This is a genomic window from Tenacibaculum sp. SSH1-16 (assembly GCF_040104435.1).
Taxonomy (GTDB): domain Bacteria; phylum Bacteroidota; class Bacteroidia; order Flavobacteriales; family Flavobacteriaceae; genus Polaribacter; species Polaribacter mesophilus.
Window position 1 is genome coordinate 1 of record NZ_JBECOV010000016.1, and the last position, 57,671, is coordinate 57,671.

Here is a 57,671-nt window from a genome sequence, read left to right on the forward strand (position 1 = left end):
GTTTATCTATTATAGTAATGACATGAAATAAGGAATGACGTTTAGCAATGCTTACATATCGTAATTAGGTGTGTCGGGTGATTGGTGCATGAAGTGCATGTCTAAATCGGTAAGGGTGTCGGAAAAAGAGTATAGGTTTTCTTTTTTAGTGAGTAATTCATCAATAATTTCGACTGCTTTTTTCAATCGAGTTTCTTTATCTCCTTTTAACAATACATACGGACGGTTGTATTTTTTCAACGCATTTTCAAAGGCTTTAAACATTTCCAAACGTTGCTCGGGTCTGTCCCGTAAATCATCGGCTTCCCAAGGCGTATCGATATAGGTTAAAAAATAAATATCGTAGGTATTTGCAATGGCAGCCTCGTCTAATTTCGGATCTACGAATCCGCCATAATACTCTTCAGAATATACTTTGGTTTCCAATAAATCGGTATCACAGATGAGTACTTTATCCGCTTTTTTAGCCAATTCATTTTCCAAACCCATTTGTCCTTCAGCAATCGGAATTAAATCGTGTTGCTCACAAGTTTTACGTTCGTTGTTCCACTTATCTTGCAAGTATTCACGCGCAAATTCGGGAGCCCAAACGGTATTGTAATGACGCGCTAACTGACCAGAAAGTGTTGTTTTTCCTGTGCTTTCAGGTCCAAATAATACCACCTTTACAAGGTTGATGGGTTGTTGTGTAAGTGCTTTTTCCATGCTAAATATCCTGCAATTGCTATAAAGGTAAATAATAAATATTGAAAACTGGTAAAGGTAAATCCTTTGTAAAAGTACAGTGGAACGGAGATAATATCGCCAATAATCCAATAAATCCAGTTTTCTATTTTTCGTTTTGCCATGAGCCACATTCCTACAAAGAAAATAGCAGTGGTAACGGTGTCTACATAAGCTGTCCAGCTCGTCCATTTATCAAAAACGGTATACACAGCATAGACAAAAACCAAGGTGGCTACAAATATGGCGACGCTTTGTTTTTTTTCTTTAGATGTTGTTCTAGAAATAGGAGTTACATGGGTGGCGTCTACTTTTCGTGTCCAGATGTACCAACCGTATACACTCATCATAAAGTAGTACCCGTTAATCATCATATCACCTAACAGTTCCCATTTTAACAAGAGGTACACAAAAATAGCAGTGCTTATCATCCCCGTAGGGAATACCCAAATTTTATTCTGTTTTGAATACCAAACGGATAAAAACCCAAAGATAACGGCAATAATTTCTAGCCAAACATCAATAGGATTGTAATCAGCATACTGCCCAAAAAGGAAATCAAAAAGTTGGCTCATAATCGCTACGATCGGTTTTTACGATTTTCATAAATAGCAATCCGTTGTCAATTAATTCAAAAGCATTTTTTAATTCAGAAGTAACTAAGCTCATCACGGTATCATAATCTCCATATACCTGTGTACTCAAAGGATTCTCTAACACGGTTAAACCTGAGGCTCTTAATTTTTTGATGAAATTGATAATTGGTTCTTCAAATTCGTTCTGAAGCGGACTTAAGGTTAGTTCTACGGATATTTTCATGGTTGTTCCTAATTAGAAAGATGCAAAGTTACTAAAGTTAAGTTGTTGTTGTATGGGAAAGGTTTTTGGAGTTTTTCAAAGTTTCAAAGATGCAGAGTTTTGTAGTGGCAAAGTTCAAAGTTTTGGAGTAGTAGAGTTTCAAAGATGCAGAGTCGTGGAGTTACAGAGTTTTTTTAGTTGCAAAGTTTTTAGAGATGCAGAGCTTCAAAGTTTCATAGTAGCAAAGTTTTTGGGTTGTAGAGGTTATGGAGTAGGAGAGTGTGATACATATTTTAACAAGCGCATACGCAGGTGAATCCTTCCATTTCTAAAAAGTGGATGTCGTATTCTGAGGTTTGTCCTTCGTATAAAATTTTTCCAGTGGTTTGATTGGTGTCAAAAGAGAAATCTTCAATATAAATGTTTTCTAAGAAGAGCAATTTTTTCTTTCCGTAGATTTTATACAAACTTTCTTTGGCGCCCCAAACAATGGTAAGTTTGCTAACTAGCGCATCGTGGTTGGCAATAGATTTGTATTCTTCAATAGGAGTAAATTTGTGTGCGATTTTTACAATTTTGTCGCGCTGCATTTCAATATCTATCCCCACAGGTTGTGTATCGGAAATAATTATTGCCGAAAAGGTAAATGAATGGGTTATTGAAATGAATTTACCGTCTTTTAAGTGTGGTTTTCCGTAGCCATCGTATAGTAAATCATCATCGGTATAGCCAACTTCTTTTAGTAAGTGACGTACGCTCATAAAGCCTCTTTGGTGTAAATCGGACTTCATGCCGTTTACTCTTTGTTGATTTCCTTTTGTTAAAGAAACGCCGTTAGAAAGTTGTTCAAAAGATTCTTCAATCTTCCAAATCAATGCTTTAGCATGGTTGTTTACCGTTAATGTTTTGTAAAGAGGCATATTTTAGAAAGTTATTTCGTAATTTTGCGACTCAAATTTAAGATACATAAATATACAAAAATATGAGCACAAAAACCGCGACATATGTTCCTTACAAAGTTAAAGATATTTCTTTAGCTGATTGGGGAAGAAAAGAGATTGAATTGGCAGAAGCTGAAATGCCAGGGTTAATGAGTTTACGAGAAGAGTATAAAGATGAGCAACCTTTAAAGGGTGCAAGAATTGCAGGATGTTTACACATGACGATTCAAACTGCGGTTTTAATTGAAACATTACAAGCTTTAGGTGCTGAGGTTACTTGGAGTTCTTGTAATATTTTCTCTACTCAAGATCAAGCTGCTGCTGCTATTGCTGCTGCTGGAACTCCTGTGTATGCTTGGAAAGGTATGAATGAAGAAGAGTTTGATTGGTGTATTGAACAAACATTATTCTTTGGTGAAGATAAGAAGCCATTAAACATGATTTTAGATGATGGTGGAGATTTAACGAATATGGTATTAGATAAATATCCTGAATTAGCTTCTGGAATTAAAGGTTTATCTGAAGAAACAACTACTGGTGTACACCGTTTATACGAGCGTATGAAAAACGGAACGTTACCAATGCCTGCGATTAACGTAAATGACTCGGTTACTAAATCGAAGTTTGACAATAAGTACGGATGTAAAGAATCTGCTGTAGATGCGATTCGTCGTGCTACTGATGTAATGTTAGCTGGTAAAAGAGTAGTGGTTTGTGGTTATGGTGATGTTGGTAAAGGTACTGCGGCATCTTTCCGTGGAGCTGGTTCTATCGTTACTGTTACTGAAATTGACCCTATTTGTGCGTTACAAGCGGCAATGGACGGTTTTGAAGTGAAGAAATTAGAAACTGTTGTTGGAAAGGCGGATATCGTAATTACTACTACTGGTAACAAAGATATCGTTCGTTCTGAGCACTTCGAAGCAATGAAAGATAAGACTATCGTTTGTAATATTGGTCACTTTGATAACGAAATCCAAATGGGTTGGTTAAATGAAACATACGGTGATACTAAGGTTGAAATTAAACCTCAGGTTGATAAGTATACTGTTAAAGGAAATGACATTATTGTATTAGCTGAAGGACGTTTAGTAAACTTAGGTTGTGCTACCGGTCACCCAAGTTTTGTAATGTCTAACTCTTTTACAAACCAAACCTTAGCGCAAATCGAGTTATGGAAAAATTCTGATGCGTATAAAAACGAGGTGTATATGTTACCTAAACACTTAGATGAAAAAGTAGCAAAATTACACTTAGCTAAGATTGGTGTTGAGTTAACCGAGTTACGTGAAGATCAAGCGAAATATATTGGTGTAACTGTTGAAGGTCCATACAAACCAGAACACTATAGATACTAGATTCTTAGAGTCAATACATAAAAAAATCCCGCAACATTGTTGCGGGATTTTTTTATACTGTTTATAAAAGTTTTATTCAGTAGGAATACGCTCATCAATCATTTTTAATGGCATACCTTCCATTAAATCGATTAAGTCTAAAATGTCTCTTACTTTTTCTTCTTCTTCGGCTTGTTCTGTTACAAACCATTGTAAAAAGATTTCAGAAGTAAAATCACTTACTTTTCTTGCAGTTTTAAATACGTGGTGAATAGATTTAGTTACTTCTATTTCGGCATCTAAAGAAGCTTCAAAAATAGCTCGTAAGCTTTCAAATTCGTGAGCAACTTCTGTAGCTATAGGTGACATTGCACTACCGCCATTATCGTTAACGAATTTGAAAATCTTCATCATGTGCTCTCTTTCTTCTTCAGCTTGCTTATAAAAGTATGCTGCGCTATTTCTAAGTTCTCTTTGGTCGCACCATGATGCCATGGCTAAATATTTAGAAGAAGCTTGTTGCTCCATCGTTATTTGGTGGTTTAGCAAATCAACTACTTCCACATCTAAAATCATGTCTCTTCTTATTGCTGTTTCCATAATATTTTGTTTAGTTTTAATACTATAAAGATACAGATTATAAGACTCTAAAAAGAATAGGAGGGCTAATTTAAAGCTAGTCTTAGTAAAGACTTTTCTGCTTAAATACTGATAAAAGAAGTTCTCGTAACTCTATAAGTTGAGGTACATCTAAGAATAATAGGTGTTTATTGTCTGCTGCAAAAAGGAGTACGAAGTTATCTCCGTCAATAATTGTTTCTAATGATTCGTACGAAGCGCGTTCTAATACTTTTTTCCTGAAGGTTAATAGTTGGCAAAAAGTAAAGTCTATTACTTTATAGCCTAAATCTAGTTGGTAGCAGTTTCTGCCACCACAAGATATTTTAAACGATACATCTTCTGTTAAAAAATTCATTCGGCAAATATAATTATTTTTAATGAATCTAAAGAAGAATAATTTAAGCAATAAAAAATCCCACTAATTAGTGGGATTTTTTAATATAAACGTCTTTTAAGACTAGATGTTTAATGATTCAAATAACTCAACTAATTTAGGATTAGAAGGTCTTGGAGCATTAGAGTCTATAATCTTTCCTTCTGGATCTAATAAAATAAATCTTGGAATTCCTGATACTCTATACGCATCCATGAAAGCTTTATCTTCTTTAGCATATAATTGAACTCCTGATAATTCTTTATCAACAATCATTTTTTTCCAAGTTTCATAGTCTTTTTGTCTGTCAACAGAAATACTTACGAACTCGATGTTTTTATTGTGATATTTTTCTTCAACTTTCTTTAAGAAAGGGATTTCATTTTTACATGGTTGACACCAAGTAGCCCATAAATCGATATACACATACTTACCTTTTAAATCATCTAAAGAAGTAGTACCACCAGCATTGTTTTCGTAATTAACAAACTTAGGAGATTCAGCACCCTTAGCTAATTTTTTAGTAATGTATTGCTTGTCGTTATACATTTTAGTTAAGTAATTTTCTAAACCAGCAATACTTTGTTTTTGACTTGCTACAAAAGTAGAATCTAATGAGGCTCCTTCAAATCTTTTGTTAAAATCATCAACAAAATTAGAAACTTTAGATCTGAAGTCTAACTCTGGTAAATTCATTAATTCTTTATCTTCAAATAATTTCTTTTGCTCTAATGAAGCTTTAGCTAAAAAAGCACTTTCTTCAAAACCAACTCCTGTATAAGTTATAGTTTCGTCAAATTTTTTAGCATCAATCGTCATATTAATATCGGCTCCGTTTTTTAAGTATAAAGCAGTATATTCTTTACCATCAAAAAATCTGTAGAAACCATCTTTTACATTCATAGTATCTTTAAAAGTTCCATCCTCACCAACTTTAATTACTTTGTTGAATTTAAATTGAGGGTTAGAAATAGTAACTGTTTCAGAGTTTTTGTTGGTAATTTTTCCAGAAAAAGTCACATAATCTTTTTGTTTCTCTTTACATGAAATTAAGGCAATAGAAAATGCCAATAAGTAAACTAATTTTTTCATTAGGGTGTATGTTTAATTTTGCTGTTTAGCTTTTTAAATAAACGCCTAAATTAGTGATTTTATATGAAAGCACAATTTTTTAACATTTCGCTAACTGTCTTAAAGTTGTATACTTTATTGAATTTTAACTTTATAATTATCCTAACCAACCTTCACGATCTAGACTCCTATACTGAATTGCTTCGGTAATATGTTCGGATAGTATATTTTCGGAAGAAGCTAAATCGGCAATGGTACGAGATACTTTTAAAATTCTGTCATAAGCCCTAGCTGATAGGTTTAACTTTTCCATGGCCACTTTTAATAAGCTTTTACTTTCTTCTGATAATTTACAAAATTCACGAATTTGCTTTACATTCATTTGTGCGTTGTAATGAATGTTTTCAAGGTTTTTAAATCTAGTTGTTTGTATTTCACGAGCAAGGGTAACTCTTTTTCTAATATCTACACTACTTTCTCCTTTTCGTTCATCAGAAAGCTTATCAAAAGGTACTGGTGTTACTTCAATGTGGATATCGATTCTGTCTAACAAGGGACCAGAAATTTTGCTTAAATAACGTTGCATTTCGGCAGGAGAGGAGGTAACCGGTGAGTCGGGATTGTTGAAATATCCAGAAGGACTCGGATTCATACTAGCAACTAACATAAAACTACTAGGGTAGTTTACGGTAAAACGCGCACGTGATATAGTAACTTCTCTATCTTCTAAAGGTTGACGCATTACCTCTAAAACGGTACGCTTAAATTCGGGAAGTTCATCTAAAAATAAAACACCATTATGTGCCAAAGATATTTCTCCAGGTTGTGGATATTGTCCTCCACCTACGAGCGCAACATCTGAAATTGTATGATGTGGTGAGCGAAAGGGACGTTGATACATTAAGCCAGTATTTTTTACTTTTCCTACCACTGAATGTATTTTAGTGGTTTCTAAGGCTTCGTGTAAGGTCATAGGAGGAAGAATGGATGGCAAACGTTTTGCTAACATTGTTTTACCTGCTCCTGGAGGTCCAATAAGAATGATATTATGTCCACCAGCAGCGGCAATTTCCATGCAACGTTTTATAGATTCTTGTCCTTTTACATCAGCAAAATCAAACTCAGGAAAGTCAATGTGCTTGTAAAATTCAGCGCGGGTGTCAACGGTTGTAGGTTCAATTAGTTTGTTACCATCAAAATGGTTTATAACTTCCATAATATTGTCTACCCCAAGAACATTTAAGTCATTAACTATAGCAGCCTCTTTGGCATTTTCTTTTGGAAGGATAAAGTGTTTAAATCCTTCTTCACGAGCCTTAATAGCAATAGGTAGAGCTCCTTTTATAGGTTGTAAACTTCCATCAAGAGAAAGTTCTCCCATAATAATATATTCATCAATCTGTTCTGATTTTATTTGATTGGAGGCAGCCAAAATACCAATAGCTAAAGTTAAATCGTAGGCAGCACCTTCTTTACGAATATCGGCTGGTGCCATGTTAATAATGATTTTCTTTCCAGGGAGTTTGTAACTGTTATTAGCTAAAGCGGCAGAGATTCGATACGAACTTTCACTTACAGCTTTATCGGGTAATCCAACTAAATGATATCCTATACCTTTATCAATATTAACTTCAACAGTAATTGTGGTTGCTTCAATACCAAAAACAGCACTTCCATAGACTTTTACTAGCATATTTTTCTCTTTTCGCTAAAGATAGAGAAAAAATAAAACTTATTGTAATTGCATCTGCTGTGGACTCCAATGAGTTGGATCATTCTTTTTTAAGAACCCTTTTAAAAGGTTGTTATTTTGATAATCTATATGGTCATCATAAATAAAAGAAGTAGGTTTTTTATTTAGTTTATCAAATGGAATAGAGAAAGAATTGTTATCAATGTCTTGTTGATTTACAATAAAAAAAGATAATTCATTTAAATCTAAATTTTTATTAACTGTTGATGAATCATAAAAAGTAGAATAGGTATTTGAGAAAGTATAAATGCTTCCAGGGGCTTTCTCTTTTTTCTTAATTTCTTGTGCTGAAGTAGAAAGTATGACGGTAATTAAAAAGATGGTAGTAATATTATTTTTCATAAAAGTTAGATTTATAAAAATAACACCAATAATTATACCTTTTTTGATTTAGAAAAAATGTATTTAAACATTTTACGTATACTAATAAAAATCAAAATAACTAGAATAATAGCTAGTATAGGGAAAAAAATAGAAAATGCAGACATAACTAACGAGGTGCCTGTTTCTACGGTTGAAATAATTGGATTGGCAACTCCTACAGTTGTTGCTGTAGAAGTAAGTCGAGTAGAAGCAGCAGTGCCCTTTATAGCTGATGCTGTTCCGCCACCAGCAATAATTGCTAAAGCCCAAGTAATAACTGGTGATAAATCTGCCACAGTTGAAACCATTACTGCAGTACCTGCAATTGCGGCTAACGGAACAGCTATGGTATCGAGTAAGTTGTCAAACCAAGGAATATAATATGCAAATATTTCTAATATTGTAGCTACACCTAATGCTATAATAGCAGGGGTACTTGCTACCCACAGCCAGTTTTCATTTAATGGAATAACATTGTAATATCCTGCTAAGCTTAACGTAAATAGAGGTAAAAATACTCTAAACCCTACGGAAGCAGCTAAGCCAATTCCTAAAAATATGCTGATAATAGTTTCCGGTGTCATATATTTTTTATTGAAAGATATAAAAAAAGCCTCTTTTTTAAAAAAGAGGCTTTTAAATATATAATATTTATATTATAATTAGTTAGAGTTAAACCTGTCTAAACCTGTTTTTAACCAATTATAGTATGTTCCGTGATCTGTATATTGTTGAGGTGAGTTTAATATTTCAAGTTCAGGACTCATTAGTACATAAAATGGTTGAGAAGCTGTTTTAAAGTTAGCAGACTGGAAAGTAGCCCATTTATCACCATAGGTTCTAATTCTTTTTACTTTCCCATTAGATTTAATAAAATCAAATTGCTCTTCTTCTGGTAACATTCTTTGATGATCATCAACATATAATGAAATTAATACATAATCATCATTTATTAATGAGTAGATATCTGGTTGACTCCATATGTTTTCTTCCATTTTACGACAGTTAACACATGCCCATCCTGTAAAATCTAATAAAACAGGCTTGTTAACAGATTTTGCGTAAGCTATACCTTCATCAAAATCTTTAAAACAGTTTAAGTTTAAAGGACATTGATTGTCTTTTTTGTATATACTATGGAATTTAGGTGGAGCAAACCCACTTAATAATTTATTTTGACTCCAAGAAGGGTTTTCCATTACACCAGGAGCTAAGTATACTGCTAAAGCTAAGGCTCCAATTCCTACTAAAACTCTAAATAAGGTCATTTTACCATACCTTTTTCCTATGAAACCAAATAAGTACAGTGCTAAAAGGAACGCAATTAAAGCCCATATTCCAATAAAAATTTCTCTTTTTAGTATTCCCCAGTGTCCTACTAAATCAGCATTTGATAAGAATTTAAATGCAAAAGCTAATTCAATAAATCCTAAAACAACTTTAACAGTATTTAACCATCCACCAGATTTTGGTAATGTGTTTAACCAGTTAGGGAACATCGCAAAAAGAGCAAAAGGTAAAGCTAATGCTAAACCAAAACCAACCATACCTACAGATAATTGCATTGCTCCTCCACTTAATGATCCTGCTAATAATGAACCTAAAATAGGTCCTGTACAAGAAAATGATACAATAGCTAAAGTTAATGCCATGAAGAAAACTCCAAGAACGCCTCCAACATTTGAAGCGCTATCTGCTTTATTACTCCAAGAACTAGGTAGTGTTAATTCATAAAAACCGAAGAATGAACCTGCAAAAAATATTAGTATTACAAAGAAAAATAGGTTTAACCATATGTTTGTTGAAATACTATTTAATATTTCAGGATCTAAAGTATCTAAGAAATGAAAAGGAAGACTTATTAAACCATAAATTAATACGATGAAAAAACCGTATAGGATAGCGCTACCAACACCTTTTCCTCTTTTTTCTGTACGTTTTGTGAAAAACGATACAGTTAAAGGAACCATTGGAAATACACATGGAGTTAGGAAAGCTAATAATCCACCAACAAAACCTAATAGGAAAATATTTAAAAGACTATTGTCTTCCTCTTCTTCACCAGTATTTGTGTCAGTTGAGCTTTTTAATAAAATTGTATTTTTTAAGTCTAAATTTAAAGTTTGAGATAGTTCTTTACTTTTGTCATCAACTTCAGCAACTGTTTGTGCTACTTTTTCACCTGTTAAAGAAAATGTAAAATCTTCATCAAAAGGTAAACAGTATTCTTTACAAACTTGGGCATCAAGATTTAATGTAACTTTTGTTAAAGTTGAGTCTGAAACAGTAATTCTTTGAATTAACTTACCTTCGTCAACAAAGAAGATTTCATCTTTTCCCCAGATTTCACTAAACTGAGTTTCTGTTTCACTTTCTTTTGCTTTACCATTTAAGGTATATCCAGATTGTCCTTCTGCTGGTGCAATTGTCATAGGTAGTGAAGCATCTTCTGGGTTGTATTGAGAATATAAATGCCAGTCTTCAGCAATTAACACGTCAAAAATTAAGTCGTACTCAGTATCAGAGATTTTCTCTACCTTAGGAGTAACAACTACGGGGTTATCGTCAGATTGAGAATAAACCGCTAAACCTATGAATAATAAAAATAGAGTAAAGAATTTTTTCATTCTATATGTAGTTTGATGGGGTTAATTAAATACTAATTTTTAATAGTTTGGTTGTTTTTTCTGTTGGTAAAAAGCGTCTATCTTGTCGTTTTCCTACTATCCAAATAACTTCGTTTTTACTAGAACAGAGCAACCAAATTTTATTTTTGTTTACAATTGATATTTTTTCGTCTTTAAAATATTTACTTACTTTTTTTCGACCTATCATTCCTTTAGGATAAAAAAAGTCGCCGGATTTCCACCGTCTGAGTTTTAGAGGGAAGTTAAGAAGTTCATAATCAACATAAATGTTTTCTTTATTAATGTTAGTTTTTTTTAGAACTTTTTTTAGTTGCAGCTTTATCGGTGCTGTAATTTCTTTGTTTTCCTCCCTAATAATGAAATATTCCTTTTCAAAGGAACTTTTTTCATTAGTGCGTAAAAGTAATAAAAAATCTCTGTCTTTCAACAAAGTATAAAATTTTGTTAAAATCTGCTTGCCAGATTGTGCATAAATCAAGTTGTAAACATCGTTCCATTCCGTGAATTTATAGGACTTTAGCAGCTGGTAGAGGTATGCTTTTGGATTGGATAACTTTAACAGTTTTTCAATATTTATTTTTAATAAATCTCCCTCTTTTGAGACAATTTCATGGGTAATGTCCGCTATTTTATCATCAATAATTTGTTGAGACTCTTTTAAATGATCAATTGTTTTATTGAAGTTTTTTAAAACGCTGTCATTCAGTTCTTTTAGTGTAGGTGCAATCTGGTGGCGTATTTTATTTCGAAGATATTTGGTTTCTGAATTACTTTCATCTTCACGCCATTCAATATTATTTTTTTTGGCAAAGGTTATAATCTCTTCACGAGAAAAAATAAGTAAAGGTCTAATGATATTTTTATTAATTGAAGGAATTCCTGTTAAGCCTTCTAAACCAGTACCTCGAGAGAGATTAATTAAAAATGTCTCTAAATTATCATCAGCATGATGGGCTGTTAATATATAATCAAAATTATTTTCTTTACTTAGGGAGTCAAACCAACTGTAACGTAACTCTCTTGCTGCTAGTTGTGTTGATAATTTATTTTTAGTAGTATATTCATTAGTGTTAAAGCGTGTTGTAAATGTTTGAATGTTCAAACTTTTTCCTAACTCTTTAATAAAGAGTTCATCTAAATCACTTTCTTTTCCTCTTAGTTGAAAATTACAGTGTGCTAACGAAATATTAAACTGTAGTTGATGTAAGAGGTGTGTTAGTACAACACTATCAACTCCCCCAGAAATAGCTATTAGTAACTTTTTTTCTTTTAAAAAAGAAAATTGTTCGTCAATATGTTTTGCTAATTGTTGGAGCATGTGAATAATAATTATTGTAATTGAGTGTTTAGCCAGTTTACAACATCTTGTAGCATTTCTTCTTTACATAAGTCATTTTGTAACTCATGATATCCTCCTTCGTATAGTTTTATACTAGCTTTAGGCGTATTGTTAGCAAAAGCCTCCGTGCCTTTATAATCAATAATTTTATCACCTGTACCGTGTAATAGTAACATTGGTGTTTTTAAAGAAGGTGCATTTTTTATAGCCCATTCACCAGCATCAATAAATGATAAAGAAAAATTAGGACTTACTTTATCATGAACTAATGAGTCATTTATATATTTTTCAACTTCAATAGGGTCGCGAGATATATCGTTAGCATCTAACTCATTTCCTAAAGTAATTGAGGGAGCTATTTTTTGCATTATTTTTCCTAACGAAAGTTTCCAAGTAGGCGGCTGAAAAGCTAAACGTAAAAAAGGACTGGTAGCTATGACTCCTTTTAGATGATGTTTTTCTCTAAGCGTGTAATTAATTACAGTGTTGCCTCCCATAGAGTGCCCATATAAAAACGTAGGTTTATCACCAAAAACCTCTTTAGTTTTTTCAATAAGTTTAGTAACACTTTTTAATACATAATTATACCCTGGATTGTGTCCTCTTTTCCCTGTTGTTTTTCCATGACCAAAATGATCAAAAGTAACTACACCAAAATTATTATCGGTTAGTTTTTTTGCAACATGTTTATACCTTCCAGAATGTTCTCCCATTCCGTGAACAATTACCACTATGGCTTTTACAGTTTCTGGTTGCCAATACTGACCAAAAAACTCAGTTTTATGAAAATTGAATGTGAATGTATGGTGTGTCATTAGTCTCTTGTAATGTTTCCGTCTTCTAAAATATTAAAAATAATAGTAGAAGGAGCGTCAGAAATATATTCAACTAATTCAATACTATTTTTATTAAGAGTAGAGGTGGTTTTTAACATTCCTTCCGCAATTTCGTCATAAGCCAATACTTGACTATTAATTATATTAAATTGTTTATCGTAAGTTACCAGCATAGAGATTAACTCAGTATTATTTGGATAGAAATAATATACTACTGATTGAAAGTTTTCTGATATTTTAGGAAGATAAGAAATACCAATTTTAGCGTTCTCTTCATCTAATTGTTCTTCAAAAATTGAAGGAAGTTTTAAAAGCTTTTGTTGTGGTTTTGTTAATAATTTACCCTCTACATGATTGCTAAAGTTTGTACTATCAACCAAAGGAACATTTTTAGTAGGATAGTCGTTTAAAAATGAATACTTGTTTGCTTTACAAGACGTCATTGATGCAATAATAGCAACGAATAGTATAAGTTTAATTGTGTTTTTCATCTCTTTATTTTTTGTAATAGTTTTTTGATTAGAAATACTTTTTCTGAGTATTTGCTATAAATATAGTTAACTTTTGTTAGTGTGCGTTAAAACATATTTCATAGCCTTGGCTTTGAGTAAACATTCTTCATACTCCTTTTCTGGAGTAGATTTTGCTGTAATAGCCCCACCAACTGAGTATGAAACGTATTTGTTCTCGGAATTGTATAAAATACTTCGGATAACTACGTTAAAATCGAAGTCGCCATTTGGAGTAAAATAGCCTACGGTTCCAGAGTATAGGCCACGTTTAGTTTCTTCTAGTTCTTCAATGATTTTCATGGCAGAAATTTTTGGAGCTCCGGTCATACTTCCCATTGGAAAAGTATCTTTAATTACATCAACTGGGTGTGTGGTGTTTTCAATTTCTGAAACTACGGTAGAAATCATTTGATGTACTTGCTTAAACGAATATACTTTACATAGTTCTTCTACTTGGACACTTCCTTTTTTAGCTGTTCTTGATAAGTCGTTACGAACTAAATCTACAATCATAATATTTTCTGACCGTTCTTTTTCATCACGAGCTAAATCAAAAGCTATTTTTTTATCTTCAATCGGGTCAATCAAACGTTTTGCTGTCCCTTTAATAGGTTGCGAAATAATTTTAGAATTTTCTTTTCTAATATATCGTTCGGGAGTTGCAGATAGTAGGTAATGATTGTCGTTTCTAAAAAACGTTGCAAATGGAGGTTCCGATATTTTGTTTAACTGTGTGTATACTTTATAGGGGTTTATAACTGTGTTTTCTGCATAGAATTCTTGACAGAAGTTTGCCTCATAAATATCTCCTCTATGTATATGTTCTAATACTTTTTCTACTTTTTGATGGTATTCATCTTTATGGATACGTAGTTTTATTTTTACTTCATCAGTTTCCTCTTGTTGATAATTATCAATAGAAGGGTTTGTTTCAATAATATCTTCAAAATCTTCTTCTAATTCATCATCAATCATTTGTAAGTAATGAAACTCAACAGAACTTCCTTTGATGAAAATTAATTTTTGAGGTTGAAAAAAATATAAATCAGGAAGATGAAGTCCGTCAAAATTCTTAGAAGTCAGTTTTTCTACATCATTTTTAACATCGTAACTAATGTAACCAAAGATGTAGTCTTTGGTGAAAGATTGATATTCTTTTAGTTTATCAAAAGCATTATAGTAATCTGTTTTAATAGAAGTAAACTCTTCTACAGCTAAAGCACAATCGAAAGAGCTATATTGTTGCTCGTAATTGTTAGAATCTAGCCAAATAGCTGTTTCAAATTGTTTAGCCCAAACAAACAGCTTTTGCTTGAAGAGCTCAGGGGTGTCTATAGAAAAAATACGGACGGTTCTTGACATCGCCACAAAAATAAGAAACCCGATAGAAATACTGCTATCGGGTTTGGGTTTTATATAATTTTGGGGTTATACCATTTACAACTTGAAATTACCGTAATAAAACACCTTTTTTCCCTTTCTTCTTCATTTAAAAAAGAAAACGTAGCTAAGGCTATGTTTGATTTTTGAAACTTGGATAAAGAAAAAAATCATCATTTTCTTTTACCGTAATTTCAAATCATAACTGGTATTATTCTTTTTTTGAGTTTTCGTACTCTTTAATTTTTTGTTCAACTTCTTCTAAAGTACCTTCAAAATTTTTTTCTTCAGTTGTTTCTTCACCGTTTTTAACAATTGTAGTAGTAATAGTAGCTTTAGCAGTACCATCATCATTCTTTACAATATTCACTTTAACGATGTTTTCTAACTTGTTCTCAGTAGTAAATTCAGTATCAGTAGAAAGTTTTATTTCATGTTTTTCACCGTTTTTGTCAATCCAGACTTTACTATTTTCTGTCTTTTCATGTGTTTCAGAAGAAGTATGTCCGCCTAATATTGGGGCAATAACTAAACCAACTAAACACGTAAGTTTAATTAAAATATTCATTGATGGTCCAGAAGTGTCTTTAAAAGGGTCACCAACAGTATCACCTGTAACGGCTGCTTTATGCGCATCAGAACCTTTGTAAGTCATTTCTCCGTTAATTTCAACACCAGCTTCAAACGATTTTTTAGCATTGTCCCAAGCGCCACCTGCATTATTTTGGAAAATAGCCCACATAACACCCGATACACAAACACCAGCCATATAACCACCTAGAGGTTCAGCACCAAAAACTACCCCGATAATTACTGGGGTGATAATGGTAATTAACCCTGGTAAAATCATTTCTTTTAAAGCAGCTTTGGTTGAAATATCTACACATTTTGCATATTCAGGGGTGCCCGTTCCTTCCATAATTCCTGGAATTTCTCTAAACTGACGACGAACTTCATGGACCATTTCCATAGCTGCTTTTCCTACCGATTGCATGGCTAATGCTGAGAATATAACAGGAATCATTCCACCGACAAATAACATTGCTAATACATCTGCTTTAAAAATGTTAATTCCGTCAATTCCTGTGAAGGTTACATAAGCAGCAAATAAAGCTAAGGCTGTTAAAGCTGCGGAAGCGATGGCGAATCCTTTACCAACTGCAGCAGTAGTATTTCCTACAGAATCTAATATGTCGGTACGTTCACGGACGTGATCTTCTAATTCACTCATTTCAGCAACTCCACCCGCATTATCTGCAATAGGACCGAATGCATCAATAGCTAATTGCATTGCCGTAGTTGCCATCATTGCTGAAGCTGCTAAAGCAACTCCGTAAAATCCAGCGAAATAATATGAGCCATAAATAGCTGCAGCAAATAATAAAACAGATAAAAAAGTAGATTTCATACCTACCGCTAAACCTGCAATAATATTAGTTCCTGCACCTGTAGCACTGTTTTGAACAATAGCCAACACAGGCTTTTTGCCTAAGCTAGTATAGTATGAAGTTACCATTGAAATTAGAGCTCCTACAGCTAAACCAATACAGGCTGCCCAAAACACATTAATAGATGCTACTTCTTTAAAACCTGCACCAAAGAATTTCATTTGCATAGTTTCAGGGAGCATCCATTTTATTAAGAAAAAACTAGCTGCTAAGGTTAAAATAATAGCAACCCAGTTTCCTGTGTCTAATGCTTTTTGTACTTGAGCTTCTTTAGCTGTGTTATCTTTAATTCCTACCAAGAAAGTTCCAATAATGGAAGCAATAATACCAACTCCTGCAATTACTAAAGGAAGTAAAATAGGTCCCATTCCGTTAAACGCATCAGAAAATGAAGAATCTATTGACATGTCTCTAATAACATAGTTACCAAGTACCATGGCTGCTAATACAGTTGCTACATACGAACCAAATAAATCTGCTCCCATACCTGCAACATCACCAACATTATCACCAACGTTATCTGCAATGGTTGCTGGGTTACGAGGATCGTCTTCAGGAATTCCTGCTTCTACTTTTCCAACTAAATCGGCACCTACATCGGCAGCTTTGGTATAAATACCTCCACCAACACGAGCAAATAAAGCAATAGATTCAGCTCCTAAAGAAAATCCAGCCAAGGCTTCTAATACAACAGTCATTTCTTTGTAAAAGTTACCTCCATCTGTAATAAATTGACCAACAAATATTAGAAAAAATAAACTTAGACCTAAAACAGCTAAACCAGCGACACCAAGCCCCATTACGGTTCCACCACCAAAAGATACTTTTAAAGCTTGGGGCAGGCTAGTTTTTGCAGCTTCTGCGGTTCGTGCATTAGCATCGGTAGCTATTCGCATTCCTATGTTTCCTGCGAGTGCAGAAAATATTGCTCCTATAATAAATGCGGGAACAATCATAATACTTGTTGTTTCTACTACTTGCGAGATTCCGAATAAGGCTAATGAAGCGATAATAACAAAGATTAGTAATAATCGATATTCGGCAGCTAAAAAAGCAAGAGCTCCTTCTTTAATACTTTTTGAAATAGATTTCATTTTATCATTTCCTGCATCTTGTTTTTTAACCCAGACCATTTTTATATACATAAAAATGAGTCCTAAAAGTGCCAAAACTATTGGCACATATATCATATTTTGTTTCATGTTATTGTTATTTGATTAGTTATAAGTGTTCGTAAATATAACAAAATCAATAACTAAACAAAAAACCTCTCAGTTACAACTGAGAGGTTTTTTGTTTTATAAAAGGAGTTTTTTTACAAATTAGATAGTAAAATCTCCATTTGTTTTATGTTCGCTATTTTCATAACGCTCTAAACATTTATCTAAGATTTCGTAGGCTTCATCAGCATTACCCCAGTCTCCAATATCAACTTTTTTCTTTTCTAAGTCTTTGTATACTTGGAAGAAGTGAGTGATTTCTTTTTGACGGTGTGGATTTAGATCAGTAATATCGTTGTATCTGTTCCAAATTGGGTCAGAAACAGGGACACAAACTATTTTTTCATCTGGCCCTTTTTCGTCTGCCATATGGAAAACACCAATTGGTTTTACTTCCATAACACACATAGGAAAAGTTGGTTCAGCACCCAATACTAATACGTCTAATGGGTCACCATCTAACGCTAAAGTTTGAGGGATAAATCCATAGTCTCCAGGATACATCATTGATGAGAATAACATTCTGTCAAAACGAATTTTTCCTAAATCAAAATCGTATTCATACTTGTTTCTACTACCTTTTGGTATTTCAATTAAAACATCAACTGTTTTTCTTTCTTTTGCGGTCATATATTCTAAACTTTTCTTCGTTTTCTAAAAATCGGTTTGCAAAAGTAGTGATTTATTAGTTTTTTTAAAGAAAAAACAAAGGTATTTTATGGTTAAATGTATGATTATAAGCCGGGTTTAATACCAATACGGATAGCAAATTTAGGTGTTGGAGCAACAATTGATCCTGCAGGAGGTGTATAATTACTTCTCCAAATAGCGTCAATTCTCAGAAAACGTAAGTTACCATATCCAATATTTTCTAATCCTACACTGTATTCGTAATATAGTTTGTTTGGAGCGTTATAGTTAACATTATGCGCTCCACTACTATTGACTAATCCATCATTTATAGCTCTATTTTGTTGAGAAATGTTCCCGTAAGCAGCTCTAAAAGAAACTAAGCTTCTTAGTTTTAGTTTTTTTAATAGGGGTATTCTATTTAGAATATAACCATTAAAATGGTGTTCAAAATGTCCTGCCAAATATTCATCAGCTACAAAATCGTAGTAATTTAGTAGCGCGAAAGTGTCTTTAACTAAAGAAAATGTTTGGTTGGCAGGGATAGGGCTTAATAAGGCAACTGGAACTGTTCCAAATGTTTTTCCAGCTTCAAAACTAGCGTCTAAAGTTCCGAATTTACTTAATAAAATAGGTTGGCTGTATTTAAACTGAATTTTATCGTAACTGTGAGTTCCGTTAAAAGGCCCTTTGTAACCTCTTCGGTAGTTCAGTACAAAAGTAGGGAATACATTTCGTCCAAAACGCCTTTCTACCCCCAGTCCATATACAAACCTTCCGGGAGTGAAAGAAACATAAATATCAGAAGCCACATCAGTAACTTGTGATTGAATATTTCCGTTTTCATCTCTGTAATTCATAGAGAAATCTTTCTCAGAAGCTGATTTAATTTTTGAGTGAGAAAAATTAAAACCTACATGTAAGTTTTGCTGAATTTGATAATCAAAGTTTGCAGCTATTTTTTCAACATCAGATAAAAAGAAATTGTCTCCTCTTGAAAATAATGCAGTTGTTCCAAAGCTTCTTCCTAAAAGTTGTGTTGTGTTTAAAAGAGTACTACCGAGTTGCTCAATATCGTTTTGGTATGCAACTCCAACGGCAATTCTAGGTTTGTAAGATAAAAGATAACGTGCTTCTGCACCATATTTTACTCGTTCGTCTTTAAAGCCGTAAGCAATATGCCCACCTAAACGAAAACGATCGTCTTTGGTTACAAAGGTTCTGAATCCAACTTTAGTTCTAAAGCCTTCTACTTGGTTACTGGCAAAAGCAGTCCACAAAGGTCCAATTTGAACACCTAGTTTGGTGTTTATATAACCACTGGCTACCGTGTTTATTAATCCTGTTAAATTTTTTATTTGTTTTTTTTCTTTAACACTTTCAATTAGTTTGTGTGTTTTTTTACTTTCATCGGTTTGAATATTTTTCCAGTAAGAATCTTCTTTTTCATATTGATCAGGTCTAATTTTCTCAATAGTTTGTTCATAGAAGTTTTTAGGAAGAGCTTTGTTTAAGACATAATTCTTAAAAGTAATATCTTTTTTAATTGTTAATCCTTTATTGCTTTCGTTTTTATCGATGAATGTAAAATCACCTTCATAAGCATTTTTGGTAGGGATGTAAATACTGTCGTTTCGTACCTCAAACTCTTTTTCAAAGCTAAGTCCTCTTACAAAGTTTAAATTAATACTTTTATGAACTTTCATTTTTAATTTTTTGATAGAAAAATTTTTGTCAGCTACCCAAAAATTACCTTGAAAGGCCAAATCTCCATCGCGCCTTGGAAAGAAATAAATATTGTAAAGCTTTTTATTGTTGTTTACGACACTATCGTAAAGAACATAGTCATATGTAGAAAAACCATCAGTAGATAAAGGACTGATAAAAGGCTTTTGAAGTAATGTAATGTTGTTTTTAAAAACATCAATATTTTGAAAGGTGTTGGCCATTCGGTCAAAAATAAAACCCTGAGCACTAAGTCCTTCTGATTTCTCAGCCTCTATGTCTTCTCTGATATTATTATTTTTGTTGTCTCCATACACATTGGCAACTTGTTCATTTAAATAAATAGGGATATAATAGTTTATTCCGTCGCTATCATACTTTATTTCTTGAAGTGCTTGTTTGTATTCTTTCTTAAATATCTTTTTTAAGAAAAGAGTGTCTAAATTATTAAGACCTATTTCTATGGATGTGTTTTTTTTGTATTGATAATGATCAACTAAATCAAGTCCATTTTTTCTTTTACGTTTCCAAATTTCTTTTAAAATTCTATAAGCAGGATTTTCTTTTTTCTTTAACCTTTTTTTAGGTTTGGTAACGATAACAACTTCTTCAAGTTCATTACTTTCTTCTTTTAAAACAATATTCAAAAACTTTGTTTTTTGACTCACTTTAATAGTGTGAGTTTGAAAACCTACAAAGGAAATTTCTAGTGTGCCCCTATATTTGTTGGTTTTTAGGAAAAACTTTCCATTATCGTCTGTTGTGGTTCCATAAGTGGTGTTTTTTAGAATTACATTAACGAAAGGCATAGGAGTGTCAAATTCGTCAACCACTTTACCTTGTATAGTTAATTGTGCACTTAAAATACTGGTAGTTAGTAGCAGTAATAAGGTAAGAAGATGTTTCATTATTTTTTTTACTACAAAATCCTTTTGACCTGAGTCAAAAGGATTTTAATTTATTTTTCAATTTCTTTTTTCTTCAATTACTTGCGGTACATCACTTCTTTTACTGCTGAAATAACATCATTCGCATTAGGTAACCATTCTTCCAATAATACTGGAGAATAAGGTGCAGGAGCGTCGGCAGTTGTAATTCTTTTAATAGGAGCATCTAAATAATCAAATGCTTCGTCTTGTACCCTAAAAGTAATTTCTGATGAAACACTACCAAATGGCCAAGCTTCTTCTAAAATAACTAATCTATTTGTCTTCTTAACAGACTCTAAAATAGCTTTATGATCCATCGGACGAACTGTGCGTAAATCAATAATTTCAATAGAAATACCTTCTTTAGCTAATTCGTCAGCAGCTTTGTATGCTTCTTTAATAATTTTACCAAAAGAAACTACCGTAACATCGGTACCTTCTCTTTTAATATCAGCAACTCCAATAGGGATGATATATTCTCCTTCAGGAATTTCCATTTTATCACCATACATTTGTTCAGACTCCATAAAAATAACTGGATCATCATCTCGAATAGCAGCTTTTAATAAACCTTTAGCATCGTATGGATTAGAAGGAACAATTACTTTTAATCCTGGGCAGTTTGCATACCAACTTTCAAAAGCTTGTGAGTGGGTTGCTGCTAATTGACCTGCAGAAGCTGTTGGTCCACGAAAAACAATAGGGCAGTTGAATTGTCCACCACTCATTTGACGGATTTTTGCAGCATTGTTAATAATTTGGTCTATTCCTACTAAAGAGAAATTAAAAGTCATATACTCAACAATAGGGCGGTTACCATTCATTGCTGATCCTACAGCAATACCACCAAAGCCTAGTTCGGCAATAGGAGCATCAATAACACGTTTGTCACCAAACTCGTCTAGCATTCCTTTACTGGCTTTATATGCTCCGTTATACTCAGCAACTTCTTCACCGATTAAATAAATGCTTTCATCTCTACGCATTTCTTCGCTCATTGCTTCGCAAACGGCTTCTCTAAATTGTACTGTTTTCATACGTTTTATAAGTAGTTGTTTATCAAGAGTGCAAAAATAATAAAAATAGGGGTAATATTGTAGTTTTAAAAACAACAAATGATTATGTAATAATAATACCTTAATTTTGAGACTGATTAATGTTAAGAAAAAAATTTATTATGCACGCATAATAAATTAAAAAAAATCCTTAACTTCGTGGCATAAAATTAAGTTTCTTTAAAACAACGATATATATGAAAATATTAGTTTGTATCAGTCATGTACCTGATACTACTTCAAAAATCAACTTTACTGATAACGATACAAAGTTTGATACTAACGGGGTTCAATATGTTATTAATCCATACGACGAGTTTAGCTTAACTCGTGCCATGTGGTTTAAAGAAAAGCAAGGAGCGAGTGTAACTGTAGTGAATGTTGGAGGAGCTTCTACAGAGCCTACTTTACGTAAAGCGTTAGCAATTGGAGCAGATGATGCAATTCGTGTAAACGCTGAACCAACTGACGGTTTTATGGTAGCTAAAGAATTAGCTGAAGTTGTTAAAAATGGAGGATATGATTTAGTATTAGCAGGAAAAGAATCAGCAGACTATAACGGACAAATGGTTCCTGGAATGTTAGCTTCTTTGTTAGATTTTAACTTTGTTAATGGATGTGTTGGTGTAGAGGTAGACGGAACAAATGTTACTTTGAATAGAGAGATTGATGGAGGTGAAGAAAAAGTATCCTCTACTTTACCAATGGTGATAGCAGGTCAAAAAGGAATTGTAGAAGAAAAAGATTTACGCATTCCTAATATGAGAGGTATTATGATGGCACGTAAAAAACCATTAAACGTGGTAGAACCAACTGGAGCAACAGCAGCAACAGCAACTCAAAACTTTGAAAAACCAGCACCAAAAGGAGCTGTTAAGTTAGTTGATAATGTTGATGATTTAATTGATTTATTACATAACGAAGCAAAAGTAATTTAATCAGTTGAACTGTTTTAATAGAGTTTAAAAGAAAGAATAAAAATACTTGTTAGTGCTTAGTTAATGATTAAAAACTGACCACTAACGACTAAAAAATAAATAAATATGTCTGTATTAGTTTTTGCCGATTCATCGGAAGGAAAATTCAAAAAAACAGCTTTTGAAGTTGTTTCATACGGAAAAAAAGTAGCAGAACAATTAGGAAGCGACTTAGTAGTATTAACTATTAATGGAAGTGATGCTTCTGAATTATATACTTACGGAGCAGAGAAAGTAGTAGAGGTAAAGAATGACTTATCTTCATTCAATGCTAAAGCATATGCTTCAATTATTAAACAAGTAGCAGAAGCAAAAGGAGCTAACACTGTAATTATCGATTCTAGTGTTGATGGGTTAACTTTAGCTCCATTAGTTGCTGTAGGTTTAGAAGCTGGATATGCTTCAAATGCGGTAGCATTACCAAGTAGCACTAGTCCTTTTGTTGTTAAGAGAAAAGCATTCTCAAATAAAGGATTCAACAATACTGAAATCTCAACTGAGAAAAAAGTAATAGGTGTTGCTAAAAATTCTTACGGAGCACATGAAAATTCAGTAAGTGGTTCTGCTGAGAGTTTTGATGCTACATTACCTGAATTAGGAGTTAAATCTGAAAATATTAATAGAGCAACTGGTAAAGTTACTATTGCTGATGCTGATATTGTTGTTTCTGCAGGTAGAGGTTTAAAAGGACCTGAAAACTGGGGAATGGTTGAAGAGTTAGCTGATGTTTTAGGTGCTGCAACTGCATGTTCTAAGCCTGTATCTGATTTAGGATGGCGTCCTCATAGCGAACACGTTGGTCAAACTGGTAAGCCTGTAGCTTCAAACTTATACATAGCTATAGGTATTTCAGGTGCAATTCAGCATTTAGCAGGAATTAATGCATCTAAAGTAAAAGTAGTTGTTAACACAGATCCAGAAGCACCTTTCTTTAAAGCTGCTGATTATGGTATTGTTGGTGATGCTTTTGAAGTTGTACCTCAGTTAGTAGAAAAATTAAAAGCTTTTAAACAAGCATAAAATAGTGGTAATTTTTTCTTTTTCTAGAAATTAGAGTTCAACTCATAATTTTTAGTAAATTGTGCCCACTTTAGAAGGCTGTCTAAAATTTTAAGCAAAAGGCCTAAATTTAGACAGTTTTTTTGTATTTTATGATGATTGATTGTACATGAGTTTAATTAAACTAACTATAAAAGGGATTTCGTATAGCCAAACACAAAGTGGGGCATATGCTTTAGTGCTAAGTGAAATGGAGGGAACCAGAACACTTCCTATAATCATAGGAGCGTTTGAGGCACAATCAATAGCAATAGCCTTGGAAAAAGAAATCCGTCCACCAAGACCACTTACTCACGATTTATTTAAAACGTTTTCTGATCGATTCTCTATCACCGTTAAACAAGTAATTATACACAAGTTAGTTGATGGAGTATTTTATTCAAGCTTAATTTGTGAAAGAGAAGGAATAGAAGAGGTTATTGATACAAGAACATCAGATGCTATAGCATTGGCAGTTCGATTTGAAGCTCCAATTTTTACATATGAAAACATTTTAGATAAAGCAGGTATTTATCTAAAAATGGATGAAGAATTAACAATTGAAGAAGATTTAGAATCTGATGAAGATGAAATCGAGTTTTCAATAGAAGAAGAAGGAAAGGATAATTACTCACACTTGTCACTTAAAGAATTACACGAACAACTTAACGATGCTGTAGCCAATGAAAATTATGAGTTGGCAGCTAGAATTCGTGATGAAATCAGCAAACGTTCTTAATTTAAAATATTAAAAATGAAGAAACTATTTACTTTCATAATGCTTTGCGTTACGATGATAACTTTTAGCCAAAGCATTGAAAAAAAGTGGAATTTCTCATCAATTACAACAACAGAAGGAGATTCAATTGTTTCTATAGATCCTACAGATATTTTTACTTTATCAGAAGGAAACTTTACATACTCTTTAGTAGAAAAAGATAGTTTACAAGCTTCAGGAAACTATATTCATCAAAACAACTTATTAATTTTTAACTACAAGCAACCAAACGATACAGTTCGTTATTACAACGTGGTTGAATTAACAGATGAAGTTTTAACTCTCTCAGAAAAAAACATACTATATAATTTCACAACAGAACCAATAGTTGTTTTAGGGAAAGACGTTGAAGAAGTAGTCAGTAAAACAAAAAAGATAATTCCAAGTCAAGGTTTTTCGATGCAAAGTTTGTGGAGAGGAGCTCTAGGGATGATAACATTACTAATTATTGCTTTTTTATTTAGTGCAAACCGAAGAGGTATTGATTGGAAAACAGTAGGATTAGGGTTGGCTTTTCAGTTATTAATAGCAATTGGGGTTTTAAAAGTTCCTTTTGTTCAAAAAACATTTGAGCTAGTTGGAGGCTTGTTTGTAAGTGTGTTAGACTTTACAAGAGCAGGAAGTGAGTTTTTATTTAGCGGTTTAGTTGCTGATATGGATTCTTTTGGATTCATCTTTGCTTTTCAAGTACTACCTACCATTATATTTTTCTCGGCATTAACATCAGTATTGTTTTATTTAGGACTAATACAAAAAGTAGTAAAAGGCTTAGCTTGGTTATTATCTAAGTTTTTAAAAATATCAGGAGCTGAAAGTTTATCAGTAGCAGGAAATATTTTCTTAGGTCAAACAGAAGCACCTTTATTAATTAAGGCATACTTAGAAAAAATGAACCGTTCTGAAATCTTGTTAGTAATGATAGGAGGAATGGCAACCGTAGCAGGAGCAGTATTAGCAGCTTATATAGGGTTTTTAGGAGGAGATGATGAAGCGTTACGCTTATTATATGCAAAACATCTATTAGCAGCATCTGTAATGGCAGCACCAGGAGCTATTATCATTTCCAAGATATTATACCCACAAACAGAAGAAGTAAATACAGATGTACAGGTTTCATCAGAAAAAATTGGTTCAAATATTTTAGATGCTATAGCTAATGGAACAACTGAAGGCTTACAATTGGCAATGAATGTTGCAGCTATGTTATTAGTTTTTATTGCTTTTATAGCCATGATAAATGGTATTTTAGGAAGTATAGGAGGTTTTGATGGAATTGAATATTTTGATTGGAAATTTACTTCCTTGAATAAATTAATTGAAGGAACTACACCTTATGAAGCATTGTCATTAGAATTTATTTTAGGTTATGCTTTCGCTCCTTTAATGTGGTTAATTGGTGTTGCTAAAGAAGATATGGCATTAATGGGACAGCTATTAGGTATTAAATTAGCTGCAAGTGAGTTTGTAGGATATATCCAGTTAGCTGATTTAAAAAATGCAGCAAGCGCTACACATTTAACCTATAACAAGTCAGTAATTATGGCTACGTATATGTTGTGCGGTTTTGCCAATTTTGCTTCTATAGGAATTCAAATAGGAGGAATAGGTTCTTTAGCACCAGGTCAACGTAAAAATTTATCTGAGTTTGGAATGAAAGCCCTAGTTGGAGGTACAATTGCTTCACTAATGTCTGCAACCATAGCAGGGATGATTATAGGATAAAAATAAAAGGTTATAGGTAATTGATTGTTTTTTAATACAATAGTTTTGTTTATTCTTTTTTTTTGATATATTTATACCAATATTAACCCCCAAATTAAATCTATCATGAATAAACTTAAAAGTTTAAAAGGAATTAAAGTGTTATCAAAAAATGAGCAAAACCAAGTTAGCGGAGGTCGTTATACCTATTGTAAAGGTACACGCATGTGTTGTACAAGATTTGCAAATGGTCAAGAGTTTTGTGACTACGGTTACTGTCAAAGTAATGGAACTTGTGTTTGGGCATAGTTATAGTTGATAACTTATTAATATAATTTTAAAAGCATCTACATTTTTTGTAGATGCTTTTTTATTTTTACGTTGTTAAACAGTTCAAGAATTTTAACGATTAAAAGTAGAAGGATGAAGCAGTATCACGATTTAGTAAAACACGTTTTAGAAAACGGAAACGAGAAAGGAGATAGAACAGGAACAGGAACAAAAAGTGTTTTTGGGTATCAAATGAGATTTGATTTAAGTAATGGGTTTCCTATGGTAACAACTAAGAAGTTACACCTAAAATCGATTATTTATGAATTATTATGGTTTATAAAAGGTGATACAAATATTAAGTATTTGCAAGAAAATGGTGTACGTATATGGAATGAATGGGCTGATGAAAATGGTGATTTAGGTCCAGTGTACGGACATCAGTGGCGTAACTGGAATAGTGATGAAATAGATCAGTTAAAAGAAGTAATTGAAACCTTAAAAAGTAATCCAAACAGCCGTAGAATGTTAGTGTCTGCATGGAATCCTTCTGTGTTACCAGATACATCAAAGTCATTTGCAGAAAATGTAGCGAATGGTAAAGCAGCACTTCCACCATGTCATGCCTTTTTTCAATTTTATGTAGCAGACGGGAAACTTTCATGTCAATTGTACCAACGTAGCGCAGATATATTTTTAGGAGTTCCTTTTAATATTGCATCGTATGCTTTATTTACAATGATGGTTGCACAAGTTTGTGGTTATGAATCAGGAGAATTTATTCACACATTTGGTGATGCCCATATATATAATAATCATATGGAGCAATTAGAATTGCAATTATCACGTGAACCAAAACCTCTTCCTAAAATGAAAATTAATTCAGCCATAAAAAATATTGAAGATTTTACTTTTGAAGATTTTGAATTGGTTGGTTATGATCCGCATCCTCACATAAAAGGAGTTGTGGCAGTCTAATTTAACTTTATTTTATATATATTGTTTAGTAGCTTTGTAAGAAATCACTAAAAAAGTTATAAAAATGAATATAGACGTTGATGTTTTAAAAGAAGATCTCTACGATAAAATAGCCGAAATTAATGATGAAAATGTGTTAAAAGCAATCCACACGTTAGTTGATAACATGAAAAATGAAACTTTTGAAGAGGCTACAACAGAAAAAAGAGATCTTACAGGATATATTAAAGAATGGGTGAAAAATATGTAAGCCACACAAACTAAACTTATGATTACACTCATAGCTGCAATTGCAAAAAACAATGCTTTAGGGAAAGATAATGACTTAATTTGGCACTTACCTGCCGATTTAAAACGCTTTAAAAAAGTTACTACAGGGCATCCTATTTTAATGGGACGAAATACTTTTGAAAGTATTGGAAAGCCTTTGCCTAATCGTACATCTATAATAATTACTCGAAACAATAATTACTTTGTTGATGGCTGTTTAATGGCTAATAGTATTGAGCATGCTATAGAGTTGACTGAAGGAAAAGATGCATTTATTATAGGTGGAGCACAAATTTATAAGGATGCTTTAGAACAAAATTTAGTTGATAGGTTAGATATAACTCTTATACATCACGAATTCGAAGCAGATGCTTTTTTCCCTGAAATAAATATGGAAATATGGAAAGAAGTAGCAAGGGAAGATTTTAAAGCTGATGAAAAAAATAAATATGACTATAGCTTCGTTTCTTATGAGAAGCGTTAACTTTTGTTATCCTAAACTTGTTTTAGAATTTCATCCTTATACTCAGAAAACTCAAAATGTCAATACAACTTACTGAAATATCAAAAACTTACGGAACACAAAAAGCAGTAAATAATATTTCCTTTTCAGCAAAAAAAGGAGAAATAGTTGGTTTTTTAGGCCCCAATGGAGCTGGGAAATCTACAACAATGAAAATCTTAACAGGGTTTATTCAGCCTTCAGAAGGAACTGTATTGGTAAGTGGAATTGATGTAATATCAAATCCTATTGAAGCACAAAAAAAGATAGGTTATTTACCAGAGCATAATCCGTTGTACCTGGATATGTATGTGCGAGAGTATTTACAGTTTCAAGCATCTCTACACAATATAAAAAACTCTAAGGTTAATGAGACTATTGAAAAAGTAGGGTTAACGATTGAAGCACACAAGAAAATTAATCAACTATCTAAAGGATATCGCCAGAGAGTTGGTTTAGCTGCGGCTATACTACATGACCCAGAAGTGTTGATTCTAGATGAACCAACAACAGGATTAGATCCAAATCAATTAGTTGAAATACGTCAATTAATCAAAGAACTAGGAAAAGATAAAACAGTACTACTATCTACACACATTATGCAAGAAGTAGAAGCAATGTGTGACAGAGTTATAATTATTAATAAAGGAGAAATAGTAATTAACAAACCCATTTCAGAACTTAAAACAGATAATGAACAAGTAATTAAAGTAACGTTTGATTATAAATTAGAAGAACAGTTTATAAAACGCTTACCTAATATAGTATCGTATAAAAACACTCTAGAAAATAACTGGATACTTGTTTTTAATTCAAAAGAAGATATGCGTCCATTAATTTTTGACTTTGCACAAGAAAATGGGTTAAAAATTTTAGGATTAAATACCGAAAATAAAAACTTAGAAAGTTTATTTAGAGAGTTAACTCAATAGAAAAATAACAACCTAAAAAGAAAGACTCCTTGCATACATTATGTAAGGAGTTTTTTGTTTTACTTACTAGGTATCTCCAAAATTTAAGCCTTACTATTTAAAAAAGTAAGGGTGATTTCCCCCTTTTTACTACCTGTAATTCTATTAGAAAATATTTAGGAGAAACTACTTTTTTAAAAGAGTTTTTCATTGCGGTTACTCTTGGGAAGAGCGATTAATTTTACAATGTCTGATTGCTAACCCTTCAATCTACAAGCAAAACTAACCAAACTTACTATTAAAATGATTTTTGAAATATTACAAATCATTACCGAAGAATTAAATGATTATTTCGATGAAAAAGCTGTAGACCTATCAAATATAGCTATGGCTGACGGAGATGGAAATTCCCCAGCAAACACTCCAGATATTTCATTAACATTAATCAATACACAAGAAGAATTTGCGCTAAAAAATACTTCTAATAATCGTGTAGAAGGAACTACAGTTAGTTACAGAAACCCAAAAGTATATTTAAACCTTTATGTTTTATTCAGTGTAGATAAATCCAGTTATGCTGAATCTTTAAAGAGTTTAACAAAAATATTAGCCTTTTTCCAGGGGAAAAAAGTATTCACACATCAAAACACCAACTTTGAAGGTATAGATGGGTTAGGAGACTTAAAGACGTTTAAGTTTATTACCCAACTATATACACCTTCTTTTGAAGAGTTAAATTATATATGGGGAACCTTAGGAGGTAAGCAATACCCATCTGTACTTTACAAAATAACATTACTAGAAATAGAAAGGGATGTTGTAACTAATGAAGGAACAGTAGTCTCAGGTATTGAACAACAATCAATAATTAAAAATTAAAAGATTATGTATAAAACACTGTTCAATATCAATATATACCACTCTTACTTCCTAAACGAAGGAGAACGAACTTTTTTCGAATTAAATGGAGGAAATAATGGAGTAACACCTCTTACAGATGAAGAAAAAAAACGTTTAGAAGAACAATATGATATCAGCAAGTTTCTATCAATTCAACCTACTGAAGAAACTAGAAAAAGTTTAAAAAATCACAGACTATTACTTAGAAACGATAAAAAGGGAGTTCGAGTACTAACAGAAACAATAAAAGTAACTACAGAAGAAGGAAATCAAGAAGTAGATAGATATAGTCCAATAATTACCTTATCTGATTCACTAATGTTAACTTTTTACTTAAAAGTACACCATCCTTATTTTGAAAATTTTTCTAACATAATTGAAAAGAAGGAGGAGCAACTATATTACTTATCAAACAAAAGCTCTTCAGCAATTAATTTATTTGAAACAATATCGGAGGTAAAAAAGTGGAACTCATTTTTGATTTCAGATAGTGAAACAAGAAAGCTTTTACATCAACTAGAAAGTGAAAAGGAGTTTGATACAACTACGCCAAACTTAGTAACCATAGCAAACATTGATACTTCAGAATTAGATGTTATAGAGACTAAAATAACGAACGCCATTCCTCTAAATGAAGAAGAGCAAAAGGTGATAGATGCTATCAATTCTTTTGTAAAAAGAATTAAAAATAGTGGAGTAATAGGTGTTGTTCAAATCCAGATGTTAGGAGACAACAATACCAATTTAACAGAAGAAATATTAGCTAAGAATGAAGAAACTGAAGTCTTTGATGTCTCAAAACAATGCTTGCTAAAAGAGTTTCCTGAGTTTGCTATTTGTATTGAAAATAGAAGCACATTTTGGCGTTACACGAAAAGAAGTGAAAACCTTGTAATGACTACGTCAGAAGAAAAACCATTGACACTTAATGGGCGTGTAGAAGTAGATAAACAAGACGTTATACCAGAACCACAAGAAGATTATTATTTCCCAAATCCTACTCCAGAAAGTATTAAGAAAGAGTCGCAAGACTATTATTCGGAAGTATTTATATAAACAAAAATTAAAATTTAAAACAAGTAATTATGTCAGCGTACAAAACACCAGGAGTCTACGTAGAGGAAATTGTAAAGTTTCCTCCATCAGTAGCTCAAGTAGAAACAGCAATTCCGGCTTTTATTGGTTATACTGAAAAGGCAACCAGAAAAGTAAAAGGAGATTTAAAAGGAACACCTACACGAATCAGCTCTATGTTAGAGTATGAAATGTACTTTGGTGTGGCAAAAGCAGAAACAGGCATTGAGGTAACTGTAGAAGATGGAAAAGTGTCTGTAGAAGCTCCAAATAGTGCAGAAAAGTCACCTTTTTTAATGTACTATAGTTTACAATTATACTTTGCCAATGGAGGCGGTCCTTGCTATATTACTTCTGTAGGTAGGTATGGTGAATCAAACTTATTAGATGGTAGCGATTCACAAGTAACAGCCATTACTTCCGATTCAGATTTTAATGATGGATTAGCTGAAGTAAGAAAAGTAGATGAAGTAACTTTAATAGTGTTTCCTGATGCAACTGCATTAACAGATGACACCACTTTTTACAGCCTATATAACTCAGCGTTAACGCAATGTAATGAATTACAAGACCGTTTTACAATTATAGATACTAGAACCTATGATACTATAGACGCTTCTTTTCCAAACGTAGGCATTTTAAGAGATAGAATAAGTTCAGACAAAAATTATCTTAAATATGGAGCCGCTTATTATCCATTTATAAAAACTATTCTAGATTATAGTTATGATGAATCTTCTACAAATGTTACAATAAGTACAGCGTTACCCAGAAATATTCAAGCAGAAGCTCAGTTGATTGCAACGGGAATAGATACGACCGATTTATCTACTTTTTTAACAGAGATTGTAGCAATATCTACTACTGTTGATAATCTGTCTGGGCCCGATGAAAATACAGATGCAGTTGCCGAAGTTCCTAATATAGTAGCAAGAATTAATAGCATTAAAAACTACTTAAGCAACTTAGAAGTTGAGTTGAACAAAGCATTAAATTTGGCAAGAACAGATGGTGCTGCAGTTACTGAAGCAAATGCTTTAGACACTTGGATAACTAATGAGATCGAAACATTACAGCTAGAATTAAATAAAGTGAAGGATCGTCTGAATGACGATGATTCTAAAATTACAGTTTTCAATGAAATCTCAGAAACTACAACAAACAATCCTTCTTTACAGAGAGCTCTTGGAATTCATAATGACTCTACAGAATCTATCGTAGATAAAATTAACACATTAATAGCTTCAGGAGAGCTTGATGATTTAATAACAAACTTACCTACATCTAGTGGAAGTGCCACAGTAAAGGCGTTAGATGTTATAAAAACTGAAGATGATGCTCTTTATAATCAAATAAAAGCTGAAATATCCAACTTACCATTAATATTACCTCCAAGTAGTTCCATAGCAGGTGTTTATGCAAGAGTTGATTCTGATAGAGGTGTATGGAAAGCACCAGCTAATGTAAGTTTAAATTATGTAATTGAGCCAACCGTTAACATTTCTCACGAAGCACAAAGGGACTTGAATGTAGATACAGTAGCAGGTAAATCAATAAATGCAATTCGATCTTTTGTAGGTAAAGGAAATCTAGTATGGGGAGCAAGAACTCTTGCAGGAAATGACAATGAATGGAGATATGTATCTGTAAGACGTTTCTTCAACATGGCAGAAGAGTCAATCAAAAAAGCAACAGAACAATTTGTTTTTGAACCTAATGATAAAAACACTTGGGTGCGTGTAAAAGCAATGATTGATAATTTCTTAACACAACAATGGAGAGCAGGAGCACTTGCAGGTCCTACGCCAGAAAAAGCATTTTATGTAAGTGTTGGTTTAGGAGAAACCATGACAGCTCAAGATGTTTTAGAAGGAAACATGATCATAGAAATAGGTATGGCAGTAGTACGTCCAGCTGAATTTATCATCCTTAAATTCTCTCACAAAATGCAAGAAGCATAAGTAAACTAACTAACCAAAAAATTATAAATAAAAAATAAAGAATCATGGCAGAATCATATCCAATGCCAAAGTTTTCCTTCGAGGTAACCTTTGGAGATACGAAATTTAATTGTACAGAAGTATCAGGGTTAAGTTTTGATAATAAAGTAATAGAATATCGTGGAGGAGCAGATAAAGAATACCACAAATCAAAACAACCAGGCTTGTTCGAGTATAGTAACATTACTATGAAGAGAGGAACCTTTGTAGATGAAAGTAAACAGTTTTATAAACAATGGGCTAAAACAGTTTATTTCCAAGAAGGAGGTGAGCAGTTTAGAGGAGACTTAACCATCAGGTTATTAGATGAGACAGGGCAACCAGCAGTAGTATGGGAAGCTCAGAATGCTTATATCACTAAAGTACAGCCTACAGATTTAAAAGCTGATGGTAATGAAATTGCCATTGAAACTGCTGAATGGGCAATTGAGAAGCTAAAAATGTCATCGTAATGAGCTATCATCCACCAGTAGGATTTAGTTTTAAAGTAGAGTTTGAAGACATCTCAACTTCAAGCGGCGACAACTCATTTCAATCAGTTTCAGGTCTCACGGTAGACCTTGAAACTGAAGAAATAGCCGAAGGAGGAGAAAATAGATTCAAACACAAAATACCTGTACGTTCCAAATACCCAAATTTAGTACTGAAAAGAGGGATGCTTGTAGACTCGGAAGTAATCAAGTGGTGTAAAAAAGCTTTAGGAAACTTTGAAATACAACCCGTAAACATCAATGTAATGTTATTAGGAGAAGACGAACAAGCCATACAAACTTGGAATGTAAAACATGCATATCCTGTAAAATGGAATGTAGGTGACTTTAACGCTGAAGAAAGTAAACTGGTTATTGAAACACTTGAGTTAACCTATAATTATTTTAAAATAGTATAAGATGCCTATTACCATCAAAGAACTACATATCAAGATTAATGTGGATGAGAAATCAGAATCACAAGGAAAAACAAGTGGATCAAAAAACGGAAATACTGCAGCTATAGTTTCAGCATGTGTGGAAGAAGTAATGGATATTCTTGAAAGGCAAAAACAACGATAATGAGTCAAGGAGAGTTAAAAAAATTAGTAATAAAGGCCTATTCTGACGATAAGTTTAAGGATGAAGTAGCCAATGGAGAGTTTACAACATTAGTAAACCCAGAAAAGTATATGATTGCTTATAAGCCAGAATATACTGAAGAGCAAGGGCAAGGTACAAGTGGCTCTCAACCTAAGTTTACAAGAATACCTCCTCAAGAATTAGATTTAGATCTGTTGTTTGATAGTAGTGGAGCCATTGACGGAAAAAGTGATCTAAAAGATGGAATCATAGATAAAATTGAAGCATTTAAAAAAATTGTTTTTGAATACAAAGGAGAAGAGCACAAACCTAACTATTTAATGATTAAATGGGGAGCTCTCCTTTTTAAAGGCTCTTTAGTCGATCTTTCTATAGAGTATAAATTGTTTGCACCAGACGGAACACCTTTACGTGCCAATGCAAAATTAAAAGTAAAAGGAACTGTTGATGATGATTTACGAGTAGCAAGAGAAAATAATCAGTCGCCAGATTTAACACATTATCGTAAAGTAAAGTCAGGAGACACTTTGCCACTTATGTGTCATCGTATTTATGGAGACTCCAAGTATTATTTGGAAGTAGCTCGTGTTAATAAAATAATGCAGTTCAGGAAATTACAACCTGGGCAAGAAATTTTTTTTCCACCCTTACAAAAATTCGCATAAATGAATAATACAGGAACTATACAAACTTCAAAAAGTGCCGATTTAGTCACTTTTAAAATCTTGATTGGAGGAGAAGAACTTTCCAAACAATATGAGGTGAAAAATATTACTGTTTCAAAAGAAGTAAATAAAATACCAACCGCTCAAATTATTTTAATTGATGGAGAAGCTTCACAGAGAGATTTTAAGTTAAGTAACGAAGAGTTGTTAATTCCAGGAAAAGAAGTTGAGGTTACGGCAGGGTATCATTCAGATGAAGAAACCATTTTTAAAGGAATAGTTATTAAACATAACCTAAGAATTAGAGTCAATTCAGCACAGTTGATTGTTGAATGTAAAGACGAAGCTGTGAAAATGACGGTAGGTAGAAAAAGCAAGTATTTTTACGAAAGCACCGATAGCGACATTTTTGAAGAAATCATTGGAAATTATGGTTTAGCTAAAGAGGTAGAATCTACAAATTACAATCATGCAGAATTAGTACAATACAATGCGTCAGATTGGGATTTTGTAGTTTCAAGAGCCCAAGCAAATGGGAAACTGTGTTTTGTTGATGATGGAACCATTACCATAGCCAAACCCAATGTAAGTCAGTCAGAAATTGAAACCGTAACCTTCGGTAGTTCCTTATTAGATTTTGATGCAGAAATAGACGCACGTCATCAAGTTAAAAAAGTAGCAGCTTATAGTTGGAATCATGCTGACCAAGAAGTAGTCGAAATTGAAGGGAAAGACCCAAATGTAAGTTTAAACGGAAACTTATCTGTTTCAGATTTAAACAAAACGATAGGTTTAGAAAGTATGGAGTTACGACACGGAGGTGTTGTTACCGATACCGAACTGCAAGATTGGGCAGATGCCAAATGGTTATTTCAACAATTGGCAAAAGTAAGAGGACGTGTAAAGTTTCAAGGAATCCCGTCAGTAAAACCAAACACCATTTTAAAACTAGAAGGTGTAGGAGACCGATTTAACGGAAATGTATATGTAACAGGAGTTCAACATGTAATTTCAGAAGGAAATTGGATAGTCAATGCACAGTTTGGATTATCAACAGAATGGTTTTCTGAAACCTTTGAAATCTCAGCAAAACCAGCTTCAGGATTATTACCAGCTATTCAAGGCTTACAAGTAGGAATTGTTTCTCAATTAGAAGAAGACCCTGACGGAGAAGATAGGATTCTAGTGCAAATTCCCATAGTAAATAACGAAGAAGAAGGTATTTGGTGTAGAGTAGCCTCACCCGATGCAGGAGAAAATAGAGGCATTTTCTTTCGTCCTGAAATAGGAGATGAGGTGATTGTAGGGTTTATCAATGATGATCCTAATGATGCTATTGTTTTAGGAATGTTACATAGTAGCGCAAAACCATCTCCAATCACAGCAACCGATGATAATCACGAAAAAGGAATCATTACAAGAAGTGAAATGAAGGTATTGTTTGATGACGACAAAAAAATAATCACCATTGAAACACCCGCAGGAAAAATGATTACGCTGGATGAAGATGAAGGAGCCATAACGATTGAAGATGATAACTCTAATATAATTACGATAAACAGCGATGGAATATCAATGGAAAGTGCTGGAGATATTTCATTAAAAGCGTCAGGAGATGTAACTATTGAAGGAACTAATGTGAGTATAGCAGCAAATGCAGAATTTAAAGCAGAAGGCAGTGCTGGAGCAGAAGTTTCAACAAGCGCTATAGCAGTTTTAAAAGGTTCATTAGTTCAAATAAATTAAAAAAATGGGGAATCCAGCAGCAAGAATAACAGACATGCATGTATGCCCAATGGTAACAGGAACGGTTCCTCACGTTGGAGGACCAATTTTACCAGCAGGAGAACCTACCGTATTAATTGGAGGATTACCTGCGGCGAGAGTAGGTGATATGGCTACTTGTACCGGACCACCAGATAGTATAGTGGCTGGTTCAGGAACAGTATTAATAGGTGGAATGCCAGCAGCAAGAATGGGAGATAGTACTTCACATGGAGGAACTATTGTGTTAGGAGAACCAACAGTTTTAATAGGATAATAATGGAAAATAAAAAAGCATTTTTAGGAATAGGTTGGGGTTTTCCGCCAGAGTTTTCAAAAGATCTAAGTGAAGTCATTATGATTTCTGAAGAAGAAGACATTAAAAGTAGTTTAGAAATACTGTTAACTACTCGATTAGGAGAACGTGTTATGCTTCCTAATTACGGTTGCAACTTACAAGAGCTTCTTTTTGAAAAGTTAGATAGAACGCTAATAACCTATGCTAAAGATTTAATAGAAACAGCAATTTTATATCACGAACCAAGAATTGATGTGATTCATATTGATGTTTCAGAAACAGATCCTTTAGAAGGAATGTTGATTATAAAAATTGAATATAGAATTAGAGCTACAAATAGTAGAACCAATGTGGTTTTCCCTTTTTATAAAGGAGAAGGAACCGATATAAACTAAGATACATCATGAGTAAAATCATATCTAACATATTACAACGAAGTGGAACAGGTCAAGAGCTACGATACATTGAAGCATTGAATCCTGAAAATTTCGAACTTCACGATTTTACTATAGAAGATTGGATATTGTTTGCCTATAATTTTGCCAAAAAACTAAATTATTTTCCTACAGAAAATCACGAAGTAGCTTCAGGAGATTGGCAACATTTTTTCAAAAAACTAACCACATCAACTATTCCTTTTAGAGGAACAAGAGAATACAATAAATTAAAAGAGAATATTCAGACAACTCTTGAGGGGTATACCCAAGAAGGAAAATTAAGTCCGCACTTAACTTTATTCGTATGTTTTTTAAAGTTATTAGAACTTTCAAAAGAACGATTTAACAATTTAACCAAACGTCACTTAGATTTTTATTACAAAGAAATACTTCAAGTTCAAAAAAGAGAACCAATTCCAGATCAAGCACATGTAATTTTTGAACTAGCTAAAAAAATAACGGATGAACGAATAGAAGAAGGCACTTTATTGGATGCGGAAAAAGACAGTCTTGGGAATCCGTTAGTATACGAAACAGAAGAAGAGTTAATTGTTAATAAAGCATCAGTAGGAGTTATAAAAACAATTTATAACAACAACACAGTAGAATTAAAAAAGATAAAAGTAAGTGAGGTAGCAAATACGAAAGATGGGATTGAAGAGGAATTACCAGAAGACGAACCATATTGGTACCCTTTTGGGTATCCAGCAAGTGAAAAGAATGCTACTGAGTTGCCAGATGCTGAACTTGGGTTTTCTATTGCTTCACCAATGTTGTGGTTACAAGAAGGAGATAGAACAGTAACGGTTACTATTAAGTTTAAAAACAATTTTGAAGAATCATCCTTTGAGGTAAGTGAATTAATCCCAACCATTCAGCTTTTTGGAAGTGGAAATGAAAAATGGATAACACCAACATTAATCGCAATTAACCATGTGAACGAAGGTAATTTGGAAATTACCAATGAAGTAAGTTTTACATTTACATTAGGACTTGATTCAGAAGCGTTGGTAGCATATAATGAAGAGTTTTTACTTGAAAAATACGATACATCATATCCATTAGTTCGTTTTGTTTTTGATGTTTCTAACACGAAAGGATATGATTTTTATAGGTTGTTGGCAGGTAATATACTTGAAAAAGTAACTATAAAAACAGATGTTAAAGGAGTAAAATCAGCAATTGTTGAAAATGATAATGGAGTGGTAAGAACTAAAAAACCATTTCACCCTTTTACTACACGCCCTATTGAAGGATCTAATTTTAGTGTAAGTTATAAAGAAGCCTTCTCAAAAAAATGGAAAGATTTTAAAGTAAATCTACGTTGGAAAAATACTCCAGAAGATTTTAAAGAATGGTATCAAGCATATGTAACATCATCAAACTATTCATCAATCAATAAATATATTGATGTACTCAATAAAAATATAGATGAAAGAGCCTTATTGGTGAATAATGAAACGCATTTTAAAGTAGAAAAACGATTATTACACGTTGCGGGAGAAGCCAATGAAACTGTAGGAGAAATAAAAAATCTCTTTATAAAAGAGATAGATGAAGAAACTGATGAGGTAAGCTATACGGCAGAGTTTGAAGTAGAAAATAATGCAAATGCTTATGAAATAGGAAAAGCAGAAGCCTTACAACTTAGTTTAGAGCAATCCTTTTTACACGAATTATACTCTAAACTTTATGCATTAGCAGTAAGTGCAAATGATAAAGATATTATTTTTCCTAATGAACCTTACACTCCTTTGGTTGAATCAATTTCTGTAAATTATTCAGCAGAAGAAACGATGCTTCTGGAAAAAATGGATTTAGAAGGAAATCGTATTCAACTGTTTCATGAACACCCTTTTGGTCAGCATGAAGAAAATTACGCAGAAAAAAAGTATTTACAAGAAGAAAAAGGAATTGTAGATCTTTTTGATAAAGATGTTATTCAAACCACACTAGTGCCAAAATACTGTGTAGGAGGTCACTTATTTTTAGGAATAGAAAATGTAGAGCCTCAGCAAAATCTTTCACTGTTAATCCAAGTATTAGAAGGAAGTGAAAACCCACTAGTAGAAAGTTTTGGAGAAAACGAAAAGATAAATTGGTCGATATTATGTAATAATAAATGGAAAACGTTAGAGAATAATATCATTTCTAATAATACAGACAGCTTCTTAAAATCAGGAATTGTTACGTTTTCAATACCTAAAGAAGCTACTTCAAATAATACATTATTGCCATCAGGATATACTTGGATAAAAGCACAAATGAATAAGTCATATGATGCAGTATGTAAAGCGATTGGAATTCACGCTCAAGCAGTATTGGCTACGTTCAAGAATAACGATAATGAGGTAAGCCATTTAAAAAACGGGTTGCCTTGTGAGACCATCAAAAAAATGGTGACACGTATTCCGCAAATAAAATCAGTTTCACAGCCTTACAATGCATTTGGAGGAAGCCCAGAAGAATCTGATGCTAATTTTTATAGAAGAATAAGCGAGCGATTACGTCACAAAAACAGAGCCATAACTTTATGGGATTATGAACACTTAATTCTTCAGGAGTTCCCTGAAATTTATAAAGTGAAGTGTTTAAATCATACTTCAGAAACAAGTTTTACAGCAGCAGGGCATGTTACTTTAATTGTGGTACCAGATACCGTAAATAAAAATGTATTTGATATTTATCAACCAAGAGTTAGCAAAGCTACTTTAAATAGTGTTATGAATTATATCAATTCATTAAACACCTTGCATGTAAATGCTGAAGTTATCAATCCTAATTATGAAGAAATAACGATTGGTTTAGAAGTTAGTTTTTATGAAGGATATGATGAAAACTATTACACCGAGCAGCTAAAAACTGACATCACAAAATTCCTATCACCTTGGGCGTTTGACGAAACCAAAGAAGTAACCTTCGGGATTATGCTGCACAAAAGCATATTGATTGACTACTTAGAAAAACTGACTTATGTAGATTATTTACAGAATGTAACCATGAATGGTGATGCCAAGGTGTACAAAATAGAACCAAGTAATCCAAAATCAATATTAGTATCTGCTAAAACACATAATGTAAGTACTGTATTAACTACCTGTAAAGGAACTAAAAAAATCATAGAACAAACATGTCAGCTATAAATGAACATATCAATATACCAAAGAATATATCTACCAAAGATGACTTAGATTTTTCTTTTTTAAGAAAAGAAGGAATCTCTTATTTGGAAAAATTAGGAGGTAAGTTATGGACTGACTTCAATTCACATGATCCAGGAGTTACTATTTTGGAAATGTTGTGTTATGCCATTACGGATTTAGGAATGCGTATTGATACACCATTGGAAAACTTATTAGCATCCAAAGATTCGAATTTATCGCTACAAGCACAATTTTACAAAGCTTCAGAAATTTTCCCAACCAAACCAGTCAATGAATTAGACTATAGAAAATTGTTTATTGATTTAGAAGGAGTAAAAAATTGTTGGCTACGAATTTATGACAAACAAGTGTTTGTTGATTGCAAGAATAACAAATTAAGCTATAAAAAGTTTGAAGACATTCTACCAGAATTTCAAAAAGATTTTAAGCTAAAAGGATTGTATTCGCTATTAGTTGATTTAGAAGAAGGTTATACAAAAGAGCAGATTTTTCCGAATATCAAAACAGCTTATCATGAGAATAGAAATTTATGTGAAGATTTAATAGAAATAAAAGAAGTAGACACGCAACCGATTGCTATTTGTGCTAATGTTGATGTAATTCCTGAAGCAGATGAAGAGTGGGTATATGCTAATATTTTATTCCAAATAGAAAACTACCTATCTCCATCTTTAAAGTTCTATTCAATTCAGCAAATGCTAGATAAAGGGTATGCAACTGATGAGGTTTTTGATGGACCTATTTTAAAGAATGGATTTATAGATGTAAAAGAACTGAAAAAAGCAGAATTGAGAAAAGAAGTGCGCCTTTCAGATGTGATGAAAATTATCATGAACATTGAAGGGGTAAAATTAATTAAAGACATCTCTGTAGGTTTTTGTGATGAAAATATAGTCCAAGAAAATAAATGGGTAGTTTGTATTGACCCTGATAAAAAACCTGTGTTATGTGAAAAGAGTACGTTTAATTTTAGCAAAGGATTCCTTCCTCTCAACTTAAACTATGATAGAGTAGATGAGTATTTAAAACAATTAAAAGAAGATGAAATAGAATCGCAACAAATAGCAGATGAAGACAAGGTTTTATCGTTGCCAAAAGGAAGTTCAATAGGAGCTAACGAGTACACTACTATTCAAAATGATTTCCCGGATACTTATGGAATCGGTCAAGAAGGATTAGCCGTACATGTTACGAATGAAAGGAAAGCAAAAGCAAAACAATTAAAAGCCTATCTAACATTTTTCGATCAAATCTTAGCAACCTATTTCAAACACTTATCAGAAGTAAAAACATTATTGTCTATTAGCGGACAAGAAACGCGAACATTTTTTACACAAGCGATAAAAGACATTAAAGATTTTGAAGAGCTTATAAGTGAATATCCACAATCAAATGATGATGAATTAACAAAGCTTTTATTCAATCAGTTTGATAACAATGTGGAACGCAGAAATTCTATTTTAAATCATTTGTTAGCGCGTTTTGCAGAACGATTTGGAGAATACACATTTATTATGAAAGCGTTGTATGGAACAGCAACTGATGAAATTGTACTATTAAACAAAGAAGCCTTTTTAAAAGATTATAAAGTGATTAGTAGTGAAAAAGGGCTTGCTTTTAACTATTACAAACAAAACCAAGATAAATTATGGTATACAAATAACGTATCTGGATTTCAAAAACGAATAGCACGTTTAATGGGGATTTCCAATGAGAAAAGAAGATATTTAACGGAAACCAGTGTAGATATTTATGAAGTATCAGAGGGTAGTAACACATATAGATGGAGATTAAAAGATACTAATGGAAACATATTACTATCAGCAACTGAAAACTATGCTAAAAAAGTTTTAGCTATTGAAGAATTATACTTTGCAGTATTACAAATTGTGCAAACCAAGGAAAAAGATATAAAGGAAGCTTTTGAAGAGGGGATTACAAATAATATGCAAATTGGATTCATAAGAATTCATAAATCTACACCATCAAAACCTTCTATTCCAGTAAAGTATTCTTTTGATGTTATCAATCCAGAAAAGCCAAAGAGTAGTTCTGATTACATCATTGCAAAGCAATACAAATACTATACTAACATCAATGATTTAAAAGAAGCATTGTTAGAGATAATTTCTTTTCTAAAAAAAGATTTCACAGAAGAAGGAATGTTTTTAGTAGAGCATATGCTATTGCGCCCAGATGTTACAGAGTCTTATGTTGAAATATACGAAGAAATAGAAGGAAGTAATACCTATCGATGGAAATTACGAGATAATGATGGAAACATCTTGTTATCAGCCCAAGAAAACTATGCAAGTGAAAAAATTGCAGTAGAAGGTTTCTATTTAATTACACAGCAAGTTTTACAAATAAAAGAAATTGATTTAGAGAGAGTATTTAAAAAAGATATTGTAGATAAAAAGAGAGTTGGGCACATAAGGATCCATAATGCTACATTATCAAAACAACCAAATTCTGTAAAATATTGGTTTAATATAGTTAACCGTGAAAAGCATGAAGATAACAGTGAATCGAGTCTTGCAAAGTCAAGTGAATATGAAAATAGGAACGCATTAAAGAATGCTTTAAAGAAACTTCTCTGCCTACTAAAAAAAGATTTTTTAGAAAAAGGGATTTATAATGAAGAACAGATGATTTTACGACCAAAAAACACGAGTAACAAAATAGAAAACTTCCTACCTATTTGTGCAAAAGATTGTGAAGATTGTGGAACGATTGATCCTTATTCTTATAGAGTCAGTATTGTTTTACCAGGATATACATATCGTTTTTCAAACCCAGATTTTAGACGCTATATGGAAGATGTTATCAGGCAAGAACTTCCAGCACATGTACTACCAAGAATATGTTGGGTAGGGGAGCGTAAAGGAATTATATCTGATAATGAAAATGATTTGTTGCAGTTTGAAAATGCATATAAAAAATACCTGTTTGCAAAAACAAACTTAGAACAAAAACAACCTGTAGAAAATAACGAGCTGTTAGATTTAATACAAGCTATACAGCAATTAAATACTATCTATCCATCAGGGAGATTAACCGATTGTAATGCAGAAGACGAAGCATTAGATGGAAGAATTATACTAAACCAATCTAGTATAGGAAACATACAATCAGAAAAAGAAAATAATAACGAAGAAAACTCATAAAAACAGTACGTGTTTATTTATTAACACAGCCAAAACATAATACGTATGGAAACGACTAACCTGAAACTAAGAGAAATTACAACTGAATATAGTAAGTTTAATGCTAATCAAGTGTTAACAGAAACACAACTCAATACATTTATCGACTATTTTGAAGATCAAAACCGTTTGTCGAGATTAGGTTTAAGTGGTGTTGGAATAGCCTGTGGGTTTGAGGTAACTCCAAAATTTACTACAGATAAAACAGTTGTGTCGAGTATTGAAATTACTCAAGGAGTAGCAGTAACTACTGATGGAGATTTAATTCAGTTTTTTGATTTAATAAAAGAAAACATAAAATCAAAAAAGTTTTCATTCTACAAAAAATTTGAGGATACCGACGGCAAATACGAGCGTTTTAGAAATACTCAAAAAAAGCAATATAATTTATGGGAATTACATAGTGAAGAAAATGAGTCGCATACCCCTTTAATTGAGTTTCCAGAGATACAAAAAATGGCTGTTTTATTGTATCTCGAACAATATCCAAACGAAGATGTATTATGTAATAAACTAACATGTGATAATCAAGGTATCGAGCAGATTAATAAGCTACGAGTATTACTTATAAGTATTGAAGACTTAGAAGCTATTGCATCAAAAGACACTATTTTTTTAAAACACAATTGGTATAAAATTAATGATGAGTTACCTGTTGTAAAAGCAAAAAGAGTGGTGTTAAATGAGAAAAACACCAAAACGTTTTCAGAATTAAAAGCTCAGTTTGATAGTGTAATTAAAGACAAAAGTATAAGTGTAGATTTAATTGATGGTTTTGATACGATATTCTCAAAATTTCAAAAACCATCAATAACTACTAAAATAAAAGCATTATTTAATTATAGTCCGTTTGCTATTCCATTAGATTTTCAATACAGGTACGATGTTATCAAAGATTTGGTAGATACGTATAATGAAATTAAAGAACTTTTACTTCATATTAATGTAAACTGTTGTCCAAATATAGGAGCTTTTCCAAAGCATGTAATGTTAGGAAAGTTGGAAAAAGAAACAGCATATCCAGAATTACGTCACCGACTTTATAAATCAACTATTGTAGGTCATGAAAATGAAAACCTTCAAAAAATACAGTTGTTAATTAATAGAGCAATTGCTATTTCGAGTAATTATATAGGAAAAACAAAATCAGAAGATGTGGTAATAACCCCATCAAAAGCATATACTCCTTTAAGCGACAAAGCAATTCCTTTTTATTACAACGTTTCTTCACAGTTTTTAAAGAATTGGGATTTTAATAAAACAAAAAATTATAGAGACAACCAAAATTTAAGCTATCAAAAAGAGAATCTTAAAAAATCAGAAGCAATTCAAAACCCATTATCATATAACATTGATAACAATGATTTTTATAGAATTGAAGGGCATCAAGGAAAAATGTATCGCGAAGCACTAGCGAAAATTTTGGACGATAAAAAAAAATACGGATTAAATTTTGATGTGAAAACACTTTCCATCAATACTACGAAACAAAACATCAACATTAATAATTATGAATGTGAGTTTGAAGATTTAAAAATGTTGTTAAACGCATGGAGAGCAGAACAAAATTGCATTTTATCAGAAGTAAGTAAAACATTTTCAGCATTCAAATTAACCAACCCAAAGGTTAATATAGTAGTGGATAAACTAATTCCATCAAAAGATAAAAGAATAAGTGCAACTGAAGAAGTAGCAGCGGACACTGCTTTTATGGACAAAGAAGTAATAAATAAAATGAAGTTTCTTTCTAAGGAAAAAACTAAAAAACGAGAAACAATATATAAATACAATAAAACTGTTTTAAACAAATACCAAGACTATCTGATTAATAAAGAAAATATTGTAAAAGAAAACTTGACGAAAGATGAAGACTCAATAGGCTATTTAATAGATCGTGTAATAGGTAAAAATAAAGAAGGATCCGCAAGTGATATTATTGTTGAATTGAATAAAGAAACCGAGGCTATAAAAGAAAAAGAAGTTTGGAAAGAAGAACCAACACTTAGTGATTTTATATTAACAGACCTTACAGAAACCTTAGTTCATACGTATATTTTAGACACAAAAATACCATTAAATATAAGAGATATAGATAGTCTTGTGCTAACAAGTTATAAACTGACAATAGCAGAGCTTTGTAAGAAAGTAAAAAACCTACAAGCAAAGTACAACAGTACCTCATTGGAAGTTTCAACCAAACAAATTTTAGGTTTATTAATTAACCAATTATCTATTGTTTGTTGTTCAGGAAAAAAGTTAGAAACACTACTTTTAGAAATAGAAAAAAGAAAGAAAAAGATTCTAGAAAGAATACAACTTTCAGAATTTGTAAAACAACATCCAGGTCTTGAACATAAAGCAGGAGTTATTCCAGGAGGAACTTTTGTAATGGTATACGTTACCGAAAATGCAACAGATAAAAACACGTTTGATGATGTAGTGCTAAACATCGTATTTAAAAATCAACCAGTAACTTCAGATAAAGAATCAGACATTACAAATAAGTTTATAAACTCGAAAGATTTAGCTATCAGTAAAGATGAGATTAGTTATAAAAATGGAGGAATAATAAAGCTATGGGATAAAAGTTCAACTATAGAATTTTCATTTGTAGATGCGAATTATTTCAAAACACCACACACAAAATATATTAGCAACAATATTGTGCTTGTAGGTGAAACATTAGCAGAAACAGTTAGTAATTTTTCAGCTTTTTTAAATGGAATTTGGATTCAAACAGGAATGTCTAAAACTCTAAAAGCTGAAGAAACAGTTATAAACGAAGACGGTTCTGTAGGAATGCGTATTATTATTAAAGACCATTTGGTACCTAAAGATGAATATTTTTTACAGGTATATAACTCTGTTGTTTTAGAAACTAACAAAAAATTATATTTCGAAGAAAATACTGTAATTAAAGAAAATGAAACACTGAAAAATACAGTAGTAGCAGATTTTTCGCTACCGTATATGTGTTGTTCAGATTGTGCTCCAGTGAATTTCATAATTCCTAAAGAACCACCATTTTTAAGCTTGCCAGTAAGTACTATTTGTTTGAAAAAAGATATAGAAATTGACTCTTTATTATTTACTGTAAGACCATTAGATGGAGAAGTAAAAGCAAATGTGCCTGAAGGTGTGGAGTCAGGAGTTTATTTAGATGAAGAAGATAAAAGATGGAAAATTGATGTAACTAAAATAGATAAAAGTTTATTAGGTAAACCAATTAAATTTATGGTTAATGATGAGCCTACAGATTGTGAACTTATTGTATATCCAGCATTAGAGTTATTAGTTGAAGTAGAACAACCTATTGAATATAATGAGAATAAATCGAAAGCAAGAGTAACCTATGTGTTACATTGGAAAGACACTGATTTTGTAAATGCTAATTTCTTTAATAACATCAAGTACTCTTGGGACTTTATGGGAGATGGTACCAGAGTGGAACGTACACCTATAAATAATAAAGTTTTTCAAAATTATGGATTGCCAATTGATGATATAAACAATGAGATACACCCAGGATTGAAAATTTCATTAGGACCATGTTCGAAAGAAATATCTATAAATCCAATAAAATTTGATACACTAACACCATCTGAATTAGCTATTCAACCATCATATTGTATCGATTTTACTAAAGAAAAAACAGCAAGAATTCCATTTACGAATGTTAATGGAACAATAACCATTGCAGATGGAGCCATAAATGGAGTAACGATTGAAAACAATGAACTAGTTGTTGATGTAGCAGTTTTTGAAAATTATGGTCAAATAATTGAGTTTTTAGAAGATGGGCAAACAACCAATGCAAGAATCACGATTCATGAAGTTAAGCAAATAAGTATTTCAGAAAGAAGTGAATCGAGATTTATATGGAAAGATGGACAATTATTTTATGAAGCAGTTTTCGAAGCTATCCTTCCAGAAGGAGTAAAACCAGAAGGGTTAAAATTCAATTGGAGTGTAAATGGTATTGAGTCGGGAGCTGAACTTTTTAATCCTAAATTACTAGTTAAAGAAGGAATAGAAAATACATATACAGTAACACTTGCAATTACTGATGGTAATGGCTGTTTCTCAACTGCAAAGTTTACAAAGACTATTGCATTTCCAGAGTTTACAATAAACATACCAACCACTTTTTGTTTAAGTGATAAAGAGCCTTATCCTGTTGAAGTAAGACCAAAAATTGAAGGAGTACAACTCACAGGTGGAAATGTAAAGTTTAATGAAGAAATAAAATCATGGGAGTTTGTACCAGCTAATTCTGGACTAACTAATTCAGGAACTGTAAGTATTGGTATTGTAGGAACATTTGTAACACAAACAATTAACCTTACAGCAACACCACAAGCAAGTTTTACACATAGTTTTGATTCAAAAACTAGAATAGTATCATTAACAAATACTTCAGAAAAGGGAGACGAGTATGTTTGGGTAATTAATGGAGTTGAAAGAGAACCTCAAATAAAAAGAACAACAATAACAGAAGACCTGAGCAACTTTGATGGAGATTCAGTAAAAGTCTCTTTAACGGTAGCAAGTAAGTGCGGAGAGCATACAACAACAGAAGTTATAGAAATAGAAAAAATACAAGATAAAACCTGTGAGGAAATAACAAAAGGAGCAATTGACAATTACTATAAATCGAATAAATTTAGTATGAATGATGGAATTGTTGGAAGTAAGGTTAACATGACTGTAGTAGTTCCTACAAATGATATATATATAAAAATAATAGACGATAAAAGCAATTCTTATTTAACAGGAAAAAACAACAATCAATTAACTGAACTGTTTTTAGATTTATTAAATAATACGTGGATGCTTTCTTTACAGAACGCTGATAATAGAACGTTACTTGTAAAATATTATAAAGCACAGGTAAGATTATTCTTTAATATTCTTCATTGTCAAAAGCAAACAGTTTTAGAGTCAGATGAAATCAAACAAGACCTTCAAGATTTGTTAATTGAAATTGACACAGGGTTTACGGAAGGACAAATAAAAAAAGAAGAAGCTTTATTAGAGTTTTTAAGAAAATGTTCAGTAGAAATTCAAGCCGAATACATTTCTAAGTTTATAAAAGAAAACTTAATACAAACCGCATAATGGCTGCCCTAGAACATACCATACAAAAAGTATTTGTTGAGGTAAATACGAAAAGTAAAAAAGTAGCAGAAGAGTGTAAAAATACCATCGAAAACTTTTTACAGAAAGAAGTATTTCCAGAAATAGAAAAATATTTTAACTCTCAAGAAATCGAGTATGAAGCAAACATTCAACAAATAGAAAATTTAAATATTGAAGTTAATATATCTAATAGCAATGCATCTATAAACGATAGCAGTACAAAGAGAGAAATAAAAGAACAACTTATAACAAAGCTAAAAGCAATTTTTAAAGCACCAGAGTTGCATAAATTAACTATAAAAAAGGTTACTACAACAGAATCTAAATTAGATACTTTTTTTCACTTTTTGCAATACGGTACAATAGCTTGGTGGAATCAAAAAGAAGAGAAAAGTTTTACAAAAAAGATGTTGTTTGAAATAACAGAAAGTCAATTTTTTGAAGAACGTTTTTTAAAGTCATTAAGAGATCAAGTTCAACAGAATAGATTAATTCAACAGTTTAAGACTGACGAGTTACAAATATTATTTCTAAGTATTTTTAATAAACCCAAAGAGTATGAATCATTTCTAGCAACCATTAAAAAATTTGATTTTACAAACTGTAAGATAAAAAACAGCGTATGGGAGTTTTTTATTAAAGCAACAATTAATAATGATTTTTCAAGAATAGTAAATGAAGTTCAAGAAGAAATAGAGATATGCAAAAGAACAAAGGCTTTTAATTCTTCAAAAAATCTAACTCAATTTTTACAAGAGCTAACTTCTCAAGAAAGAATATTTAGAAATCAGTCTAATAGTAAAGAACAGAAGGAGTTTAAAGAGAAGAAAGAAAGAAGTAGCATTGAGGTTGTTAATACAGAGTTTATAAGTAAAAAAGAAGAGAAAAAATCAGATGTAAGTATTGATAAACTAGATAAAGTAGGAGGCAAAAAAAATCAAAACAAAGCAGAAGAATTAACTCTTCTAAAAAATGAATCAAGTAACTCTAATTCACAAAATACTCCTGAAAAAGTAGAAAATCAAAACAAAAAAGAAACCTTAAAGAAGCAAACATCATCAAAAGAGAAAAGTAAAGAAGTAAAAGAAGAATTAAGAATAAAAATGCAAGCGAAAAGTAAGAATCTTTATGAAAATAAAGAAGTAAACTTAAAAACGGAGAAAATTACTGAAGACCGAAAGAGAGCTGAATATAAAAGGAGACATCAAGAAGCGTTAAAAAATACTTTTCTAAGAAAAAAAGAAGTTATAAGCGAGCCTAAATCACATCTTATAAAAAATGCGGGATTAATTTTATTACACCCTTTTTTAAAACAGTTTTTTAATACATGTGGTTTTCTAGACAATGAGAACAAAATTATCAAACCCAATGAAGCAGTTCACTTGCTACATTATGTAGCAACTAAAAAAGAACAACAGTTTGAAAACAATTTAATTTTCGAAAAATTTTTGTGCAACCTACCCATACAAAGTTCTATTGAAAGAAATGTAGTACTGAGTGATGAACTTAAAGAAAAATCAGAGGAATTGTTAAGAGCAGTACTTCAAAATTGGTCGGTTTTAAAAAGTTCTTCAAATGACCTATTGCGTAATGAGTATTTACAAAGAGAAGGAAAACTAGATTTAACTAAAGAGAACCCCAATCTGACAGTTGAAAGAAAAACACAAGATATTTTAATAGATACTAAATTACCATGGAATTTAAGCTTATGTAAACTTCCTTGGATGAAGGAATTAATCTTTACGAATTGGTAAAATATAACTAAAACTTTAAAAGTCATGTTTAAAAGAGATAAAAAACCAGAAGCTAATAACGTTCAAGCAAAAGATAAAAAAAAGGATTTGTTTATTCAGCCGAAGCTAGCATTTGGAAGAAAAGGAGATCAATATGAAGTTGAAGCAGATAATATGGCTGATAAAGTTGTAGGAAATAATAATGAAGCTAATTCAATACAAAAAAAAGAAAATGAAGAAGAAATTCAACAAAAACCATTGGCTTCTGAAGTAACACCTTTAGTACAAAAAATGGAAACTACTGAAGACGAGCAACCCGTTCAAAAGATGGAGGAGGAAGCGGTGCAAAGTAAAGAAGAGGAAGAAACAATACAATCGAAGTGCGATGATTGTGAAAAAGAAGAGAAAGTACAAAAGCAAGAAGAAGAGGAAGCGGTGCAGTCAAAAACGGAAAAATCTACTTCAACAAAAAATAAACCTTCTTTTGAAAGTAAGTTAAAAAGAGAAAAAGGAGGTCAAAAAATGGATGCACAAACACGAAGTGAAATGGAGTCAGGTTTTGGAGCCGATTTTAGCCGTGTAAATATCCATAACAACTCAGAAGCAGCACAAATGAGTCAAGAAATAGGAGCACAGGCATTTACGCATGGAAACGATATCTATTTTAACGAAGGAAAATACAGTCCAAACTCCAAAGAAGGAAAACATTTGTTAGCGCATGAGTTAACACATACCATTCAACAAAAAGGAATGGTGCAGAAGAAAATTCAAAAACTTTCCGATCCTGAGTGCTCTCAAACTAATCCGCTACCCCATTCAGGAAGATGCAGGAGTGGATTTGTACATACTTGTTATTCAGAAACATTCGTTCCACCAAGTAGTTCGGCATTGAATGTTCGAGTATCAGTAGATTACAATACACTTCCAGGTCCATGGCTTGGTGCTGAGGATTTTAGCGTACAGGTATTTAAGTGTGGAACAATATGGGATACTCGAATAGGAAGCAAAAGGTTAGGGCCTAATATACCAGGCACATTAAATTTTTCTATAGCTAGTGTTACACCTGGAGATAGTTATTATATAAAAATCTATTCAAGATCTCATTTAAAGCTTGATGCAAACTACCGTATTTGGCAGTAAAGACAATAAGTAATGTTTAGAGCAAAACAAAATATAGCAAAACCTTCTAATCCTTCTTTAAAAAGTAAGGAAGCATCATCTTTTATTAAGCCAGAAATGAAGGTAATCAAACCTGAAAAAAAACAAGAGGAAGTTGCGCTAAAAGAACCTAAAAAAATAAAAAAAGAAGAGTCAGTAACTCAAAAAGCATCAGTTTTAGAAGCTTCTGAAAAAGAAAAAGGTGAAAAAAAAGAAGGAGGAGATAAAGTTGAGACTCTTAAAAAAGTAGCAGAAAAGCAATCTTTTAATGGGGTGAAAAATAGTGCAAAAGATGCAAGTGTTTCTGTGACAGAACCGAAAAGTAATAACACTACTCAAGTAAAAATAGAAGCTAAAGAAGGAAAAAAAGAAAAGGAAGAAACCTCAGAAAAAGATAAAAAAGAAGAAGGAGCAGTTAAAGAAAAAAAAATACCTAAAGCACCAACAAAGCCAGAAGATGATCCCGCTTTTCAACAACAAATAAAAAAAACAGAAAAGGTAAAAGAAGAAAAATCACAACATCCAGATCCAGAATCTAAGGTAGGTGAACAGCAGCAAGCAGGTCACCCATCAGCAGCTGTACAATCAGCTAAAAACGATCAGCAAGCACATGCAGATTCATTATCAGCAACCTCTGAAGAAGAAAAAAAGAGAGAGCCATTTACACCAGAATCGTTTAAAAAACTTTTAGAAAAGAATTTAGATGATTTAGAAAAGCAACTTCCTAAAAATTCAGAAGAAGCACAAGAGTTTAGAGATGAGAAGCCTATTCAAGGCATAAAGGAAAATATATCAGGTCAAGTTACAGCTGAAAGCGATAAGTTAGCAGGACCAATGAAATCTGAGGCAGATAAACCAGCTCCTGCTTCAGGACAACTAACAGTAGAAGCTGTTCCATTACCTCCTACAAATCCAGGGAATACTCCAAAACCATTAAATGCTAAAGCAGCAATTCCAAAACCTAAGACATCTCAAGAGATCTCAATGGAAAAAGAAAGTCAGTCATTAGACGATTATATGGCTGAAAATAAGGTAACGGATGAACAATTAGCAAAATCTAATGAACCTAAATTTACAGGAGCTTTAGAAGAAAAGAACAATGCCCAAACCGAAGCAAAGTTAGCGCCAGTAAAGTATAGAAAAAAAGAACAAGTTCAGTTAGGAGTAGCTCAAAAAACAGCGGCTGTAAATAGTAAAGAGGGGTTAGATCAAATGCAAGCAGCTAAAGTATTGTCAGAGAATAATGTTTTAGCTAATCAAACGGAGAATAAGACAAATGATAAAACAGAGCAAGAAAAAATATACGCTGAATTTGAAGCAATTTATGAAGAGACAAAAAAGACAGTTACAGAAAGTTTAGAGAAGCTCTCAGAAGATGTAGATAAAAAGTTTAGTGAAGAAGCAGAGAGCGCTCAAAAAACCTTTGAAGAAAATGTTGAAGATGGCTTAGGCGAAATTTATGGATGGACAGTAATAGATGATTGGATTTTTGGTGAAGATACGGAAGCTATAGATAAATTATTTAGAGTTGAAAAAGCAAAGTTTATCAGTAAAATGAACTCGGTTCTTGATGATATTTCAATTATCATAGCTGATGGATTGAATGGAGCTTTAGATGCTATTGCAGAAGGAAAGAAAAAATCAAAAGAGAAATTTGACAGTTTAGACGAGTCGCAAAAGAAATTAGCGGAAGATGCTTATAGTGATTTTAATGACCAGTATGCAGATTTAGAAGATACTGTTTATGAAAAACAGGAAGAATTAGCGGCTGATTTAGCACAGTCATACAAAGAAAATGTTGATAGTTTACAAGAAAAGTTTAATGAAATAAAAGAAAGCGTAAGTGCCGGTTGGATTGGCGCTGCTTTAAATGCATTAGCTGGTGTTATAAAAACTATTTTAAAAATAAAGGATATGCTGCTTAATCTACTAGCAGCAGCTGTAAGTGCAATAGGAGCTATAATTTCTGACCCAATAGGGTTTTTAAGTAATCTAATACAAGGAGTTAAACAAGGTTTTGTTGATTTTGGGAACAATATCAAAAAACACATGATTAAGGGAGTAATAGAATGGCTTACAGGTTCACTAGGTAATGTAGGTATTACTTTACCAGATAATTTATTTAGTCTTTCAGGAATATTCAGCTTAGTAACTCAAATGTTAGGATTGACATGGGATTATTTTAGGAGTAAAGCAGTAAAGTTATTAGGAGAGCCCGTGGTTGCTGGTATGGAAAAAGCTGTTGAAATTTTTCAGATAGTTAGAAAAGATGGTGTAATGGGGCTTTGGGAGTATATAAAGGAACAGTTTAGTAATCTCAAAGAAATGGTTATGGATGCCATTCGAGATATGATAATCACCAAAGTTATTGAAGCGGGTATAAAATGGGTTATGGGCTTGTTAAGTCCAGCAGGAGCTTTTGTAAAAGCAGCGATGATGATTATAGATATTGTAAAGTTTTTTGTTGAAAGGGCGGCACAAATATTTGAATTAGTTACAGCATTTATAAATAGTATTAAAGCACTAGCAGAAGGAAATGTTAAAGCCGTAGCAAAAGGTATTGAAACTGCTTTAGCCAAAGCAATTCCAGTATTAATAGGCTTTTTAGCTGCTTTGGTTGGAGTAACAGGACTCACCGGAAAAATCCAAAAAATAATTAAAAAAGTTAGAAAGAAAATAGACAAAGCCATTAATAAAGTTATTAAAAAAGCTAAAAAAATCTTTAATAAGATTTTAGGGAAAAAGAAACCCCAAAAAGGGCATGCAAAAAAGATAAAAGATGATAATAAAAAGCAAAAACCAGCAAAATTAACAGCAAAAGATAAAGCGAAACATAAAAAGATTGTAGGTAAGATAGAAAAGAAATTAGGAGAAAAAGCAAAAAAAGGAGAACCGTTTGATAAGTTTTATGCAAGAAAAAAGAAAGAAGCTAAAACCCTAGAAAATAAATACCAACCACAATTAAAAAAAGGAATAAATTTAGATATAAAGTTTAATGCATTAGCTAAAGATAAAGAAGATAACGATGTAGATATTAAAATTAAAATAGCACCTAATGATACTACCGGTAAGGTACAAGCAAAAGGAGATGAAAAGGATAATTTACCGTTGCTAAATCAATACTTAAATAAAAAGGTGGTAGATAAAGAAGGTATTCCATTAGAGTCTTTTACAAAAGCATTAAAAACAGATATTAATAAAATAGACAAGAAACAAGTTTATATTCTTGATAAGAGAAATTCTAGCTATAAGTTTAGAACAGGAAAAGGATTTGGTTCATATCCTAATATATACATTGAAAGTGATGGAGCTGAAGAAGGAGTCTTAAAAAAAGGAAAATCCAAGTCTTACAAACCAGCACATGGAAACTTTATTCCAGATGAAATGGAATTAACGGAAAAGAATGGAGTATATACAGCCAAATATAAGACAAAAAGAGCTGGAGACGCAAAGGAAGCAAAAGCAGGAGAAGATAGTCCAACATTTGAGATAAATATCACTTTTGATGAGGCTATAAAAGGTATTTCAGACAAAGTACAAACTAGAAAAGTAAAAGGATTCAATTTGTCAAGTAAGCCAGATGGAATTGGAAGAGGAAAATGGGATGGAGGATCAGCAGGAAAAGATGGTACTCCAGGATTTGATAATGCTCATATTATTGGAGATCAATTTGGAGGTTCAGGAGTTAATTCGGCAATGAATATTTATCCATCATCACCAATGTATAATCAAAAAGAAATGGCACATGTTGAGAATAAATTGGCCTCTTTCTTCAAATCTAGAGGAACAAACTTTAATATGGAAGTTACTGCAAAAATAAAGGATGATGCAAATGTTAACAATCAACTAAAAGGAGTTTTAGATACGGAATTCGGTAAAGACAATAAAGGGAAGAAAAAGGTAGACGAGAAAATTAAAACAAAGGCGAAAAGCACTTTGACAAAGGCTTTACAACAAGCTATGACTATGGATATTGATAACTTACCAGGTCAGTTTTTAAATACTACATACAAATCAAAGGGAATTGCTTCTAAAGACGATACAGAGGTTGAAGGAGATAATCTACAAACAACTGGTGTAGAAATGGAAAAAGACAAACGATACGATAAAGACAAATACAAAAAACTAGGAAGTGATTTCTCTAAAAATGCAGCAGGTACAGAGCTATCTATTGGGACCGATCAGGGTTATGATGCATCTATAGAAAATTATAAAGCAAAATTTGCTAATGACGGAACGAAAAAAAAGAAATTATAAAATAAGGTAATTATGTACATAGAGGTAGATCAAATAAATAAAATAGGAGTATTTAAAGTACTGCAAGATTTTATTACCAATAGAATTGATAGTGAATTTAATGGGTATAAGCAACCAAATTTTGAATTAAACTACAATGGAGTACCTTCTCCTGTGATTGCTTTTATGAATGATAAAAATTTAGTAACTGAAGATGTTATTCTATTACTACTGGCTTTTGTACCTCACATGTTTCCAAATTTTTTAAACAATATCATTAGTGAGTTTTTGCCACAAGGAGGTGAGTTTCCAGAGTTTGGAGGAGTAAAAGGGAAAAATCATAGAGGAATTATACCTACAGGTGAAACTGCCCTATATATTTTAGGAGGTAATGATTTTGCTTCAAGAGAAAGAGGTTTACAATTTATTTTAAGTGAAAGTAAATTGTTTAGAGATAAGGTGTTGAGAATTGAAAAGCAACTTGAAGAAGAGCCTTTAATGAGTGGTAAGCTAATTTTGGCAGAGGAATATGTACACTTGTTTTTAACAGGGAAAGAATTAAAACCACAAATGAGTCAAGATTTTCCTGCAAGTTTAATTACTACAGATTTAGAGTGGAAAGATTTAGTATTACAAGAAAAAACATTGAACGATGTTAAAGAAATAGAAAGCTGGTTAGCATATAAGGAGATACTGTTAAATGATTGGGGAATGAAAACAAAAATAAAACCCGGATATAGAGTTTTGTTTTGTGGAATTCCAGGAACAGGAAAAACACTAACAGCTAGTTTACTTGGAAAATACACAGGTAAAGATGTTTACAGAGTAGACTTGTCAATGGTTGTTTCAAAATTCATAGGAGAAACAGAAAAAAACTTGTCCAAACTATTTGATAAATCCATTAACCAAGATTGGATTTTATTTTTTGATGAAGCCGATTCAATTTTTGGTAAAAGAACAAATGTAAGAGATGCTCATGATAAATATGCTAATCAAGAAGTCTCTTATTTATTACAGCGAATAGAGTCGCATCCAGGACTAATTATTTTGGCTTCAAATTTTAAAAACAATATTGATACAGCTTTTACCAGACGTTTTAATAATATTATAGAGTTTGAAGCTCCTGGTTATACAGAAAGATTAATGTTATGGGAAAATAACTTGCCAGATAACGTTGAGTTAGAAGATACTGTAAGCGTAGAAGAGTTAGCTAAGAAGTTTAGTTTAACAGGTTCTAATATAGTGAACATTATTCAATATGCATGTTTACAAACTATTGCTAATAAGAAAGAAACAATACAAAAACAATATTTAATAGAAGGTATTAAGAGAGAATATACAAAAGAAGGAAAAACAATTAATATCAAACTTTAAAAAGAGAAATAATGAAAACAATCAATAATATAAATGGTATTCCTCTACATTATGCCAGATTAACGAATCACCCTTATGGAACAAGAGGAGAGCAACGTAATTTTTCAATTGATGAAAGTTTCTTAAGTATTTTAGAAAATGCACTTCAAGAAGTTTTTGAGCATTGTCCTCTAGGGATACCTGAAGTAATTACGACTGCAGGAATTTTTGTTGATAAACCAGGGCAACACGGGCACGGAAAAGCATTTGACTTAGATGCTGTTTTTTGGAGTGATGAAACCTTAGTTACAACTAATTTTATTCATCAAAAAGAGTTATATCTT

47 protein-coding genes (1 of these 47 running past the window's edge) are annotated in these 57,671 nt (G+C 32.2%); 28 read left to right on the plus strand and 19 right to left on the minus strand.

What is annotated here, in order from left to right; translation table 11 throughout:
• Positions 1-51: 51 nt before the first annotated feature.
• The 4 genes from ABMY20_RS14755 to ABMY20_RS14770 form a co-directional block, all read right to left on the minus strand.
• Positions 52-705 carry an ATP-binding protein gene (locus ABMY20_RS14755; protein WP_349265657.1) on the minus strand — a complete coding sequence of 218 codons (654 nt, stop codon included), beginning with the start codon at positions 703-705 and terminating at the stop codon, positions 52-54.
• The gene (gene pnuC, locus ABMY20_RS14760) at positions 666-1,298 is read right to left on the minus strand and encodes a nicotinamide riboside transporter PnuC (RefSeq protein WP_349265658.1); all 633 of its coding nucleotides are present in this window, start codon (positions 1,296-1,298) and stop codon (positions 666-668) included. Before pnuC ends, ABMY20_RS14755 begins: the two co-directional genes overlap by 40 nt.
• Positions 1,282-1,542 carry a hypothetical protein gene (locus ABMY20_RS14765; RefSeq protein WP_028891327.1) on the minus strand — a complete coding sequence of 87 codons (261 nt, stop codon included), beginning with the start codon at positions 1,540-1,542 and terminating at the stop codon, positions 1,282-1,284. The genes pnuC and ABMY20_RS14765 overlap by 17 nt, the downstream gene beginning before the upstream one ends.
• Before the next feature lie 272 nt (positions 1,543-1,814).
• Positions 1,815-2,441: a 4'-phosphopantetheinyl transferase superfamily protein gene (locus ABMY20_RS14770; RefSeq protein ID WP_167712452.1), complete on the minus strand. Its 627-nt coding sequence runs from the start codon at positions 2,439-2,441 to the stop codon at positions 1,815-1,817.
• A gap of 62 nt (positions 2,442-2,503) precedes the next feature.
• Between ABMY20_RS14770 and ahcY the strand changes: the two genes are divergently transcribed.
• A complete protein-coding gene (gene ahcY, locus ABMY20_RS14775) occupies positions 2,504-3,820 on the plus strand; it encodes an adenosylhomocysteinase (protein ID WP_274639443.1) in 1,317 nt (438 codons plus the stop codon).
• Positions 3,821-3,892: 72 nt separating this feature from the next.
• Here the strand turns inward: ahcY and ABMY20_RS14780 are convergent, their stop codons facing one another.
• The 15 genes from ABMY20_RS14780 to ABMY20_RS14850 form a co-directional block, all read right to left on the minus strand.
• A complete protein-coding gene (locus tag ABMY20_RS14780) occupies positions 3,893-4,399 on the minus strand; it encodes a ferritin (protein ID WP_274639444.1) in 507 nt (168 codons plus the stop codon).
• Positions 4,400-4,481: 82 nt separating this feature from the next.
• On the minus strand, positions 4,482-4,775 hold the full coding sequence (locus ABMY20_RS14785; protein ID WP_349265659.1) for a hypothetical protein: 294 nt from the start codon (positions 4,773-4,775) through the stop codon (positions 4,482-4,484).
• A 102-nt stretch (positions 4,776-4,877) separates the two neighbouring features.
• Positions 4,878-5,885, minus strand: a complete 1,008-nt coding sequence (locus ABMY20_RS14790; protein WP_253679045.1) for a TlpA disulfide reductase family protein — start codon at positions 5,883-5,885, stop codon at positions 4,878-4,880.
• Positions 5,886-6,021: 136 nt separating this feature from the next.
• Positions 6,022-7,557: a YifB family Mg chelatase-like AAA ATPase gene (locus tag ABMY20_RS14795; protein ID WP_047790333.1), complete on the minus strand. Its 1,536-nt coding sequence runs from the start codon at positions 7,555-7,557 to the stop codon at positions 6,022-6,024.
• 39 nt (positions 7,558-7,596) lie between these two features.
• Complete coding sequence (locus ABMY20_RS14800) at positions 7,597-7,959, minus strand: hypothetical protein (RefSeq protein ID WP_349265660.1); 363 nt, start codon at positions 7,957-7,959, stop codon at positions 7,597-7,599.
• A 32-nt stretch (positions 7,960-7,991) separates the two neighbouring features.
• On the minus strand, positions 7,992-8,564 hold the full coding sequence (locus ABMY20_RS14805) for a DUF4126 domain-containing protein (RefSeq protein WP_349265661.1): 573 nt from the start codon (positions 8,562-8,564) through the stop codon (positions 7,992-7,994).
• A 78-nt stretch (positions 8,565-8,642) separates the two neighbouring features.
• Positions 8,643-10,607 (minus strand): cytochrome c biogenesis protein CcdA, encoded by a 1,965-nt coding sequence (locus ABMY20_RS14810; RefSeq protein WP_047790330.1) that lies wholly within the window; start codon positions 10,605-10,607, stop codon positions 8,643-8,645.
• Between the two features lie 25 nt (positions 10,608-10,632).
• Entirely contained in the window at positions 10,633-11,946 is a 1,314-nt protein-coding gene (tilS, locus tag ABMY20_RS14815; RefSeq protein WP_349265662.1) for a tRNA lysidine(34) synthetase TilS, read from the minus strand.
• Positions 11,947-11,957: 11 nt separating this feature from the next.
• Positions 11,958-12,782: a lysophospholipase gene (locus ABMY20_RS14820; protein WP_349265663.1), complete on the minus strand. Its 825-nt coding sequence runs from the start codon at positions 12,780-12,782 to the stop codon at positions 11,958-11,960.
• Positions 12,782-13,294 (minus strand): hypothetical protein, encoded by a 513-nt coding sequence (locus ABMY20_RS14825; protein WP_253055406.1) that lies wholly within the window; start codon positions 13,292-13,294, stop codon positions 12,782-12,784. Before ABMY20_RS14825 ends, ABMY20_RS14820 begins: the two co-directional genes overlap by 1 nt.
• Before the next feature lie 66 nt (positions 13,295-13,360).
• On the minus strand, positions 13,361-14,677 hold the full coding sequence (pabB, locus tag ABMY20_RS14830; protein WP_349265664.1) for an aminodeoxychorismate synthase component I: 1,317 nt from the start codon (positions 14,675-14,677) through the stop codon (positions 13,361-13,363).
• 229 nt (positions 14,678-14,906) lie between these two features.
• Positions 14,907-17,345, minus strand: a complete 2,439-nt coding sequence (locus ABMY20_RS14835) for a sodium-translocating pyrophosphatase (RefSeq protein ID WP_349265665.1) — start codon at positions 17,343-17,345, stop codon at positions 14,907-14,909.
• A 120-nt stretch (positions 17,346-17,465) separates the two neighbouring features.
• Complete coding sequence (locus tag ABMY20_RS14840; RefSeq protein ID WP_047790320.1) at positions 17,466-17,993, minus strand: inorganic diphosphatase; 528 nt, start codon at positions 17,991-17,993, stop codon at positions 17,466-17,468.
• 104 nt (positions 17,994-18,097) lie between these two features.
• Complete coding sequence (locus ABMY20_RS14845) at positions 18,098-20,626, minus strand: DUF5686 family protein (protein WP_073182570.1); 2,529 nt, start codon at positions 20,624-20,626, stop codon at positions 18,098-18,100.
• Between the two features lie 77 nt (positions 20,627-20,703).
• The gene (locus tag ABMY20_RS14850) at positions 20,704-21,684 is read right to left on the minus strand and encodes a pyruvate dehydrogenase complex E1 component subunit beta (RefSeq protein WP_047790318.1); all 981 of its coding nucleotides are present in this window, start codon (positions 21,682-21,684) and stop codon (positions 20,704-20,706) included.
• 215 nt (positions 21,685-21,899) lie between these two features.
• Between ABMY20_RS14850 and ABMY20_RS14855 the strand changes: the two genes are divergently transcribed.
• From ABMY20_RS14855 to ABMY20_RS14985, 27 genes are all read left to right on the plus strand, one after another.
• Positions 21,900-22,640 carry an electron transfer flavoprotein subunit beta/FixA family protein gene (locus ABMY20_RS14855; RefSeq protein ID WP_073182571.1) on the plus strand — a complete coding sequence of 247 codons (741 nt, stop codon included), beginning with the start codon at positions 21,900-21,902 and terminating at the stop codon, positions 22,638-22,640.
• Positions 22,641-22,745: 105 nt separating this feature from the next.
• Positions 22,746-23,699 carry an electron transfer flavoprotein subunit alpha/FixB family protein gene (locus ABMY20_RS14860; RefSeq protein ID WP_173359351.1) on the plus strand — a complete coding sequence of 318 codons (954 nt, stop codon included), beginning with the start codon at positions 22,746-22,748 and terminating at the stop codon, positions 23,697-23,699.
• A 148-nt stretch (positions 23,700-23,847) separates the two neighbouring features.
• On the plus strand, positions 23,848-24,456 hold the full coding sequence (locus tag ABMY20_RS14865) for a bifunctional nuclease family protein (protein WP_047790315.1): 609 nt from the start codon (positions 23,848-23,850) through the stop codon (positions 24,454-24,456).
• 15 nt (positions 24,457-24,471) lie between these two features.
• Positions 24,472-26,217, plus strand: coding sequence for a nucleoside transporter C-terminal domain-containing protein (locus tag ABMY20_RS14870; protein WP_073182573.1), 1,746 nt, complete (start codon positions 24,472-24,474; stop codon positions 26,215-26,217).
• Between the two features lie 105 nt (positions 26,218-26,322).
• Entirely contained in the window at positions 26,323-26,505 is a 183-nt protein-coding gene (locus ABMY20_RS14875; protein ID WP_047790313.1) for a hypothetical protein, read from the plus strand.
• A 114-nt stretch (positions 26,506-26,619) separates the two neighbouring features.
• Positions 26,620-27,444: a thymidylate synthase gene (locus tag ABMY20_RS14880; RefSeq protein WP_349265666.1), complete on the plus strand. Its 825-nt coding sequence runs from the start codon at positions 26,620-26,622 to the stop codon at positions 27,442-27,444.
• 64 nt (positions 27,445-27,508) lie between these two features.
• Positions 27,509-27,694 (plus strand): hypothetical protein, encoded by a 186-nt coding sequence (locus tag ABMY20_RS14885; RefSeq protein WP_047790311.1) that lies wholly within the window; start codon positions 27,509-27,511, stop codon positions 27,692-27,694.
• 18 nt (positions 27,695-27,712) lie between these two features.
• Positions 27,713-28,198 (plus strand): dihydrofolate reductase, encoded by a 486-nt coding sequence (locus tag ABMY20_RS14890; RefSeq protein WP_349265667.1) that lies wholly within the window; start codon positions 27,713-27,715, stop codon positions 28,196-28,198.
• 56 nt (positions 28,199-28,254) lie between these two features.
• Positions 28,255-29,148, plus strand: coding sequence for a gliding motility-associated ABC transporter ATP-binding subunit GldA (gene gldA, locus ABMY20_RS14895; RefSeq protein WP_159489005.1), 894 nt, complete (start codon positions 28,255-28,257; stop codon positions 29,146-29,148).
• A gap of 282 nt (positions 29,149-29,430) precedes the next feature.
• Positions 29,431-30,006 (plus strand): DUF4255 domain-containing protein, encoded by a 576-nt coding sequence (locus ABMY20_RS14900; RefSeq protein ID WP_047790308.1) that lies wholly within the window; start codon positions 29,431-29,433, stop codon positions 30,004-30,006.
• A 6-nt stretch (positions 30,007-30,012) separates the two neighbouring features.
• Positions 30,013-31,083, plus strand: a complete 1,071-nt coding sequence (locus tag ABMY20_RS14905; RefSeq protein ID WP_349265668.1) for a hypothetical protein — start codon at positions 30,013-30,015, stop codon at positions 31,081-31,083.
• Positions 31,084-31,112: 29 nt separating this feature from the next.
• Positions 31,113-33,062 (plus strand): phage tail sheath C-terminal domain-containing protein, encoded by a 1,950-nt coding sequence (locus tag ABMY20_RS14910; RefSeq protein WP_349265669.1) that lies wholly within the window; start codon positions 31,113-31,115, stop codon positions 33,060-33,062.
• Between the two features lie 44 nt (positions 33,063-33,106).
• Complete coding sequence (locus ABMY20_RS14915; protein ID WP_349265670.1) at positions 33,107-33,553, plus strand: phage tail protein; 447 nt, start codon at positions 33,107-33,109, stop codon at positions 33,551-33,553.
• Positions 33,553-33,990 carry a phage tail protein gene (locus ABMY20_RS14920; RefSeq protein WP_047790304.1) on the plus strand — a complete coding sequence of 146 codons (438 nt, stop codon included), beginning with the start codon at positions 33,553-33,555 and terminating at the stop codon, positions 33,988-33,990. The genes ABMY20_RS14915 and ABMY20_RS14920 overlap by 1 nt, the downstream gene beginning before the upstream one ends.
• Position 33,991: 1 nt before the next feature.
• Entirely contained in the window at positions 33,992-34,153 is a 162-nt protein-coding gene (locus ABMY20_RS14925) for a DUF5908 family protein (RefSeq protein WP_164505160.1), read from the plus strand.
• Positions 34,153-34,839: a LysM peptidoglycan-binding domain-containing protein gene (locus ABMY20_RS14930; protein WP_349265671.1), complete on the plus strand. Its 687-nt coding sequence runs from the start codon at positions 34,153-34,155 to the stop codon at positions 34,837-34,839. The genes ABMY20_RS14925 and ABMY20_RS14930 overlap by 1 nt, the downstream gene beginning before the upstream one ends.
• Positions 34,840-36,585, plus strand: coding sequence for a type VI secretion system tip protein VgrG (gene vgrG / locus ABMY20_RS14935; protein ID WP_349265672.1), 1,746 nt, complete (start codon positions 34,840-34,842; stop codon positions 36,583-36,585).
• A 4-nt stretch (positions 36,586-36,589) separates the two neighbouring features.
• Complete coding sequence (locus ABMY20_RS14940) at positions 36,590-36,880, plus strand: PAAR domain-containing protein (protein WP_173359354.1); 291 nt, start codon at positions 36,590-36,592, stop codon at positions 36,878-36,880.
• A gap of 2 nt (positions 36,881-36,882) precedes the next feature.
• A complete protein-coding gene (locus tag ABMY20_RS14945; protein ID WP_047790300.1) occupies positions 36,883-37,296 on the plus strand; it encodes a GPW/gp25 family protein in 414 nt (137 codons plus the stop codon).
• An 8-nt stretch (positions 37,297-37,304) separates the two neighbouring features.
• Entirely contained in the window at positions 37,305-40,481 is a 3,177-nt protein-coding gene (locus ABMY20_RS14950; RefSeq protein ID WP_349265673.1) for a baseplate J/gp47 family protein, read from the plus strand.
• Entirely contained in the window at positions 40,469-43,669 is a 3,201-nt protein-coding gene (locus ABMY20_RS14955; RefSeq protein ID WP_349265674.1) for a hypothetical protein, read from the plus strand. Before ABMY20_RS14950 ends, ABMY20_RS14955 begins: the two co-directional genes overlap by 13 nt.
• A gap of 45 nt (positions 43,670-43,714) precedes the next feature.
• Positions 43,715-48,826 carry a hypothetical protein gene (locus tag ABMY20_RS14960; protein WP_349265675.1) on the plus strand — a complete coding sequence of 1,704 codons (5,112 nt, stop codon included), beginning with the start codon at positions 43,715-43,717 and terminating at the stop codon, positions 48,824-48,826.
• Complete coding sequence (locus tag ABMY20_RS14965) at positions 48,826-50,601, plus strand: contractile injection system tape measure protein (protein ID WP_349265676.1); 1,776 nt, start codon at positions 48,826-48,828, stop codon at positions 50,599-50,601. Before ABMY20_RS14960 ends, ABMY20_RS14965 begins: the two co-directional genes overlap by 1 nt.
• 24 nt (positions 50,602-50,625) lie before the next feature.
• Entirely contained in the window at positions 50,626-51,720 is a 1,095-nt protein-coding gene (locus tag ABMY20_RS14970; RefSeq protein ID WP_349265677.1) for a DUF4157 domain-containing protein, read from the plus strand.
• A 12-nt stretch (positions 51,721-51,732) separates the two neighbouring features.
• Positions 51,733-55,995 carry a DNA/RNA non-specific endonuclease gene (locus ABMY20_RS14975; protein ID WP_349265678.1) on the plus strand — a complete coding sequence of 1,421 codons (4,263 nt, stop codon included), beginning with the start codon at positions 51,733-51,735 and terminating at the stop codon, positions 55,993-55,995.
• 12 nt (positions 55,996-56,007) lie between these two features.
• Positions 56,008-57,348, plus strand: a complete 1,341-nt coding sequence (locus ABMY20_RS14980) for an ATP-binding protein (protein ID WP_349265679.1) — start codon at positions 56,008-56,010, stop codon at positions 57,346-57,348.
• 11 nt (positions 57,349-57,359) lie between these two features.
• Positions 57,360-57,671 carry the 5' portion of a hypothetical protein gene (locus ABMY20_RS14985; RefSeq protein WP_349265680.1) on the plus strand. It continues 510 nt past the right edge of the window, so 312 of the gene's 822 nt are visible here — the first part of the coding sequence; its start codon is at positions 57,360-57,362; its stop codon lies off the right edge, out of view.

What these genes read in the sequence shown, in the direction of transcription:
- ABMY20_RS14820 (WP_349265663.1), bottom strand. Translation starts at nt 12,782, where the DNA reads ATGACACACCATACATTCACATTCAATTTTCATAAAACTGAGTTTTTT.
- ABMY20_RS14805 (WP_349265661.1), bottom strand. Translation starts at nt 8,564, where the DNA reads ATGACACCGGAAACTATTATCAGCATATTTTTAGGAATTGGCTTAGCT.
- ABMY20_RS14885 (WP_047790311.1), top strand. Translation starts at nt 27,509, where the DNA reads ATGAATATAGACGTTGATGTTTTAAAAGAAGATCTCTACGATAAAATA.
- ABMY20_RS14825 (WP_253055406.1), bottom strand. Translation starts at nt 13,294, where the DNA reads ATGAAAAACACAATTAAACTTATACTATTCGTTGCTATTATTGCATCA.
- ABMY20_RS14800 (WP_349265660.1), bottom strand. Translation starts at nt 7,959, where the DNA reads ATGAAAAATAATATTACTACCATCTTTTTAATTACCGTCATACTTTCT.
- ABMY20_RS14980 (WP_349265679.1), top strand. Translation starts at nt 56,008, where the DNA reads ATGTACATAGAGGTAGATCAAATAAATAAAATAGGAGTATTTAAAGTA.
- vgrG (WP_349265672.1), top strand. Translation starts at nt 34,840, where the DNA reads ATGAATAATACAGGAACTATACAAACTTCAAAAAGTGCCGATTTAGTC.
- ABMY20_RS14780 (WP_274639444.1), bottom strand. Translation starts at nt 4,399, where the DNA reads ATGGAAACAGCAATAAGAAGAGACATGATTTTAGATGTGGAAGTAGTT.
- tilS (WP_349265662.1), bottom strand. Translation starts at nt 11,946, where the DNA reads ATGCTCCAACAATTAGCAAAACATATTGACGAACAATTTTCTTTTTTA.
- ABMY20_RS14955 (WP_349265674.1), top strand. Translation starts at nt 40,469, where the DNA reads ATGTCAGCTATAAATGAACATATCAATATACCAAAGAATATATCTACC.
- ABMY20_RS14950 (WP_349265673.1), top strand. Translation starts at nt 37,305, where the DNA reads ATGAGTAAAATCATATCTAACATATTACAACGAAGTGGAACAGGTCAA.
- ABMY20_RS14925 (WP_164505160.1), top strand. Translation starts at nt 33,992, where the DNA reads ATGCCTATTACCATCAAAGAACTACATATCAAGATTAATGTGGATGAG.
- ahcY (WP_274639443.1), top strand. Translation starts at nt 2,504, where the DNA reads ATGAGCACAAAAACCGCGACATATGTTCCTTACAAAGTTAAAGATATT.
- ABMY20_RS14880 (WP_349265666.1), top strand. Translation starts at nt 26,620, where the DNA reads ATGAAGCAGTATCACGATTTAGTAAAACACGTTTTAGAAAACGGAAAC.
- ABMY20_RS14965 (WP_349265676.1), top strand. Translation starts at nt 48,826, where the DNA reads ATGGCTGCCCTAGAACATACCATACAAAAAGTATTTGTTGAGGTAAAT.
- ABMY20_RS14845 (WP_073182570.1), bottom strand. Translation starts at nt 20,626, where the DNA reads ATGAAACATCTTCTTACCTTATTACTGCTACTAACTACCAGTATTTTA.
- ABMY20_RS14905 (WP_349265668.1), top strand. Translation starts at nt 30,013, where the DNA reads ATGTATAAAACACTGTTCAATATCAATATATACCACTCTTACTTCCTA.
- ABMY20_RS14920 (WP_047790304.1), top strand. Translation starts at nt 33,553, where the DNA reads ATGAGCTATCATCCACCAGTAGGATTTAGTTTTAAAGTAGAGTTTGAA.
- ABMY20_RS14810 (WP_047790330.1), bottom strand. Translation starts at nt 10,607, where the DNA reads ATGAAAAAATTCTTTACTCTATTTTTATTATTCATAGGTTTAGCGGTT.
- ABMY20_RS14835 (WP_349265665.1), bottom strand. Translation starts at nt 17,345, where the DNA reads ATGAAACAAAATATGATATATGTGCCAATAGTTTTGGCACTTTTAGGA.
- ABMY20_RS14795 (WP_047790333.1), bottom strand. Translation starts at nt 7,557, where the DNA reads ATGCTAGTAAAAGTCTATGGAAGTGCTGTTTTTGGTATTGAAGCAACC.
- ABMY20_RS14765 (WP_028891327.1), bottom strand. Translation starts at nt 1,542, where the DNA reads ATGAAAATATCCGTAGAACTAACCTTAAGTCCGCTTCAGAACGAATTT.
- ABMY20_RS14840 (WP_047790320.1), bottom strand. Translation starts at nt 17,993, where the DNA reads ATGACCGCAAAAGAAAGAAAAACAGTTGATGTTTTAATTGAAATACCA.
- ABMY20_RS14860 (WP_173359351.1), top strand. Translation starts at nt 22,746, where the DNA reads ATGTCTGTATTAGTTTTTGCCGATTCATCGGAAGGAAAATTCAAAAAA.
- ABMY20_RS14870 (WP_073182573.1), top strand. Translation starts at nt 24,472, where the DNA reads ATGAAGAAACTATTTACTTTCATAATGCTTTGCGTTACGATGATAACT.
- ABMY20_RS14850 (WP_047790318.1), bottom strand. Translation starts at nt 21,684, where the DNA reads ATGAAAACAGTACAATTTAGAGAAGCCGTTTGCGAAGCAATGAGCGAA.
- ABMY20_RS14865 (WP_047790315.1), top strand. Translation starts at nt 23,848, where the DNA reads ATGAGTTTAATTAAACTAACTATAAAAGGGATTTCGTATAGCCAAACA.
- ABMY20_RS14900 (WP_047790308.1), top strand. Translation starts at nt 29,431, where the DNA reads ATGATTTTTGAAATATTACAAATCATTACCGAAGAATTAAATGATTAT.
- pnuC (WP_349265658.1), bottom strand. Translation starts at nt 1,298, where the DNA reads ATGAGCCAACTTTTTGATTTCCTTTTTGGGCAGTATGCTGATTACAAT.
- ABMY20_RS14975 (WP_349265678.1), top strand. Translation starts at nt 51,733, where the DNA reads ATGTTTAGAGCAAAACAAAATATAGCAAAACCTTCTAATCCTTCTTTA.
- ABMY20_RS14970 (WP_349265677.1), top strand. Translation starts at nt 50,626, where the DNA reads ATGTTTAAAAGAGATAAAAAACCAGAAGCTAATAACGTTCAAGCAAAA.
- ABMY20_RS14790 (WP_253679045.1), bottom strand. Translation starts at nt 5,885, where the DNA reads ATGAAAAAATTAGTTTACTTATTGGCATTTTCTATTGCCTTAATTTCA.
- ABMY20_RS14930 (WP_349265671.1), top strand. Translation starts at nt 34,153, where the DNA reads ATGAGTCAAGGAGAGTTAAAAAAATTAGTAATAAAGGCCTATTCTGAC.
- ABMY20_RS14770 (WP_167712452.1), bottom strand. Translation starts at nt 2,441, where the DNA reads ATGCCTCTTTACAAAACATTAACGGTAAACAACCATGCTAAAGCATTG.
- gldA (WP_159489005.1), top strand. Translation starts at nt 28,255, where the DNA reads ATGTCAATACAACTTACTGAAATATCAAAAACTTACGGAACACAAAAA.
- ABMY20_RS14890 (WP_349265667.1), top strand. Translation starts at nt 27,713, where the DNA reads ATGATTACACTCATAGCTGCAATTGCAAAAAACAATGCTTTAGGGAAA.
- ABMY20_RS14960 (WP_349265675.1), top strand. Translation starts at nt 43,715, where the DNA reads ATGGAAACGACTAACCTGAAACTAAGAGAAATTACAACTGAATATAGT.
- ABMY20_RS14915 (WP_349265670.1), top strand. Translation starts at nt 33,107, where the DNA reads ATGGCAGAATCATATCCAATGCCAAAGTTTTCCTTCGAGGTAACCTTT.
- ABMY20_RS14875 (WP_047790313.1), top strand. Translation starts at nt 26,323, where the DNA reads ATGAATAAACTTAAAAGTTTAAAAGGAATTAAAGTGTTATCAAAAAAT.
- ABMY20_RS14755 (WP_349265657.1), bottom strand. Translation starts at nt 705, where the DNA reads ATGGAAAAAGCACTTACACAACAACCCATCAACCTTGTAAAGGTGGTA.
- ABMY20_RS14855 (WP_073182571.1), top strand. Translation starts at nt 21,900, where the DNA reads ATGAAAATATTAGTTTGTATCAGTCATGTACCTGATACTACTTCAAAA.
- ABMY20_RS14910 (WP_349265669.1), top strand. Translation starts at nt 31,113, where the DNA reads ATGTCAGCGTACAAAACACCAGGAGTCTACGTAGAGGAAATTGTAAAG.
- ABMY20_RS14945 (WP_047790300.1), top strand. Translation starts at nt 36,883, where the DNA reads ATGGAAAATAAAAAAGCATTTTTAGGAATAGGTTGGGGTTTTCCGCCA.
- pabB (WP_349265664.1), bottom strand. Translation starts at nt 14,677, where the DNA reads ATGTCAAGAACCGTCCGTATTTTTTCTATAGACACCCCTGAGCTCTTC.
- ABMY20_RS14940 (WP_173359354.1), top strand. Translation starts at nt 36,590, where the DNA reads ATGGGGAATCCAGCAGCAAGAATAACAGACATGCATGTATGCCCAATG.
- ABMY20_RS14785 (WP_349265659.1), bottom strand. Translation starts at nt 4,775, where the DNA reads ATGAATTTTTTAACAGAAGATGTATCGTTTAAAATATCTTGTGGTGGC.